Origin of the sequence: Pseudomonas sp. COR18, from assembly GCF_048568395.1 — a bacterium.
GTDB classification, from domain to species: domain Bacteria; phylum Pseudomonadota; class Gammaproteobacteria; order Pseudomonadales; family Pseudomonadaceae; genus Aquipseudomonas; species Aquipseudomonas fuscovaginae_B.
The window spans coordinates 3,944,447-3,999,982 of sequence record NZ_CP183808.1; the positions used below are offsets into that span (position 1 = coordinate 3,944,447).

52 protein-coding genes and 2 tRNA genes (1 of these 54 running past the window's edge) are annotated in these 55,536 nt (G+C 63.4%); 29 read left to right on the top strand and 25 right to left on the bottom strand.

The genetic code is table 11. The features are described 5' to 3' along the window. The 3 genes in view from ACM62G_RS18180 to ACM62G_RS18190 are tightly spaced (at most 28 nt apart) and all read right to left on the bottom strand, a layout consistent with a single transcriptional unit that may run on beyond the window. A protein-coding gene (locus ACM62G_RS18180; RefSeq protein ID WP_054056624.1) for an ABC transporter substrate-binding protein crosses the window boundary here: on the bottom strand, window positions 1–277 show its start. The gene continues 839 nt to the left of window position 1, outside the view; the window shows 277 of its 1,116 coding nt (coding positions 1–277); it begins with the start codon at window positions 275–277; its stop codon lies off the left edge, out of view. Between the two features lie 28 nt (window positions 278–305). Further along, entirely contained in the window at window positions 306–479 is a 174-nt protein-coding gene (locus tag ACM62G_RS18185) for a hypothetical protein (RefSeq protein ID WP_273820213.1), read from the bottom strand. Next, entirely contained in the window at window positions 469–2,853 is a 2,385-nt protein-coding gene (locus tag ACM62G_RS18190) for a TonB-dependent receptor (RefSeq protein ID WP_273820214.1), read from the bottom strand. Before ACM62G_RS18190 ends, ACM62G_RS18185 begins: the two co-directional genes overlap by 11 nt. A 194-nt stretch (window positions 2,854–3,047) precedes the next feature. Between ACM62G_RS18190 and ACM62G_RS18195 the strand changes: the two genes are divergently transcribed. Continuing rightward, a complete protein-coding gene (locus ACM62G_RS18195; protein ID WP_054056626.1) occupies window positions 3,048–3,758 on the top strand; it encodes a response regulator in 711 nt (236 codons plus the stop codon). Beyond that, window positions 3,755–5,143 (top strand): ATP-binding protein, encoded by a 1,389-nt coding sequence (locus ACM62G_RS18200; protein ID WP_273820215.1) that lies wholly within the window; start codon window positions 3,755–3,757, stop codon window positions 5,141–5,143. Before ACM62G_RS18195 ends, ACM62G_RS18200 begins: the two co-directional genes overlap by 4 nt. A gap of 186 nt (window positions 5,144–5,329) precedes the next feature. Here the strand turns inward: ACM62G_RS18200 and ACM62G_RS18205 are convergent, their stop codons facing one another. Next, a complete protein-coding gene (locus tag ACM62G_RS18205; protein WP_037006349.1) occupies window positions 5,330–5,530 on the bottom strand; it encodes an SEC-C metal-binding domain-containing protein in 201 nt (66 codons plus the stop codon). Between the two features lie 7 nt (window positions 5,531–5,537). Then, entirely contained in the window at window positions 5,538–6,017 is a 480-nt protein-coding gene (locus tag ACM62G_RS18210) for an LEA type 2 family protein (protein WP_273820217.1), read from the bottom strand. 119 nt (window positions 6,018–6,136) lie between these two features. Here ACM62G_RS18210 and ACM62G_RS18215 point away from each other — a divergent pair, with 119 nt between their 5' ends. Beyond that, window positions 6,137–6,640, top strand: coding sequence for a hypothetical protein (locus tag ACM62G_RS18215; protein WP_419735291.1), 504 nt, complete (start codon window positions 6,137–6,139; stop codon window positions 6,638–6,640). Window positions 6,641–6,646: 6 nt separating this feature from the next. Here the strand turns inward: ACM62G_RS18215 and ACM62G_RS18220 are convergent, their stop codons facing one another. Together ACM62G_RS18220 and ACM62G_RS18225 are read right to left on the bottom strand one after the other, a co-directional pair. Next, window positions 6,647–7,123, bottom strand: coding sequence for a YchJ family protein (locus ACM62G_RS18220; RefSeq protein ID WP_273820219.1), 477 nt, complete (start codon window positions 7,121–7,123; stop codon window positions 6,647–6,649). A gap of 5 nt (window positions 7,124–7,128) precedes the next feature. Then, complete coding sequence (locus tag ACM62G_RS18225; protein ID WP_419735292.1) at window positions 7,129–7,626, bottom strand: DUF6231 family protein; 498 nt, start codon at window positions 7,624–7,626, stop codon at window positions 7,129–7,131. 174 nt (window positions 7,627–7,800) lie between these two features. Here ACM62G_RS18225 and ACM62G_RS18230 point away from each other — a divergent pair, with 174 nt between their 5' ends. Further along, the gene (locus ACM62G_RS18230) at window positions 7,801–8,079 is read left to right on the top strand and encodes a DUF1145 domain-containing protein (RefSeq protein WP_273820221.1); all 279 of its coding nucleotides are present in this window, start codon (window positions 7,801–7,803) and stop codon (window positions 8,077–8,079) included. Then, window positions 8,072–8,830, top strand: a complete 759-nt coding sequence (locus ACM62G_RS18235) for a collagen-like protein (protein ID WP_419735293.1) — start codon at window positions 8,072–8,074, stop codon at window positions 8,828–8,830. Before ACM62G_RS18230 ends, ACM62G_RS18235 begins: the two co-directional genes overlap by 8 nt. Window positions 8,831–8,871: 41 nt before the next feature. Here the strand turns inward: ACM62G_RS18235 and ACM62G_RS18240 are convergent, their stop codons facing one another. Next, window positions 8,872–9,336 (bottom strand): CopD family protein, encoded by a 465-nt coding sequence (locus tag ACM62G_RS18240; protein ID WP_054056635.1) that lies wholly within the window; start codon window positions 9,334–9,336, stop codon window positions 8,872–8,874. Between the two features lie 98 nt (window positions 9,337–9,434). Here ACM62G_RS18240 and dinG point away from each other — a divergent pair, with 98 nt between their 5' ends. From dinG to pdxH, 5 genes are all read left to right on the top strand, one after another. Beyond that, entirely contained in the window at window positions 9,435–11,579 is a 2,145-nt protein-coding gene (gene dinG, locus ACM62G_RS18245; RefSeq protein WP_054056636.1) for an ATP-dependent DNA helicase DinG, read from the top strand. 138 nt (window positions 11,580–11,717) lie between these two features. Next, entirely contained in the window at window positions 11,718–14,081 is a 2,364-nt protein-coding gene (locus tag ACM62G_RS18250) for a beta-galactosidase (protein ID WP_419735294.1), read from the top strand. A 146-nt stretch (window positions 14,082–14,227) separates the two neighbouring features. Further along, window positions 14,228–15,373 carry a serine hydrolase domain-containing protein gene (locus tag ACM62G_RS18255; RefSeq protein ID WP_054061641.1) on the top strand — a complete coding sequence of 382 codons (1,146 nt, stop codon included), beginning with the start codon at window positions 14,228–14,230 and terminating at the stop codon, window positions 15,371–15,373. Between the two features lie 111 nt (window positions 15,374–15,484). After that, a complete protein-coding gene (locus ACM62G_RS18260) occupies window positions 15,485–16,552 on the top strand; it encodes an OmpA family protein (protein ID WP_273820225.1) in 1,068 nt (355 codons plus the stop codon). 39 nt (window positions 16,553–16,591) lie between these two features. Continuing rightward, on the top strand, window positions 16,592–17,239 hold the full coding sequence (pdxH, locus tag ACM62G_RS18265; protein WP_054056640.1) for a pyridoxamine 5'-phosphate oxidase: 648 nt from the start codon (window positions 16,592–16,594) through the stop codon (window positions 17,237–17,239). Here the strand turns inward: pdxH and ACM62G_RS18270 are convergent. Next, complete coding sequence (locus ACM62G_RS18270; RefSeq protein WP_419735295.1) at window positions 17,236–17,469, bottom strand: hypothetical protein; 234 nt, start codon at window positions 17,467–17,469, stop codon at window positions 17,236–17,238. The two genes, pdxH and ACM62G_RS18270, sit on opposite strands and share 4 nt — an antisense overlap. A gap of 176 nt (window positions 17,470–17,645) precedes the next feature. Here ACM62G_RS18270 and ACM62G_RS18275 point away from each other — a divergent pair, with 176 nt between their 5' ends. After that, entirely contained in the window at window positions 17,646–18,110 is a 465-nt protein-coding gene (locus tag ACM62G_RS18275; RefSeq protein ID WP_010450521.1) for a glycine zipper 2TM domain-containing protein, read from the top strand. 181 nt (window positions 18,111–18,291) lie between these two features. Here ACM62G_RS18275 and nhaA read toward each other — a convergent pair whose 3' ends face one another. After that, window positions 18,292–19,473 (bottom strand): Na+/H+ antiporter NhaA, encoded by a 1,182-nt coding sequence (gene nhaA, locus ACM62G_RS18280; RefSeq protein ID WP_273820229.1) that lies wholly within the window; start codon window positions 19,471–19,473, stop codon window positions 18,292–18,294. A 295-nt stretch (window positions 19,474–19,768) separates the two neighbouring features. Here nhaA and ACM62G_RS18285 point away from each other — a divergent pair, with 295 nt between their 5' ends. Beyond that, a complete protein-coding gene (locus ACM62G_RS18285; protein WP_419737536.1) occupies window positions 19,769–20,866 on the top strand; it encodes a PLP-dependent cysteine synthase family protein in 1,098 nt (365 codons plus the stop codon). 34 nt (window positions 20,867–20,900) lie between these two features. On the opposite strand, the gene ACM62G_RS18290 is transcribed toward ACM62G_RS18285, so the two are convergent. From ACM62G_RS18290 to rimO, 5 genes are all read right to left on the bottom strand, one after another. After that, window positions 20,901–21,671: an SDR family oxidoreductase gene (locus tag ACM62G_RS18290; RefSeq protein ID WP_419735296.1), complete on the bottom strand. Its 771-nt coding sequence runs from the start codon at window positions 21,669–21,671 to the stop codon at window positions 20,901–20,903. Window positions 21,672–21,794: 123 nt separating this feature from the next. After that, window positions 21,795–22,256, bottom strand: a complete 462-nt coding sequence (locus ACM62G_RS18295) for a DUF1456 family protein (RefSeq protein WP_419735297.1) — start codon at window positions 22,254–22,256, stop codon at window positions 21,795–21,797. 48 nt (window positions 22,257–22,304) lie between these two features. Next, window positions 22,305–23,015, bottom strand: a complete 711-nt coding sequence (locus ACM62G_RS18300) for an rRNA pseudouridine synthase (RefSeq protein WP_273820233.1) — start codon at window positions 23,013–23,015, stop codon at window positions 22,305–22,307. A 73-nt stretch (window positions 23,016–23,088) separates the two neighbouring features. Then, window positions 23,089–23,538 carry a GNAT family N-acetyltransferase gene (locus tag ACM62G_RS18305; protein ID WP_273820234.1) on the bottom strand — a complete coding sequence of 150 codons (450 nt, stop codon included), beginning with the start codon at window positions 23,536–23,538 and terminating at the stop codon, window positions 23,089–23,091. 107 nt (window positions 23,539–23,645) lie between these two features. Next, window positions 23,646–24,983 (bottom strand): 30S ribosomal protein S12 methylthiotransferase RimO, encoded by a 1,338-nt coding sequence (gene rimO, locus ACM62G_RS18310; protein ID WP_054056648.1) that lies wholly within the window; start codon window positions 24,981–24,983, stop codon window positions 23,646–23,648. Window positions 24,984–25,307: 324 nt separating this feature from the next. On the opposite strand from rimO, the gene ACM62G_RS18315 reads away from it, so the two are divergent. Together ACM62G_RS18315 and ACM62G_RS18320 are read left to right on the top strand one after the other, a co-directional pair. After that, on the top strand, window positions 25,308–27,206 hold the full coding sequence (locus ACM62G_RS18315; protein WP_054056649.1) for a potassium transporter Kup: 1,899 nt from the start codon (window positions 25,308–25,310) through the stop codon (window positions 27,204–27,206). Between the two features lie 113 nt (window positions 27,207–27,319). After that, a protein-coding gene (locus ACM62G_RS18320) for an IS3 family transposase (RefSeq protein ID WP_419735298.1) occupies window positions 27,320–28,539 on the top strand; the annotation gives its coding sequence in 2 pieces (ribosomal slippage) (window positions 27,320–27,668 and window positions 27,668–28,539; 1,221 coding nt in all). Between the two features lie 61 nt (window positions 28,540–28,600). Here ACM62G_RS18320 and ACM62G_RS18325 read toward each other — a convergent pair. From ACM62G_RS18325 to ACM62G_RS18340, 4 genes are all read right to left on the bottom strand, one after another. Further along, complete coding sequence (locus ACM62G_RS18325) at window positions 28,601–29,887, bottom strand: virulence factor family protein (RefSeq protein WP_419735299.1); 1,287 nt, start codon at window positions 29,885–29,887, stop codon at window positions 28,601–28,603. Then, window positions 29,887–32,529 carry a bifunctional lysylphosphatidylglycerol flippase/synthetase MprF gene (mprF, locus tag ACM62G_RS18330; RefSeq protein WP_419735300.1) on the bottom strand — a complete coding sequence of 881 codons (2,643 nt, stop codon included), beginning with the start codon at window positions 32,527–32,529 and terminating at the stop codon, window positions 29,887–29,889. Before mprF ends, ACM62G_RS18325 begins: the two co-directional genes overlap by 1 nt. A 270-nt stretch (window positions 32,530–32,799) precedes the next feature. After that, window positions 32,800–32,876 (bottom strand) — tRNA-Met (locus ACM62G_RS18335). A 211-nt stretch (window positions 32,877–33,087) separates the two neighbouring features. Continuing rightward, window positions 33,088–33,164: transfer RNA gene (locus ACM62G_RS18340), tRNA-Met, on the bottom strand. A 286-nt stretch (window positions 33,165–33,450) separates the two neighbouring features. On the opposite strand from ACM62G_RS18340, the gene dinB reads away from it, so the two are divergent. Beyond that, window positions 33,451–34,512: a DNA polymerase IV gene (gene dinB / locus ACM62G_RS18345; RefSeq protein ID WP_419735301.1), complete on the top strand. Its 1,062-nt coding sequence runs from the start codon at window positions 33,451–33,453 to the stop codon at window positions 34,510–34,512. 36 nt (window positions 34,513–34,548) lie between these two features. Here the strand turns inward: dinB and ACM62G_RS18350 are convergent, their stop codons facing one another. From ACM62G_RS18350 to ACM62G_RS18365, 4 genes are all read right to left on the bottom strand, one after another. Then, on the bottom strand, window positions 34,549–35,502 hold the full coding sequence (locus ACM62G_RS18350) for a hypothetical protein (RefSeq protein WP_419735302.1): 954 nt from the start codon (window positions 35,500–35,502) through the stop codon (window positions 34,549–34,551). A gap of 17 nt (window positions 35,503–35,519) precedes the next feature. Then, window positions 35,520–37,235: a proline--tRNA ligase gene (locus ACM62G_RS18355; protein ID WP_054060934.1), complete on the bottom strand. Its 1,716-nt coding sequence runs from the start codon at window positions 37,233–37,235 to the stop codon at window positions 35,520–35,522. A gap of 105 nt (window positions 37,236–37,340) precedes the next feature. After that, window positions 37,341–38,891 carry an AmpG family muropeptide MFS transporter gene (locus ACM62G_RS18360; protein WP_054060933.1) on the bottom strand — a complete coding sequence of 517 codons (1,551 nt, stop codon included), beginning with the start codon at window positions 38,889–38,891 and terminating at the stop codon, window positions 37,341–37,343. 44 nt (window positions 38,892–38,935) lie between these two features. Beyond that, window positions 38,936–39,250, bottom strand: coding sequence for an MGMT family protein (locus ACM62G_RS18365; protein ID WP_054061767.1), 315 nt, complete (start codon window positions 39,248–39,250; stop codon window positions 38,936–38,938). A 198-nt stretch (window positions 39,251–39,448) separates the two neighbouring features. Here ACM62G_RS18365 and ACM62G_RS18370 point away from each other — a divergent pair, with 198 nt between their 5' ends. The 10 genes from ACM62G_RS18370 to ACM62G_RS18415 all read left to right on the top strand — a co-directional run bounded on the left by ACM62G_RS18370 (window position 39,449) and on the right by ACM62G_RS18415 (window position 48,186). Beyond that, window positions 39,449–40,453 carry a DUF481 domain-containing protein gene (locus ACM62G_RS18370; RefSeq protein WP_273820246.1) on the top strand — a complete coding sequence of 335 codons (1,005 nt, stop codon included), beginning with the start codon at window positions 39,449–39,451 and terminating at the stop codon, window positions 40,451–40,453. A gap of 197 nt (window positions 40,454–40,650) precedes the next feature. After that, window positions 40,651–41,382, top strand: a complete 732-nt coding sequence (locus ACM62G_RS18375; RefSeq protein ID WP_419735303.1) for a HugZ family protein — start codon at window positions 40,651–40,653, stop codon at window positions 41,380–41,382. Between the two features lie 65 nt (window positions 41,383–41,447). Further along, window positions 41,448–41,921 carry an FxsA family protein gene (locus ACM62G_RS18380; RefSeq protein WP_273820251.1) on the top strand — a complete coding sequence of 158 codons (474 nt, stop codon included), beginning with the start codon at window positions 41,448–41,450 and terminating at the stop codon, window positions 41,919–41,921. A 259-nt stretch (window positions 41,922–42,180) separates the two neighbouring features. After that, window positions 42,181–42,474, top strand: a complete 294-nt coding sequence (locus ACM62G_RS18385; RefSeq protein ID WP_010448650.1) for a co-chaperone GroES — start codon at window positions 42,181–42,183, stop codon at window positions 42,472–42,474. Window positions 42,475–42,524: 50 nt separating this feature from the next. Beyond that, complete coding sequence (groL, locus tag ACM62G_RS18390) at window positions 42,525–44,171, top strand: chaperonin GroEL (protein WP_273820256.1); 1,647 nt, start codon at window positions 42,525–42,527, stop codon at window positions 44,169–44,171. A 238-nt stretch (window positions 44,172–44,409) separates the two neighbouring features. Further along, on the top strand, window positions 44,410–45,093 hold the full coding sequence (gene colR / locus ACM62G_RS18395; protein WP_054057578.1) for a two-component system response regulator ColR: 684 nt from the start codon (window positions 44,410–44,412) through the stop codon (window positions 45,091–45,093). Beyond that, on the top strand, window positions 45,083–46,363 hold the full coding sequence (locus ACM62G_RS18400) for a sensor histidine kinase (RefSeq protein WP_419735304.1): 1,281 nt from the start codon (window positions 45,083–45,085) through the stop codon (window positions 46,361–46,363). The genes colR and ACM62G_RS18400 overlap by 11 nt, the downstream gene beginning before the upstream one ends. A gap of 194 nt (window positions 46,364–46,557) precedes the next feature. Then, window positions 46,558–47,238 (top strand): class I SAM-dependent methyltransferase, encoded by a 681-nt coding sequence (locus tag ACM62G_RS18405; protein ID WP_419735305.1) that lies wholly within the window; start codon window positions 46,558–46,560, stop codon window positions 47,236–47,238. A 4-nt stretch (window positions 47,239–47,242) separates the two neighbouring features. Then, a complete protein-coding gene (locus tag ACM62G_RS18410) occupies window positions 47,243–47,959 on the top strand; it encodes a lipopolysaccharide kinase InaA family protein (RefSeq protein ID WP_273820261.1) in 717 nt (238 codons plus the stop codon). Continuing rightward, on the top strand, window positions 47,959–48,186 hold the full coding sequence (locus ACM62G_RS18415; RefSeq protein WP_054057574.1) for a hypothetical protein: 228 nt from the start codon (window positions 47,959–47,961) through the stop codon (window positions 48,184–48,186). Before ACM62G_RS18410 ends, ACM62G_RS18415 begins: the two co-directional genes overlap by 1 nt. A 71-nt stretch (window positions 48,187–48,257) precedes the next feature. Here the strand turns inward: ACM62G_RS18415 and gap are convergent, their stop codons facing one another. Next, window positions 48,258–49,259, bottom strand: a complete 1,002-nt coding sequence (gap, locus tag ACM62G_RS18420) for a type I glyceraldehyde-3-phosphate dehydrogenase (RefSeq protein ID WP_054057573.1) — start codon at window positions 49,257–49,259, stop codon at window positions 48,258–48,260. 212 nt (window positions 49,260–49,471) lie between these two features. Here gap and edd point away from each other — a divergent pair, with 212 nt between their 5' ends. The 4 genes from edd (at window position 49,472) to ACM62G_RS18440 (ending at window position 54,625) form a co-directional block, all read left to right on the top strand. Beyond that, on the top strand, window positions 49,472–51,298 hold the full coding sequence (gene edd, locus ACM62G_RS18425) for a phosphogluconate dehydratase (RefSeq protein WP_054057572.1): 1,827 nt from the start codon (window positions 49,472–49,474) through the stop codon (window positions 51,296–51,298). Further along, window positions 51,295–52,254 carry a glucokinase gene (locus tag ACM62G_RS18430; protein WP_419735306.1) on the top strand — a complete coding sequence of 320 codons (960 nt, stop codon included), beginning with the start codon at window positions 51,295–51,297 and terminating at the stop codon, window positions 52,252–52,254. The genes edd and ACM62G_RS18430 overlap by 4 nt, the downstream gene beginning before the upstream one ends. A 189-nt stretch (window positions 52,255–52,443) precedes the next feature. Continuing rightward, window positions 52,444–53,175, top strand: a complete 732-nt coding sequence (locus ACM62G_RS18435; protein ID WP_054057570.1) for a response regulator — start codon at window positions 52,444–52,446, stop codon at window positions 53,173–53,175. Further along, window positions 53,165–54,625 (top strand): sensor histidine kinase, encoded by a 1,461-nt coding sequence (locus tag ACM62G_RS18440; protein ID WP_419735307.1) that lies wholly within the window; start codon window positions 53,165–53,167, stop codon window positions 54,623–54,625. Before ACM62G_RS18435 ends, ACM62G_RS18440 begins: the two co-directional genes overlap by 11 nt. Here ACM62G_RS18440 and ACM62G_RS18445 read toward each other — a convergent pair. Further along, entirely contained in the window at window positions 54,594–55,235 is a 642-nt protein-coding gene (locus ACM62G_RS18445) for an AP2 domain-containing protein (RefSeq protein ID WP_273820271.1), read from the bottom strand. The genes ACM62G_RS18440 and ACM62G_RS18445 overlap by 32 nt on opposite strands. Window positions 55,236–55,536 lie beyond the last annotated feature (301 nt).

Here is a 55,536-nt window from a genome sequence, read left to right on the forward strand (position 1 = left end):
GGAACCTGGCGGCATAGGCCGCATAGGTGTGCGGGTCGAGCAGGCGCAGGTCGTTCTGCCAGCCGACGATGCGCTGGAACGGCGCCTCGCGGTCGAGCAGGGCGAAGGCGGAAATCAGCCGGCCCTCACCGAGCACCACGCGCTGGACGTGGTCCGGTACATCCACCTTGCGGCCCAGCACGTCGGTGACTTCATGGGCCGAGGCCGCCGTCGCGGGGCCAAGCAGCAGAACGGTGAACAGGGCACTCAGGCGCAACAGCGCACGGGGTTTGATCATCACGATTTCTCCAGGGGCAGGCGGCGCATCAGACGTCACTCCAGCGCCGCAACGGGGTGTGGTAAGCGCCGCTCGGTTGTCGCAGCGGCAGTTCATCGGCGTGTTGCGCACCCAGGCGCCGGATCGCCACATCCATGCCCGGCGGCAGGCTGTCTTCAGCGGTCGAACAGCGGCGGGTAGAGACCTCAGAATCAGAATTCATAGTCGACGCTCGCCGTCAACGTGCGGCCGGCACCGGGGATGCCGTACAGCTGGAAGCCGTCCAGCGAGGCACCGATCTGGCTGTAGTAGAACGTGTTGAACACGTTGTTGAGGTTCAGGTTGACCCGGGTTTGCGAGTTGATCCGGTATTGCGCCGCCAGGTTGTGCAGCCAGTAGCTCGGTGCCTTTTCGTCGTCCTTCACGTAGACCGCGTAGACCCCGGCCGGCCCGGTGGCATAGCTGCTGTTGTTGTTCAGGCCACCGACATACTTGTTGTCGCTGTAGCGCCGACGGCCGACGTAGTTGGCGCCGTAGCTCAGGCTCAGGTCCTCGGTGACCTGGTAGGTGGTCCACAGGTTGGCGGTCAGGTCCGGAACGTTCTTGGCCTCGGCGCCTTTGTTGGCACCCTTGGTCTGTACGCTCTTGAGGGCGGAGAAGCCGCTGTACACGGTCCATTGCGGGGTGATGTTGCCCTGCAGGCCGAGTTCGACGCCGTCGACGCGCTTGGCCGGCAGGGCCCGCACCGGTGCGGTTTCGCCGCTCTGGTATTCCCAGGAGTTTTCCAGCTCGGTGCGGAACAGCGCGGCCGTCAGGTTCACCTGGTCGTGGAGCAGGTCCCACTTGGTACCGATTTCGTAGGTCCTGGACTTGGCCGGCGAGTACTGGGTGGTGCTCGAGGCGCCGTAGATCTGGTTGTTGGTCGAGGCGCCGATTGCCGATGGTTCCGCCGCCTCGCTGTAGGAGGCATAGAGGCTGCCGTTGGGCAGTGGCTTGTAGACCACGCCGGCGCGTCCGCTCACGGCGCCGTCGCTGCTGTCGATATCGGCCTGGCCACGCTGTGTGGTCTGGGCGCGCCAGTGGTCGTAGCGCAGCGAGCCGAGCACCTGCCACTGATCGTTCAGGGTCACCGTGTCGCCGATGTAGAGGCCGGCGTTGTCGATGATCGAGCGTGGTTCGCCTTCGCCCTTGGTCACCCAGGTGCTGGCGAAGTCGTGCTGCGGATCGGCCATGTCGAAGAACATGTCGCCGGCGGGTACTTCGGCGTTGCGCTTCAGGCCACCGTAGGTCTCGTGGTACAGCTCAAGGCCGCTGACCACCGCGTGGGACACGCTGCCGGTGTTGAAGCCGAAGCTGAAGTCGGTCTGGTTGTCGAGAATAGTGTAGCGCTTGGACTGGCCGAAGTCGGAGCCGCGCAGGATGCCGTAGGCGGTATCGCCATTGGCGACATGGCCGGGGTAGGCATTGACCGTCGAGCCGGGTACCTGGCCGACCGTCCCGACGCCGGTGTAGCCCAGGGTCGCGCAGCGGGTACCGGTGCAGGTTTTCTGGCCGTTGGCGCTGGCGGCGAAGAAACGCGCCGGCGACAGTACCGCGAAGTTGTCGGTGCGTTCCCAGCGGATCTGGTTCTTCAGTTTGGCGTCGTTGTCGAAATCATGCTCCAGGCGCGCGGTCAGCGACAGGGTTTCGGTCTGCTGGGTATAGAGGCTGGAGTCGCCGTACCAGTTGGAGCGTTTCACTCCCGGCATGGTGTCGCCATGGGTGCCGCGCTGGATCGGCAGGCCGCCGTCCGGGGTGTTGTCGTCTTTCTGGTAGAACAGATCGACGAGCACCCGGGTCGGCGTGCCCAGGCCCATCCCCAGGGACGTGGCCAGGCCCCAGCGGTCGTAGTCGACATCGTCGCGCTCGGCCACCTGGTTGTAGTGGCGCATCAGGTTGATACGCACGGCGGTGGTGTCGTTCAACTCATGGTTGAGGTCTGCAGTGAGGCGGCGGTAGTTGTCGCTGCCGACGCCGACCGAGAGCTTGTTCCTGTCGCCCAGGTGGGCTTCCTTGCTGACCAGGTTGACGCTGCCGCCGACCGCCGCGATGCCCGACTCGATGGCGCCGGTGCCCTTGAACACTTCGGCCTGCTGCAGGTTGAAGGTGTCGGTACGGGTCGACATGCCGGCATCGCGTACACCGTCGACGGTCAAGCTCTGTTCCGAAGAGAAGCCGCGGATCGAGAACAGGTCGCCCCAGCCGAGGTTGCCTTCGCCGGACATGAAGGTGATGCCGGGTACGTTGCGCAGCACTTCCTGCAGGGTCTGGGCGTTCTGCTCCTTGAGCACCTGCTGCGGCACCACGGTGACGCTTTGCGGGGTGTCGAGCAGCGGCTGGCTGAGCTTGGCCGAGCTGGCGCGGTCAACCTTGAACGGCGAATTGTACTCGCCCTCGACCTTCAGGTCCGGCAGGGTCAGGACGCCAGGGGTTTCCGTCTCCCGGGCCATGGCGGGGTGCAGCGCGCCCATGGCCATCAGACCGAACACCGGTGCCAGGGTGCCGGGCAGGGACAGGGGTTGCAGACGGGAGGCGGAGGGTTGGGGCGACGATGGCATGCGGGACAACCTGTGCTAAATTAAAATCAATCTTATTTAGATTCGGTAGTCTAAAGAGCCCGCCTCGGCGGACGGGGCGCTCTTTGTATTGGAACCGCATACAAACGCTTCTCAACATATTCCATTACATTTCATTTCTACAGGCCGAGAACTTTCGGCTATCTCGTAGCTTTTTTCGGATACGACCTTTCCTCATGAGCAAGCCAGATCACCTGTTGATCGTCGATGACGATCCGGAAATCCGTCAGTTGCTGTCCGAGTACCTGACCAACGCCGGCTATCAGACCTCTACCGCCTGCGATGGCAAGGAGATGCGCCGGCGCCTGGAGTTGAATGTCATCGACCTGATCGTCCTCGACCTGATGCTGCCGGGGGAGGATGGGCTGAGCCTGTGCCGCGAACTGCGGGTGACCTCCAACATCCCGGTGATCATGCTGACCGCCCGTGGCACTCTGGTGGACCGGATCCTCGGCCTTGAACTGGGTGCCGACGATTACCTGCCCAAGCCGTTCGACCCCCGGGAGCTGCTGGTGCGGATAAAGGTGGTGTTGCGCAGGGCCCAGAGCTTTCCCGAGCGGGCGCGGATCGACGATGTGCCGACCATTCGCTTCGCCGGCTGGCAACTGGATACCCGGGCCCGCCAACTGCTGTCTCCGCAGGGACTGGTGATCAGCCTGGGCAATACCGATTTCCGTGTGCTGCGCCTGCTGTTGCAGCATCCCAACCGGCCGTTGAGCCGGGATTTTCTGCTCAACCACGTGTTTGAAAAAGACAGCACGCCGTTCGACCGCTCGATCGACGTGTGTATCAGCCGCCTGCGTCAGCAACTGGAGCCGAGCCTGATCAAGACGGTGCGCAACGAGGGCTACATGCTGACCGCCACCGATGTGGAACCCCAGTCGTGAGATGGTGGCCGGGTTCGCTGTTCGGTCGGCTGGTGCTGATCCTGGTGACCGGCATGCTGGCGGCGCAGATCCTCACCAGCAGCATCTGGTACGACGTGCGCCACAGTCAGGTGCTGGAGATTCCCACCCGCCTGATCGCCACCCGGCTGGCCAATATCGTCCGTCTATCGCATCTTGATCCGCAGCGTGCGGACAGCCTGATCGAGCTGATCGACTCGCCGAACTTCCACCTGACCTTGAGCGAGCAGGCCAGTGGTATCCCCAGCCGCCTGAGCGAAAAGGACCTGGATACCGAGCGGCTGCTGAACAAGGTGCTGTCGGAGAAGACCGGTTACTCGCAGACCCTGCGTCTGCTGCAACTGTCGGTGGTGGATCAGCAGGGGCAGATCGCCGGCCTGTCCACGCTGTTCGGTGCCCGTCCGGCGATCGGCCGCTTCCTGATCGACCTGCGCCTGCCGGATGGCCGCTGGCTGCTGGTGGAAGCCAGGGAGGAACAGGGCTGGACCAGCACTTCGCCGCTGGACCTGCTGTTCGACTACGTGATGCGCATCTATCTGCTGCGGATCGTCGTGGTGGTGATCATTGCGCTGCTGGCGGTGCGCCTGGCGATCCGTCCGCTGAACGCCCTGGCCAAGGCCGCCGAGGCGCTGGGCCGGGACATCCGCCGACCGCCGCTGCCATTGGACGGGCCGACCGAGGTGCGACGCGCGGCCCAGGCCTTCAACGTCATGCAACAGCAACTGATCGCCAGCATCGCCGAGCGCACCCGCTTCCTCGCGGCGATTTCCCATGACCTGCGCTCGCCGATCACCCGGCTGCGCCTGCGCACCGAACTGCTGGAGGACAACCAGGTCAAGGAGCGCTTTCGCACGGACCTGGAGGACATGGAACACATGGTTTCCAGCACCCTGGATTTCGTCAGCAGCGGGGAAGTGAACGAGGAACGCCAGAACATCGATATCAATGCCCTGCTGCGCAGCCTGCAGGCCGACCTGGAGGATATCGGCGAGCCGATCCGTGTCGAGGGCTGGGCGCAACGGCCCTTGCCCGGCTATGCCCGCAGCCTCAAGCGCTGCGTGCAGAACCTGCTGGAGAATGCGGTGCGGTATGGTTGCGAGGTGGTGGTGCGGATCGAGGACGAGTCGCAACAACTGCGGATCATCATCAGTGATCGCGGCCCGGGTGTTCCCGAGGCGCTGCTGGAGCAGGTGGTGGAGCCTTTCTATCGGGTCGAGGGCTCGCGCAATGCGAAAACTGGCGGCTATGGCCTGGGGCTGAGTATTGCCCATACCATCGCGGCGGCCCATGGTGGCCGGATGATCTTGCGCAATCGCGAGGGCGGCGGGCTGGAGGTGACGCTGGCGTTCGAGCGGCGCGATGACTAGGTGCAAACCGCTTGGCCGTGGCACTGATCCGTGCCTGAGGGGCGAGCTGCATCACCTGTGGGGCCGGCCTGCTGGCTATCCGCCAAAGGCGGCCATTGCGCGCCTTGATGCAGCGTTCGCGAGGATGCTATCGCCAGCCAGCGGTATGCCGCCCGGCCGCCACCCACAACAGCGATGCCCGGGGTCTCAGGCGCCGTGGCACTTCTTGAATTTCTTGCCGTTACCGCATGGGCACGGGTCATTGCGGCCCACGTCCTTCAGGGCGTTGCGGACCGGCTCCTGGTGCGCGTGGTTGCAGTGCGGGCCGTGAACGTGGCCGTGATCGTGGTGCGCGTGATCATGATCGTGGTTGCAATCAGGGCCATGGACGTGAGGTTGCTGGGTCATGCTGGAACTACTCCGAAATAAGATCGCCGGGAATTATCTCGCCTTTGTGCTCCAGGTGCACGTCATAGCCGATGAATAATCCGGTTTCCAGGGTGCCTTCCAATCGATAGGGGATTGGCTTGCCGAGTTTTTCCAGGCGCTTGGCCAGCGGTTTCATGTACTGCCAGAGGTTGGTTCGCACCGGCACCACGAAAAACGCCCGGCTGTTGGGCTCCACGGTCATCCAGCGGTCGTAGTCGCCTTCGGCCAGCAGCCACTGGTCCAGATAGATCCGATAATGCAGGGCACGCACGGTCAGGGTGTTGTCATTGGGGTTGTCGAGGCGAAAGTGCAGCTTGAACTTCTGTTGCAGCAGCGTGGCCTTGACCAGTTCCACCCGGACCACGCTCAGCTCGGGGTCCCGCGGCCCGGCATCGAGCCAGGAGGTGCAGCCGGACAGCGCCAGGGCGGCCAGCAGGGCGAACGCAGCGAGTGTCCTTGGGTGCATGGCTTCCTCCTCTCGAAGCCCAGTCTAGCCGGCTACCCGCCGGTTGTGGCGGTAAAACTTCCTGGTCCATACTCAAGACCGGCCGGCAACGGATCGAGCCGGTGGACAGGAGCACGGTCATGAGCCTTTACGAGATTGTCTTCAGTGGCGAGCTGCTTCCCGGTGCCCCCGCCGAGCAGGTGCGCAGCAACCTGGCGCGCTTGTTCCAGGCCGATGCCCAGCGCATCGAACGGCTGTTCTCCGGGCGCCGGCTGGTATTGAAGAACAACCTCGATGCGGCGGCTGCCGAAAAGTACCGTTCGACCATCGAGCGGGCCGGGGCGCGGGTCGAGGTACAGGCGATGCAGGTGGACGCGGTCGAGCCGGGCGCTGTGCCCGAGCCGGCCGGCCGTGCCCGGGTGGTGCCACGTGATGCCTACATGGCTGCGTTCAGCGAGGTCGATGCACCGGACTATGCGCTGGCCGAGGTCGGCAGCGACATGCAGGACCCGAGGCCCGTGCCGGCTGCGCCGGCACTCGACCTGTCGGCGTTCAGCGTGGCGCCGGTGGGCAGCGACATGGGCCAGATCCCGGCACCCGCCGCACCTGCGGTGCCGGACACCTCCCACCTGAAACTGTGTTGAGCGGCCTCAGCCGGCCAGGTAGCTCGAACAGCACTTCTTGTATTTCTGCCCGCTGCCGCAGGGGCAGGCGTCGTTGCGCCCGGCCTTGAGCGCCACGGTCGGGTCGATGAAGTACCAGCGTCCGGCATTCTGTACGAAGGCGGAGCGCTCGCGATGGCTATGTTCGCCGCCGTTGTCATGCCAGCGGGCGGTAAAGGTCACGAAGGCGTGCTCGGGCTGGCCGCCGAACACCTCCGCGCCCTCCACCTCCAGGCCCAGCCAGGTGCTTTGTGCGCTCCACTCGGCGATGGACTGGCGGTCCAGGCCGCCCTGCTGGATCGGCAGGGTGGTCGCCACCAGATAATCGACCAGGCCCAGCACGTAGGCGCTGTAGCGCGAGCGCATCAGCGCTTCGGCGCAGGGCGCCGGATGACCGGCGTGATAATGGCCGCAGCAGGTGTCCAGCAAATTGCCGCTGCCGCAGGGGCAAATGGATACGCTCACGGGAGTCACCACCAGTATTTGCCGAAGTTTTCCGGGTTGGCCCAGAACTTGGCGTTGAGCCAGTCCGGGACCTGTTTGTATTCACGCAGGTCGTAGGTGAACAGGGTCAGTACCTGCTGGTCGCGCTGGAAGCGCTCGCTGCTCTGCAGGGCCAGGGCGAAGAAGTCGCTGTCCTGCCAGTCGGCGGCCGGCATGTCCACCAGCACCGCCATGCGGCTGGCATTGAGGTTGCGGATACCGCCGAGCAGTTCCCGGCCGGCACGTTTGGGCAGGTGTTCGAGGCAGTCGAGCACCAGGGCCAGGTCGAAGCGTCGTGCCGCCAGTTCCGCCGGCAGGGCACCCGGCCCGGCGAAGGCGACCTGGGTCTGCGGGTGCGCCGCCTGGAAGGCCTCGAGCGCCGGAAAGCTGCTCGCGCCCACCAGCAGCAGGGTCTGCGGGGCATAGCGGTCCAGGAGTGCGGCCAGGGCTTGCTGGGGCGTGCGGGAAGAAATGCTCTCGATCATCGAAAATCCTCAATCAGGACTGTAAAGACTAGTGGATAGGCCGCTCTGAATCGATGAATTTCGTCGAACCGGCGGGCAAAGCTACCGTTGGAGAATAATTTCTCCAGCCCACTGGCAAATTGCCTGTGCAAGCCGTTACTGTGCGCCCAAAGAATAAATTCACGAGAGGGGCGTATGAAGGTGCTTTGGGGGTTGGGGAAAGTCCTGACGCTGCTGTTCTGGCTGGTGGTGCTGGTCAACGTGGTGAACCCGCTGATCAGTCCGTTCCGCCTGTTGGTGAATCTGGCCGGGAGCCTGCTGTTGTTGACTCATTTGCTGGAAGTGGCGCTGTTCAACGGCAGCCTGCGCGAGCGTGCCCATCCCTGGCGTGATCGGGCGCAGATCCTGATATTCGGCATGTTCCACGTGCAGGTTCTGCCACTGCCATCCCGTGAGGAGGCCAGCCATGCGTAGTCTTTGCCTGCTGGCAGCGCTGTGCAGTCCCCTGGCGTTCGCCCAGGTCGTCAGTGTCGAGTCCCATTCCGTGTTGCGTCTGCCGGGCAATACCAGTTCCCTGCAGTTGGAACGCCTGGAGGTGGCCGACAACGGCACCCTGCTGGTTCCTGCGGGCATCACCCGTCTGGAAGTGGGTCAGTTGCACCTCGGACGCGAGGCGCGTATCGCCATCGTGCCCAGTGAGCAGGCTTTCGAGCTCAAGGCCGTACGCGCCGAACTCGACAGTGGCAGCCAGATCACCGCTCGCGGTGCTCCGGGTACCTATCAGAAGGCGCCCTTGCCTGGGCGGAACCTGAATGTACGGATCGACGTGCTGAAAGGGCCGCTGTTGTCGGTGGATGCCCGTGGCGGGACCGGCGTTCCGGGTTATGTCGGGCTCGATGGGGCCAACGGCGCGGAGCCGGGCTGCACCTGGGGCAGTGCCGGACGCGGCTCGGACGGTGACAATGGCGGAGATGGCCGCCAGGGTGCGCCGGGGGCGCAGGTCCACCTGCAGTTGCCGCGAGACTACCCGGCCGAACAGATCAAGGTTCAGGTCGATGGCGGAGCCGGTGGCCCGGCGGGAGCGGCGGGACGCCCGGGGGCGGGTGGCAAGTCCAAGGGCTGCTTCATTTATGACACGGCGGCTGGCAAGCCTGGCCGACCTGGCCTGGCCGGGCAGCCAGGGCCCCAGGGCGAGGCGGGCAGTGTCACCATCCAGCGGCTTTAGGACGCCTGAGGGGCGCCGGTCGGGCGCCCCTGCAAGCCCGTCTAGAACATCGGCCGCGCCGCGACGATCGCCACCAGCGCCAGGCCGATCAGCAGATTGACGCCCACCAGCCGCCGAATCCTTCCCAGTACCGCCGCTCCCTCGGCCCATTGCCCGGCTTCGACCGCCTTGCGCAGTTCCGGCAACTGCAACGACTGGATACGAAGAAACAGTGCCAACATCACGATGTATAGCCCCATCATGATCTGCACGTAACGTGGCGCCGTCTCGAACCCGCTGAAGCGCAGTTGCAGCAGGCCCACCCCGCTGATCGGCAGAACCGCCACCGCGATCCAGACCCAGACGAAGAACCGCTGAAACACCTGGACCCACAATTTCAGGCGGGCCGGCCCCTCCAGTGCGGCCATGGCCGCCGGGCGCAGGACCATCCAGGCGAAGAACATGCCGCCGACCCAGATCAGGGCCGCCAGCAGATGCAAGGTGTAGGCGAGAGCAAAAACGGTCATTCGGGCACTCCGTTCGGCGCGGGATGAATTAGCGGGGTATGATAGCGGCCATTCGAACCACTGAAAATTTATCCAGCGTTTTTCGCGCCCGAAGAATCATGATCAGCACCGAACTCAAAACCACGATCCAGGGCGCCTACTCGCGTTTCCTCGAAGCCAAGAGCCTCAAGCCGCGTTATGGTCAGCGGCTGATGATCGCCGAAGTGGCGAAGGTCCTCGGCGATATCGACACCGACGCCGAAGGCCGTCGCGACGGCGAGCCGGCGGTGGTGGCGGTCGAGGCCGGCACCGGTACCGGCAAGACCGTCGCCTACAGCCTGGCCGCGATCCCCACCGCCAAGGCCGCCGGCAAGCGCCTGGTGATCGCCACCGCGACCGTCGCGCTGCAGGAACAGATCGTCTACAAGGACCTGCCGGACCTGATGCGCAGCAGCGGGCTGAATTTCAGCTTCGCCCTGGCCAAGGGCCGTGGGCGCTACATGTGCCTGTCCAAGCTCGACATGCTGCTGCAGGAGGGCCATGCGCAAACCGCCACGGCCCAGTTGTTCGAGGAGGAAGGCTTCAAGATCGAGGTCGATGAGGCCAGCCAGAAGCTGTTCACCAGCATGATCGAGAAACTGGCCGGCAACAAATGGGACGGCGACCGCGACAGCTGGCCCACCGCCCTGGAAGACGCCGACTGGGCGCGGCTGACCACCGACCACAGCCAGTGCACCACTCGCCACTGCCCGAATTTCGGCCAGTGCGCCTTCTACAAGGCCCGCGAAGGCATGGGCAAGGTCGACGTGATCGTCACCAACCACGACATGGTGCTGGCCGACCTCGCCCTCGGCGGCGGCGCGGTGCTGCCGGACCCGCGTGACACCCTGTACGTGTTCGACGAAGGCCATCACCTGCCGGACAAGGCCATCGGCCATTTCGCCCACTACACCCGCCTGCGTTCGACCGCCGACTGGCTGGAGCAGACTGCCAAGAACCTGACCAAGCTGCTGGCCCAGCACCCGCTGCCGGGTGACCTGGGCAAGTGGATCGAACAGGTCCCGGAGCTGGCGCGGGAGATCAAGACCCAGCAGCAGTTCATGTTCAGCGCCTGCGAGCAGTTGGCCGACTTCCGCAGCGGCGAGGACATGGAAGGCCGCGAACGGCCGCGCCATCGCTTTGTCGGTGGGGTGATCCCCGAGCACCTTCGGGAGATCGGTATCGAGCTGAAGAAGGGCTTCGCCCGTCTCAACGACCTGTTCACCCGCCTGACCGACCTGCTCAAGGAAGGCATGGACGGCGAGGTCAGCATCGGCATCACCAGCAGCCAGGCCGAGGAATGGTATCCGCTGTTCGGCAGCCTGCTGTCCCGCGCCCAGGGCAACTGGGAACTGTGGACCGCGTTCACCACCGAGGACCCCGAGGACAACCCGCCGATGGCGCGTTGGCTGACCCTGGCCGAAAGTGGTGCGCTGTTCGACATCGAGGTCAATGCCAGCCCGATCCTGGCTGCGGACATGCTGCGCCGTAACCTGTGGAACGTGGCCTACGGCGCCCTGGTGACCTCGGCGACCCTGACCGCCCTGGGCACCTTCGATCGTTTCCGCATGCGTGCAGGCCTGCCGAAGACCGCGGTGACGGCAGTGGTACCGAGCCCGTTCCACCATGCCGATGCCGGCGTGCTGCGGGTGCCGGATCTCAAGGCCGACCCCCGTGATGCCGCCGCCCATACCGCGGCGATCATCCGCGATCTGCCGGAACTGGTCGAAGGCTCCCGCGGTTCGCTGGTGCTGTTTTCCTCGCGCAAGCAGATGCAGGACGTGTTCGACGGCCTGGATCGCGACTGGCGCCGCCAGGTGTTCATCCAGGGCAACCTGTCCAAGCAGGAAACCCTCAACAAGCACAAGGCGCGGGTCGACGCTGGCGATTCCAGCGTGCTGTTCGGCCTGGCGAGCTTCGCCGAGGGGGTCGACCTGCCCGGTGCCTATTGCGAACACGTGGTGATCGCCAAGATTCCTTTCGCCGTACCGGACGATCCGGTCGAGGCGGCGCTGGCCGAGTGGATCGAGGCCCGTGGCGGCAATCCGTTCATGGAGATCGCCGTGCCGGACGCCTCGCTCAAGCTGGTGCAGGCCTGTGGCCGGCTGCTGCGCACCGAGGCGGACCGGGGGATCATCACCTTGCTCGACCGGCGCCTGGTCACTCAGCGCTACGGGAAGGCTATCCTCAATGCCTTGCCACCGTTCCGGCGTGAAATATCTTGATGTGACGTAGGTTAAATCGCCTATTTCGTTGTCTATGGAGGGCGCTTTCGAGGGCCGCACGAAACTGCCCAGCCGCTTTCGTGCAGAGCCCGGCGCCACGCAGGCCGTTGACTGGCCGATAGGGAGAACTGGATTCAAATGATTCGCCGTACGCTGCCCACCGTTTTTGCTCTGCTGTTCGCCGCGCCATTGCTGGCCGCGCCTGCGGGCCAGCAGACCCTGTTCAACTTCGTTCGCCCCGCCGATGTGGTGCAGGTGGTGACCAATGGTACGGATCTGCCGCAATCCAACGCCGAACAGACAGCCGAGGGCGAGGTGCTGCGTCGCGTCACCTTCACCCCGACGGCGCAACCGAGTCTGCGTCTGACGCCCCAGAGCGGTGCGTGGGACTGGTCGCAGTCCGGGGTGATGAGCCTGCGCATCCAGAGTGCGATGGACTGGGCGCTGACGCTCAACGTGACGATCCAGAGCAACGACGGCAAGACCCTCACCAGTCGCGTCGACCTGCCGGCCGGCCCGGCACAGACCCTGCTGGTGCCGTTGCAGGCCTTTTCGCCGCTGAGCCAGGGCATGCGCGCCGGCCCACCGATGCCCCTGAGCGTGGATGGCCAGCGGGTGCTGCTGGCCAGCAGCGTCGGTGAGCTGGACCGCAAGCAGGTGGTGTCGGTGACCTTGTCGATGGACAAGCCGAAAGTGGCGCAGAACATCCTGCTGGAGCGCTTTGGCGTGCAGAACGGCGATGATGTGATCAAGGCCGCCTACAGCTCGCTGGTCGATGGCTACGGCCAGTCGAACCGCGCCAGGTGGCCGGAGAAGGTCACGTCCGATGAGCAACTCAGGAGTGCGGCCAACCGCGAGGGTCAACAGCTCAAGGGCTGGCTGGCCGAGCGTGAACGCAACGGCCTGGACAAGTTCGGTGGCTGGACCAAGGGCCCGGGCTTCGACGCCACGGGTTTTTTCCGTACCGAGAAGCATGACGGGCGCTGGTATCTGGTGACGCCGGAAGGCCATCCGTTCTATTCCCTCGGGGTCAATACGGTCAGCGCCAGCGACCAGCAGACCTATGTCGAGGGGCGTGAATGGATGTTCGGTGACCTGCCCAGGGACGGCGAGCCCCTGGCCGCCTACTACGGCCAGGGCGATAACAGCGTCGCCCTGGCCTCCAACGCCGGACGTGGATTCAACCGTGGACGCTGGTTCGACTTCTATGGTGCCAACCTGCAACGCACCTACGGCAAGCCTTGCGTCCAGCCCAAGGAGGGTGAGCCGAAGCCGCCGTGCGCCGAAGGCTTCGATGCCAAACGCTGGCAGACGCACACGCTGGACCGACTGCAGGCCTGGGGTTTCAACACCATCGGCAACTGGAGCGATCCGGCCCTGGGCCTGAACGACCGCGTGCCTTACACCCTGCCGCTGTCGATCGTCGGTGACTACGCCAGCATCAGCACCGGTAACGACTGGTGGGGCGGTATGCCCGACCCGTTCGACCCGCGCTTTGCCATGGCGACCGAGCGTGCAGTCGCCATCGCTGCCCGCGATCATCGCGACGACCCGTGGCTGGTGGGCTATTTCGCCGACAACGAGCTGGCCTGGGCCGGCCCTGGCGACGATCCGAAATCCCGCTATGCGCTGGCCTATGGCACCTTGCGCCTGACCACCGACGTGGCCGCCAAACGTGCGTTCCTCAAGCAGTTGCGCGACAAGTATCGCAACCAGCAGGGGCTGTCGAAGGCCTGGGGTGTGGATATCCCGACCTGGGAGCAGATGGAGGACCCGGGCTTCGAGGCGCCGCTGCCGAACCCGGAGCACCCGGAAATCGAGGCTGACCTCAAGTATTTCCAGAAGGTCTTTGCCGATACCTACTTCAAGACCATCTCCGATTCGCTGAAGTGGCACGCCCCCAACCACCTGCTGCTGGGCGGACGCTTTGCCGTCAGTACGCCGGAGGCGGTGGCCTCCTGTGCCCAGTACTGTGACGTGCTGAGCTTCAACTTCTATACCCTGCAACCCCGCGACGGCTACGACTTCGACCAGTTGAAGGCGCTGGACAAGCCGGTGCTGATCACCGAATTCAACTTCGGCTCGCGTGATCGTGGCCCGTTCTGGGGCGGGGTGACCGAGGTGGCGAAGGAAGAGGATCGTGGTCCGGCCTACGCCAACTTCATCAGGCAGGCGGTGAACGAGCCGTCGATCGTCGGTGTGCACTGGTTCCAGTATCTCGATCAGCCGGTGACCGGTCGCCTGCTCGATGGTGAAAACGGTCACTTCGGGTTGGTGGGTATCACCGACGTGCCGTTCCAGGGCTTCGTCGAGAGCGTGCGCAAGAGCAACCTGCAGGCCATCGAGCTGCTGGGCAAGGCCGCGGAGAAAGCCAAGGTCGACGCCCAGCAGAAGGCGGCCAAGGGCATCGACCACGACGACAGTGGCGGCAAGGGCCGCTCCGGCAGCGCCGGCTCGGGTGCCGCCGGGCATGCCGGCGGACACTCGGGCAACGGCCACTGATCGAAAAGACGCCCTGGGCCGACTCAGTGGCGTCTTTTCCTACAGGACGGGTGTGAGAACCGTTCGACCCGTGTCTGTTCCCAAACCCGACAATCGCTGGAACAATGCACGCACTTTGTCAGGCGTTTGCCCGGGGGAATTCAAGGGTGCAGATTCAGGGTCATTTCGAGCTTCAATTCGAGGCGGTTCGCGAGGCGTTCGCGGCCCTCTTCGACGATCCCCAGGAGCGCGGCGCCGCGCTCTGCATCCAGATCGGCGGGGAAACCGTGGTCGATCTCTGGGCCGGCACCGCCGACAAGGACGGTGCCGAGGCTTGGCACAGTGACACCATTGCCAACCTGTTCTCCTGCACCAAGACCTTTACCGCCGTCGCTGCGTTGCAACTGGTGGCCGAGGGCAAGTTGCAGCTGGACGTGCCGGTTGCCCGTTACTGGCCCGAGTTCGCCGCCGCCGGGAAAGAGCACATCACCTTGCGCCAGCTGCTTTGCCATCAGGCCGGCCTGCCGGCCCTGCGCGAGCTGCTGGCACCGGAAGCCCTCTACGACTGGCAGGTGATGGTCGATGCGCTGGCCGCCGAGGCGCCCTGGTGGACGCCCGGTGACGGCCACGGCTATGCGGCGATCACCTATGGCTGGCTGATCGGCGAGCTGTTGCGCCGGGCTGACGGCCGCGGCCCGGGCGAGTCCATCGCCGCGCGGATCGCGCGTCCGTTGGGGCTGGATTTCCATGTCGGCCTGCCGGATGAGGAATTCCACCGGGTGGCGCACATCGCCCGGGGCAAGGGCAATGTCGGTGATGCGGCGGCCCAGCGGCTGCTGCAGGTGACCATGCGCGAGCCGACGGCGATGACCACTCGTGCATTCACCAATCCGCCGTCTATCATGACCAGCACCAACAAACCGGAATGGCGGCGCATGCAGCAGCCGGCGGCCAATGGACACGGCAATGCGCGCAGCCTGGCCGGCTTCTACAGCGGCCTGCTCGATGGCAGCCTGCTGGAAGGAGAAATGCTCGACGAATTGACGCGCGAACACAGCCTGGGCATGGACCGGACCCTGCTGACCCAGACCCGTTTCGGCCTGGGCTGCATGCTGGACCAGCCGGATGTCGCCAACGCCACGTTCGGCCTCGGTGCCAGGGCTTTCGGGCATCCGGGGGCAGGGGGCTCGGTCGGCTTTGCCGATCCGGAGCATGATGTCGCCTTCGGTTTCGTCACCAACACCCTGGGCCCGTACGTTCTGATGGACCCGCGGGCCCAGAAGCTGGTACGGATTCTGGCCGGCTGTCTGTAGAATGCGTGCGCAAAGCCCCAGGTCGGAACCCTGTGGCTTTTCTGCTTTCGAAACGTCTGTTTATACGGCCCTAGGGCCCTTGTAACTACTACTTCATTTTGTGGATCTCCAATGTCATCTAACAAGTCCCTCGCCCTGGCCCTTTGCCTGACCATCACCGGTTGCGCACAAACTCCACAAGATGCAGATGGCGGCCACTGGTGGTCGTTCGGTTCTTCGGACAAGGTGGCCGAGAAGGACGCTGCCCAGGCTTCGACCGGCGCGCCCGCTCCCGCGACGGCCAAGGACGCCAAGGCAGCAGCACCTGCCGCTGCCAAGGCTGACGAGAAGCCGGTGCCACTGGCGACTGCCGTCGCTGCCGCGACCAACCCGACGCCTCCTGCGGAAACCCACTGGTGGTGGCCGTTTGGCGGCTCGAGCAAGGCCAAGGATGCCGACCAGCCGCCGGTCAAGGCCGTGCCGATGCCTGATCCGAAAATCACCCAGGCCTGGCTCGACGACCATGAGCCGCGCCTGCGCGCCGCTATCCAGGACACTTCGCTGAAGCTGGAACGCCGCGAGAACGTGCTGGTGGTGGTGGCCCCGATCGACGGTTTCTACAATCCCAAGCGTCCGGAAATGCTGCTGCCCATCACCCTTGGCCCGTTCTCCAAGGTTGCCAAGGCAGTCGAGTCCGACCCGCAAACCGCAGTACTGGTGCTGGGCCATGGTGACAACGTCCTGGGTACCGAAGCTGCCCAGTCCCTGAGCCAGCAACGTGCCCAGTCCATCGCGGCGATCTTCCGCCTCAGCGGCCTGCAGCGTGATCGCCTGATCCTGCGCGGCATGGGTTCGGTGATGCCACGTGCGGCCAACGACAGCAATGAAGGGCGTGCGCTGAACCGTCGCATGGAAATCATCCTGACTCCGCAGAACACTATGGTGGCCTTGCTGAGCAAGTACAGCATCCCGGCTCCGGCTCCAGTGCCGGCGACCATGGTCGCCGCCCAGGACGTCAAGCCTGCGGCAGCGGCTCCGGCAGCCAAGAAACCGGCTTCAGCCGCCAAGGGCAAGGCCGCCGCGGCCAAGAAAGCTCCGGCCAAGGCTCCGGCGAAAAAGGCTCCGGCCAAGAAAGCTGCGCCAGCCAAGGCGACTGTGGCGAAGAAAGACGCGGCAGCCGACAGCTCGGCCAAGAACTGATTCGCGACCGACCGATCCTGGATTGAAAAGGAAAGCGCCATGACCCAAGCCCTGGCCGATATGCGCCGCGACTACACCCGCGATGGCCTCACCGAGGCCCAGGCCCCGGCCGAGCCGTTCGCGCTGTTCCACCAGTGGTTCGCCGAGGCGGTGAAGACCGAACAGGCACCGGTGGAGGCCAACGCCATGACCCTGGCGACCGTCGACGAGGACGGTCGGCCACATTGCCGCATCCTGTTGCTCAAGGGTCTGGACGAACAAGGTTTTACCTTCTTCACCAACTACGAGAGCGACAAGGGCCGGCACCTGGCGGCGCGGCCGTTCGCGGCCATGACGTTCTTCTGGCCGACCCTGGAGCGCCAGGTGCGGATCGAGGGGCGAGTGGTCAAGGTCTCGCCAGAGGAATCGGATGCCTACTTCCAGGTGCGCCCGCTGGGTAGCCGCCTGGGGGCCTGGGCGTCACCGCAAAGCCGGGTGATCGCCGACCGTGCGGAACTGGAAGGCCTGCTTCAGGCTACCCAGGCCCGGTTCAGCGATACCCAGCCGCATTGTCCGGAGCACTGGGGCGGCTATCGCCTGCTGCCGGAACGCATCGAGTTCTGGCAGGGCCGTGCCAGCCGCCTGCATGACCGCCTCGACTATCGCCTGGCGGGCAATGGCTGGACGCGTTCGCGCCTGGCTCCCTAACCCGGAAACTCTGCAGCGGCGGCTTCCAGCCAACGCTGCAGATCCGGCCGCTTGACCTTCTGCTTCCTGGCATCCTCGAGACGCTGCAGCATGAACTTTTTTCGTGCCTCGTTGTCTGCCGCAAGAGATAATGCGAGGTCACGATCCATCCAACGTCTGGTTTTCACATACAGCCACCCGTGGAAATACAAACCGGCGGCAGTGGTGATGGCGATGATGAAGTAATCCATGACGGTCCTTGTGGCAGGCGGGGCGGGTGTTTTGAAAGCGCGCTACCCTGTGCCCGTTTCTGATGTGCGCCGAGTCTGTACTGGCGCTGAATGAAAGCCATTTTATCCGCAGGCTGTCGTGACAGAGGTCAAGCCGCGGAGTTTAATTGAACAATGTCCTTTTGGAGCTGCCTCCCATGCGTAAGTCTGTTCTGCTGATTGCTTCCTTCTCCACAATGGCCATGCTGCTCGGTGGTTGCACCAACAGCCTGACCGGCGATACCTATTCCCGTGATGAGGCCCGTCGCGTACAGACCATCCGCCTGGGTACCATCGAATCCCTGCGTCCGGTCCAGATCGAAGGCACCAACTCGCCAATCGGTGCCGGTGCCGGTGCGATCGTCGGTGGTGTTGGCGGCAGCGCCATCGGTGGCGGCCGCGGCAGTATCGTCACCGCGGTGATCGGTGCGGTGGCCGGTGGCGTTCTGGGCAACATGGCTGAAAAGGGCCTGACCAAGACCCAGGGCGTGGAAATCACCGTACGTGAAGATGACGGCAGCCTGCGTGCCTACGTGCAGGAAGTGGCGCCGAACGAGATCTTCCGTGTAGGCGAGCGTGTGCGTATCTCCACCGTCGGTGGTACCAGCCGCGTTTCCCACTGATCCCTGCGATCAGGCTGTAACAGAAAACCCCGGCCAGTTTCCTGGCCGGGGTTTTCTTTTGTCCGGAGCGTACCGGTCCGCTCCCTCACGGCGCCTGCCGCTGTAGGAGCAAATCTGCTCCGGCGATGGCAAGTCAGGTTCCCACAGGGTGAGTCTGCTCTTGCAATGGCAAGCCATGTTCCTATGGAAGGGCGCTGCGCCGGCTGGCCATGGCCGTGACCACGTAGCCGATCACTGCCGCGAGAATCGAACCGGTGAGGATACCCATGCGATCCATGCCGGCGTAGTCGCTGCTGCCCGGGATGAAAGCCAGGGAACCGACGAACAGGCTCATGGTGAAGCCGATCCCGCAGAGGACCGCCACACCGAGCAGTTGGCCCCAGTTGGCGCCCTGGGGCAGTGCCGCCATGCCGGCCTTGATCGCCAGCCAGGTCAGGCCGAATACCCCGATGGTCTTGCCGACCAGCAGGCCGGCGGCAATCCCCATCGGTACGTGATGGGTGAAGCTCTCCAGGCTGATGCCCACCAGCGATACACCGGCGTTGGCGAAGGCGAACAGTGGCAGGATGCCGAAGGCCACCCAGGGATGCAGGGCATGTTCCAGGTTCAGCAGGGGTGACGGCTCGGCGTTCTTCGTACGCAGCGGGATGCAGAACGCCAGGGTCACGCCTGCCAGGGTCGCATGGACGCCGCTCTTGAGCACGCAGACCCAGAGAATCAGGCCGATGATCAGGTAGGGGCCGAGATTGATCACCCTCAGGCGATTCATCGCGATCAGGGCCAGCAGGCAGGTACCCGCCAGCAGCAGCGAAAGCTCCGACAACTGGCCGGAGTAGAACATCGCGATGACAATGATCGCCCCGAGGTCATCGATGATCGCCAGGGTCATCAGGAACAGCTTCAGCGACACCGGCACACGCTTGCCCAGCAGGGCCAGTACACCGAGGGCGAAGGCAATATCGGTGGCCATGGGAATCGCCCAGCCATCGAGTGCCGCCGGGTTCTCCCGGTTCATCAGCCAGTAGATCAGCGCTGGCACCACCATGCCGCCAATCGCCGCCGCGCCCGGCAGGACCACCTGCGAAGGCTTGGACAGATGGCCTTCCAGCACCTCACGCTTGACCTCCAGGCCGATCAGCAGAAAGAACAGCGCCATCAGGCCATCGTTGATCCACAGCAGCAGCGGCTTGGCGATCTTCAGGGCGCCAACCTGGGCGACCACCGGAACCTCCAGGAAGCCGTTGTACAGGTGCGACAGCGGTGAGTTGTTGATAATCAGGGCCAGGACTGCAGCGGCAATCAATAACAGACCGCTGGCGGCTTCCAACTGAAAGAACCGTGTGAAAGTGCTACGCAGGGGCAAGGTTCGCCCTCCATCGATGAAGTCAAAAGGTGGGACACCCAAACCCGTAGCCTGAGTTGTTAAAGCAGAACCTGTATTTCTATTTGCGATAACCAGAAAGCTGGGGAATCAACTCATGGCAGCCTAGCAGTTACCTGTGCAAATGCGTCCTCACTGTATCTGTGCCGGTTGTAGGAAAATTCCTATAGTAGCTGCCGGGTGAATCTCTCACCTTGTTCTTTTCGTGGTTTGGCCTTCAGCTATGCGACGCCAGCCCGTCAGCGCCTTCGGGCGTGTCCGTGACAACGAGTAATCCATCATGAGCGATAACCGACAGTGGTCCCGGGAAGCGATCCGGATCATCGAGGCCGATTTCCAGCGCAGTGCCGATACCCACCTGATTCCCCTGCCATTGCCCGGGCTGCCGGGTATCGAATTGTATTTCAAGGATGAGTCCAGCCATCCCACCGGCAGCCTGAAGCATCGCCTGGCGCGCTCGCTGTTCCTCTATGCGCTGTGTAACGGCTGGCTGAAACCGGGAGCGCCGGTGATCGAGGCGTCCAGCGGTTCGACGGCGATCTCCGAGGCCTACTTCGCCCGGCTGCTGGGGCTGCCGTTCATTGCGGTGATGCCGGCAACCACGTCCCAGGAAAAAATCGCGCAGATCGCCTTCTATGGGGGCAAGAGCCATCTGGTACAGGACCCGACGCAGATCTACACCGAGTCCGAACGCCTGGCCCGCGAGAGTGGCGGTCATTTCATGGACCAGTTCACCTATGCCGAGCGGGCCACCGATTGGCGGGCGAACAACAACATTGCCGAATCGATCTTCCAGCAGTTGCGCTTCGAGCGGCATCCTGAGCCGAGTTGGCTGATCTCCAGCCCTGGCACCGGCGGCACCACCGCGACCCTGGGCCGTTACGTGCGCTACCGCCAGCACTGCACCCGGGTACTGTGTGCCGATGCCGAGCGTTCGGTGTTCTTCGAGTATTACCAGAGCGGCGATGCCAGCCTGCGTCTGGACTGCGGTTCGCGGATCGAGGGTATTGGCCGGCCACGGGTCGAGGCGTCGTTCCTGCCCAAGGTCATCGATGCGATGGTCAAGGTGCCGGATGCCCTGTCGCTGGCGGCCATGCACTACCTGGCACGGCGCCTGGGGCGGCGGGTCGGCGGTTCCAGCGGGACCAACCTGATCGGTGCGCTGATGGCGGCACGGCAGATGGTCGAGGCCGGGGAGAGCGGTTCGATCGTGGCGATTCTCTGCGATGGTGGCGAGCGTTATGCCACGACCTATTACGACGAGGCCTGGCTCAAGGCCCAGGGGTATGCCCTGGGTGAGCTGATCGAGCAGGTGGCGGCCACGGTCGAGCGGGGCGAGGCATTGCCCGGGAGCGTTCTGCGCGCGGGGATCTGAGGGTGGCTGGCGGTTGCCAGCCGCGAACCATCAGCTACAGGCTGAACCCGCCATCCAACGGGATGATATTGCCGGTCATATAGGCTCCGGCGGTGCTCGCCAGGCTGATGGCCAGCGCCGCCATCTCTTCCTCGCGGCCCCAGCGTTTCATCGGGATCAGCGCGCAATCCTGCGCCAGGGCCTGTTGGTCCTCGACGATATGCCGGGTCATCCTGCTCGGAAAGCGCCCGGGGGCGATCACGTTGACGTTGATATGCTGGCTCACCAGTTCCCGCGCCAGTATCCGCGACATCTGGTGCAGCGCCGCCTTGCTCGGGCCATAGGCGTAGGCCTGTTCCCCAAAGGAGGCGATACCCGCCACCGAGCCGATGTTGATGATGCGTGCCGGATTCTCTGCCGACCCGGCCCGGCGCAGCAGAGGCAGCAACTGCTGGATGCAGCCGAACACCGCCGTGACGTTCAGTTGCATGACCTTCTCCCAGCCCTTGGCCGGGTAGCTGTCCAGCGGCGCTCCCCAGGTGGTGCCGGCGTTGTTCACCAGAATGTCCAGGTGATCGACGAGCCCCGCCAACTGCGTGGCCAGTTCCATGACGCCCGCTTCGCTGGCCAGGTTGGCAGCCAGGGCATGGCAGCGGCCGAGGGTGCCAAGCTCCGCGGCGGTCTGCCGGCAGGCCTCGGCATCGCGAGCGCAGACATAGACCGTGGCACCGGCCTCGACATAGGCCTTGGCGATCATCCTGCCGATACCACGGGTGCCGCCGGTCACCAGAGCGGTGCGGCCTTGCAGGGAAAAGTAGGGATGCATGGCGAGTCCTGAGCGGGAAAGGGTCGTCATACCCTAGCCGCCGGACTCGGCCAGTGGAGCCATTATTGCCCCGGGGAATGTCGCGTCATGCCCGTGGAACCGGCCGGCCCGCGCCGGCCTGGGTCACTGGCGTACACGCAGGGTCAGGCCCTTGAGGAAGTTGCGCAGCAACTGGTCGCCACAAGGGCGATAGTTGTTGTGGCCGACCTTGCGGAACAGCGCGCTCAGTTCCGGCTTGGAAATCGGGAAATCGACCGACTTGAGGATCGTGTGCAGGTCGTCTTCCTTGAGTTCGAACGCCACCCGCAGTTTCTTCAGGATGATGTTGTTGGTCACCGGCAGTTCGATCGGCAGCGGCGGGCGGCTATCGTCCTTGCCGCGCTTGAAGATCACCAGACCGTCGAGGAAGTGGGCCATGACCTCGTCGGGGCAGTGCACGAAGCCTTCTTCGTCATCCTTTTTCAGGTAGCTGACGATATCGGCCCTGGAGGTTTCGAAACCGGTCAGCCTGATGATATCGGCGAGCTTGGCGTCGCTGATATCGAGCATGTAGCGCACGCTGCGCAGCACATCGTTGTGAATCATGGGGACAGTCCTGGGGGTAGACGCCGCGTATCCGCAGCGGCGTGGAATTTAAAACTTTTCCTTGGGCGACAGGTAGCGCCACTGGCCGACCGGCACCTTGCCGATGGAGACACCGCCGAGACGAATCCGGCGGATGGCCACGACCTGGAGGCCGACGGCTTCGCAAAGCTGGGCGATCAGGCCCGGCTGCGGGTTCTTCAGGGCGAAGCGCAGGCGGTTTTCGTTCTGCCAACTGGCCTTGGCCGCCGGCAGTTCGCGACCCTTGACGGTGATACCGCGGCCAATTCGTTCCAGCCCGTTCTCGCTCATCTGGCCGCTGACTTCGACCACGTACTCCTGCTCGACCTTGGCGATATCCTCGGTCAGCTTGCGCAGGACCTTCCAGTCCTGGGTGAACACCAGCAGGCCGCTGGCATTGGCCTGCAGTTCTGCTGCACTGCTCAGGCGCAGGAAGTGCCCGCGCAACGGGCGCTTGCCGTAGCGGTGCTCCTCGGACAGGCTGGCGGCGCCCAGCAATTGGCGGGCGCTGTCGGTATCGAGGCCGGCGGGCTGGTTCAGCAGCAGGGTCACCGGCTCTGGCGCGGTGGCCTTGGCATTCGGGTCCAGCTCGACCTTCTGGCTGTCGACCTTGAACTGTGGCTCGTCGATGACTTCGCCGTCGACCGTGACCCAGCCACCCTCGATGAACAGCTCGGCCTCCCGGCGGGAGCAGCCGACCAGCTCGATGAGGCGTTTGGAAAGGCGAATGGGTTCAGACATGACAGCGGCCGTAACGAAAAAGGGCTGTCATTGTACCTGCCCGGCCCTCACAGCAGGCGAGTTTGTTTCCCGCTCAGCGTTTCAGTTGCAGGTGCAGCAGTGGATACGGCTGCCCCATACCATCGTGCTCCGAACGCCCGACCACCTCGAAACCCTGTTTGAAGTAGAAGCCGATGGCCTGTGGGTTCTGTTCGTTGACGTCCAGCCGGTCGGCGTTCAGATGGTCGATCGCATACCACAGCAGCAGCTTGCCCAGGCCCTGCCCGCGGTGTGGCGGGGCGATGAAGAGCATCTCCACCTTGCCTGCCGCGACGCCGGCGAAGCCGCTGATCCGCTGGCGTGAATCGCGGGTGCAGATCAGCATCACCGCGTCCAGGTAGCGGGTCAGCACCAGGTTCTTCAGCAGCTCGATGTAGCTGTCCGGGAGAAAATCGTGGGTGGCACGTACGGAGGCTTCCCAGACCTCGGTCAATTCCAGGTAGTCGTTCGGCCTGGGGGGGTAGATGGCTGAGTGCTGGCGCATGTCGCCGTTTCCTTGTCTGACGCGAGGCGGGTCGTTCAGCCAAACGATAGTCGTAAAAAAGCCCCGCATCTCGTGGAAAGAGCGGGGCTTTTCGACTTTTTTACGGCTTACAGGCGCTCGGCCCAGAGATCGTACTCGTCGGCGTCGGTCACCCGGCACCAGATCTTGTCGCCCGGCTTGAGGTCGCCGGCACCGTCGATGAACACGTTGCCGTCGATTTCCGGTGCGTCGAAGAAGCAGCGGCCAACAGCGCCGTTTTCGTCGACTTCGTCGATCAGCACTTCGATTTCCTTGCCGATGCGCTGTTGCAGGCGAGCCGAGCTGATGGCCTGCTGGTGCGCCATGAAACGCTCCCAACGGTCCTGCTTGACCTCGTCCGGGACCACGTCCAGACCCAGGTCATTGGCCGGGGCGCCTTCGACCGGCGAGTACTGGAAGCAGCCGACGCGATCGAGCTGGGCCTCGGTCAGCCAGTCGAGCAGGTACTGGAAGTCTTCCTCGGTTTCGCCGGGAAAGCCCACGATAAAGGTCGAACGGATGATCAGTTCCGGGCAGATCTCGCGCCAGTTCTTGATCCGCGCCAGGGTCTTGTCCTCGAACGCCGGGCGTTTCATGGCCTTGAGCACTTTGGGGCTGGCGTGCTGGAACGGGATGTCCAGGTACGGCAGGATCTTGCCGGCGGCCATCAGCGGGATCAGTTCGTCGACGTGCGGGTACGGGTAGACGTAGTGCAGGCGCACCCAGACGCCCAGGCTGCTCAGGGCTTCGCACAGCTCGGTCATGCGGGTCTTGACCGGGGCGCCGTTCCAGAAGCCGGTGCGGTACTTTACGTCGACGCCGTAGGCACTGGTGTCCTGGGAGATCACCAGCAGTTCCTTGACGCCGGCCTTGACCAGGCGCTGGGCTTCGTCGAGGACGTCACCGACCGGGCGGCTGACCAGCTTGCCGCGCATCGACGGGATGATGCAGAAGCTGCAGCTGTGGTTGCAGCCTTCGGAAATCTTCAGGTAGGCGTAATGGCGTGGGGTCAGCTTGACGCCCTGTGGCGGTACCAGGTCGATCAGCGGGTTGTGGTCCTGGCGTGGCGGCACCACCTCGTGCACCGCGCCAACCACCTGCTCGTACTGCTGCGGGCCGGTCACCGCCAGCACGCTGGGGTGTACCTCGCGGATGTTGCCTTCTTCCACGCCCATGCAGCCGGTGACGATGACCTTGCCGTTTTCCTTGATCGCTTCACCGATCACTTCCAGGGACTCGGCCTTGGCACTGTCGATGAAACCGCAGGTGTTGACCACCACGACATCGGCGTCCTGGTAGGTGGAGACGACGTCATAGCCTTCCATGCGCAGTTGCGTGAGGATGCGCTCGGAGTCCACGAGGGCCTTCGGGCAACCAAGACTTACGAATCCGACCTTGGGATTGGCCGGCGCGGTGGGGGTGGACATGTCTAACCTCGGTTGGGGTGTCAGGTCGTTCGGCGACGCGCAGGGTCGGCGACGACGGGCGCTTGCTGCGCCTCTGATCAAAAAGTGCGCAATTCTAGCGGCGGACGCGGCACTTGAACAGCTTTATGGAGGGAAATGCGACGAGTGCTGCGCTATGCTTCGCCGCGTTGCGCTTCGCTGTTATTTTTTGTTTCAAATTACCGGCAAAAGATTGAGCATCGGCAACGGTAGTAAAAGCAGCGCATGCTGCACTGACATGCTGAACTGAAAAAAGAATAGTGCTTCTTTGAAGAAGCCCCGGTCCGGGTTGTGGGGGAGTAGTTGATGGGTCAGGCAGTGAGTCAGGCGCAAGCCGGGCACCCGGCGGCGAAGCCGCTGGGCATGCTGGTTGCCGCGGTGGGGGTGGTGTACGGCGATATCGGCACCAGCCCGTTGTATACCCTCAAGGAGGTGTTCGCCGGCGGCTACGGGGTTCAGGTCAATCACGATGGCGTCTTCGGGATTCTGGCACTGATTTTCTGGTCGTTGATCTGGGTGGTCTCGATCAAGTACGTGTTGTTCATCCTGCGGGCGGACAACCAGGGTGAGGGCGGGATCATGGCCCTGACCGCGCTGGCGCGAAGCGCGTCGGCGTCCTACCCGCGGTTGCGGGCGATACTGATCATTCTCGGTCTGATCGGCGCGGCGCTGTTTTACGGTGACAGCATGATCACGCCGGCGATCTCGGTGCTGTCGGCGGTGGAGGGCCTGGAGCTGGCTTTCGATGGCCTGGAGCACTGGGTGGTGCCCCTGGCGCTGATTGTGCTGGTGGGGTTGTTCCTGATCCAGAAACACGGCACGGCGAGCATCGGCAAGCTGTTCGGTCCGGTGATGGTCGCCTGGTTCCTGGTGCTGGCGTTCCTGGGGGTGCATGGTATCGCCCAGCATCCGGAGGTGCTCAGCGCGCTGAACCCGATGTGGGGTGTGCGCTTCTTCATCGTGCATCCCGGCATGGGCGTGGCGATCCTTGGCGCCGTGGTGCTGGCGCTGACCGGTGCCGAGGCGCTGTATGCCGACATGGGGCACTTCGGTCGCAAGCCCATCGCCCGTGCCTGGTTCGCCCTGGTGCTGCCGGCGCTGGTACTGAACTATTTCGGCCAGGGTGCCCTGCTGCTGGAGAACCCGGAGGCGGCGCGCAACCCGTTCTACCTGCTGGCACCGTCCTGGGCACTGATCCCGCTGGTGGGACTGTCGACCCTGGCCACGGTGATCGCCTCCCAGGCGGTGATTTCCGGAGCCTTCTCGCTGACCCGCCAGGCGATCCAGCTCGGCTATATCCCGCGCATGTACATCCAGCACACCTCGAGCGCCGAGCAGGGGCAGATCTACATCGGAGCGGTGAACTGGACCTTGATGGTTGGCGTGATCCTGCTGGTGCTCGGTTTCGAATCGTCCAACGCACTGGCTTCGGCCTACGGCGTGGCGGTGACCGGCACCATGCTGATCACCAGTATCCTGGTGTCGGCGGTGATGCTGCTGTTGTGGAAATGGCCACCGATTCTCACCGTGCCGATCCTGGTCGGGTTCCTGCTGGTGGATGGCTTGTTCTTCGCCGCCAACGTGCCGAAGATCGTCCAGGGCGGGGCTTTCCCGGTGCTGGCGGGGATCGTGCTGTTCCTGTTGATGACCACCTGGAAGCGCGGCAAGGAGCTGCTGGTCGATCGCCTCGACGAAGGCGGCCTGCCACTGCCGATCTTCATCGGCAGTATCCGCGTGCAGCCGCCGCACCGTGTGCAGGGTACGGCAGTGTTCCTCACCGCGCGCCCGGATGCGGTGCCCCATGCCTTGCTGCATAACCTGTTGCACAACCAGGTGCTGCACGAGCAGGTTGTGCTGCTGACGGTGGTCTACGAGGATATTCCGCGGGTGCCGGCCCAGCGTCGCTTCGAGGTCGACGCCTATGGCGAGGGCTTCTTCCGGGTCATTCTGCACTTCGGTTTCACCGACGAGCCCGACGTGCCGGAAGCGTTGAAGCTGTGCCATCTCGACGAGCTGGATTTCAGCCCGATGCGTACCACCTATTTCCTCAGCCGCGAGACCGTGATTGCCTCGAAACTGGTCGGCATGGCCCGCTGGCGCGAGTCGCTGTTCGCCTTCATGCTGAAGAATGCCAACGGCAACCTGCGGTTCTTCAAGCTGCCGGTCAACCGGGTGATCGAGCTGGGGACCCAGGTCGAGATGTAATCCTGGAGCATGAAAAAGCCCCCGTTACCTGGCGGTAGCGGGGGCTTTTTCATCGGCCTTGTCCCGTCCTGAATAAGGTTTACACCTTCCATCCCGAAATCCCGGAGAATCAGATGGAGCAAGGTGTAAAGCGCACACAGCGAGATTACTCGCTGTCTTTTAAATTGGCGGTTGTCGATCAGATCGAAAAAGGCGAGCTGACCTACAAGCAGGCCCAAGCGCGGTATGGCATCCAGGGGCGGTCGACGGTTCTGGTATGGTTGCGTAAGCATGGTCGGCAGGATTGGAGCCAGGGGGCCTCAATCCGAGCCGAGAGGAGCTGCGTGATGTCCGATCCCAAGACGCTTACTCCAGAGCAGCGGATCAAAGAGCTTGAGCAGCAGCTTGAGCTGATGAGCCAGAAGGCTCAGTTCTTTGAGAAAGTCGTTGATGTCCTGAAGAATGACTACGGTGTGTCGGTCGTAAAAAAGCGATCCGGCAAGTCCTCTCGCAAGGTCAGGTCGCAGGACTGAGCATTGCCAGGACTTGTCGGTTTCTGGGGATTAGCCGGCAGGCTTACTACAAGCGAAATCGAGCGGCTGACAGCAAAGCACACCAGGCAGATCGGATCGTTGAGTTTGTTCAAAAGGTCCGGATGCGTCAGCCACGACTGGGTACAAGGAAGCTGCACCATCTGCTGCATTGCCAGCCGGATAGGCGGGTCCGAATTGGCCGAGACCGACTATTTCAGGTCTTGGGAGAGCACCGCTTGCTGGTGTTGCCCAAGCGGGCGTACCACAAGACAACGCAAAGCTTTCACCGCTTCTACCGGCATCCCAATCTACTCAAGCCAGGCCCGAATCAGGTGGTCCCTGGAGGGCCGGAGCACGTCTGGGTGGCGGACATTACTTACCTGCCCGCCAGTAGCGGTCCACTGTACCTAAGTCTGGTGACGGATGCGTATTCCAGAAAGATTGTCGGGCACCATGTGCATGAAGGTTTGCATGCGGAGTCTGTTGCCCAGGCCTTTAGACAGGCCCTACGCAAGCGGCGTCGTCGTCAGCCCTTAGTTCATCACTCTGACCGAGGCATCCAGTACTGCTCGGCGCTGTACCAGTCACTTCATCAACGGCACGGAGTTCAGTGCTCGATGACTGACGGATATGACTGCTACCAAAACGCACTTGCTGAGCGCATCAACGGAATCCTCAAAACAGAGTTGCTGTTGAGCAACCCAGAAAATCTGGAGCAGGCGAGGAAGATGGTCGATGAGGCAGTGCAGATCTACAACACAGAACGGCCTCACATGGCCCTGAAAAACAAAACGCCCGATGCGGTGCATAGGGCGTTTTGAGGCCTGTGGGCCTACCTGAACAGGTGTAAACCTATTTCAGGACTAGACACCTGGCTTGAGCCTACTCAGGCTTGTCCTTGTTCTGGCGCTTGTCGATCGCCGCGATCAGGCGCTTGGCCAGTGCCGGATAGTTCTCGTCGAAGTGGTGCCCGCCTGGCAGTTCCATCGGCTCGCCCACGGCGGTCTTGGTGGTGCAGCCGCTTTCGTCGACCTCTTCCTTGCCGTAGATGCACAGCACCTTGGCTGCTGGCAGCCTGGCCATGTCGGGGCCGGTGTCCAGCTCCATGCCGGCCTTGCCCAGCCAGCCGTCGACGTGGATCTCGAAGCTGCCGCTGCGGGCGAAGGCCAGCAGGATAATCGCGTCCACCCGCTGTTGTTCGGCTTCCGGCAGGTGGTTGTAGATCGCCGGCAGTACGTCCGCGCCAAACGAGTAACCGGTCAGCACGAAGCGCTTGGTGCCCCATTTCTGCCGGTAGTGCTGCATCAGTTCGGTCAGGTCGACGGCGCTCTGTTCCGGGCTCTTGTGTTGCCAGTAGTAGCGCAGGGTGTCGATGCCGACCACCGGGTAGCCCATCTTCGCCATTTCGCCGGCGACGTCACGGTCCAGGTCGCGCCAGCCACCGTCGCCGGAAAGGAACAGGGTCACGGTGTCGGTGGTCTGGCCGGCCGGCACCTCGACCACCGGGATCGCCAGGCCGCCGTTCTCGTTGCCCACCAGCATCTTGCGCAGTTCGTTGTTCAGGACCTGCGGCAGATGGATGTCGTAGTCGCTGATGCTGGTCTCGGCGTTGGGTTGATCGCGCACGAAGGCCGCGCTCGGATCGTCCGGGCCGTCGTTCCAGGCCACCAGCCAGTGGCCATGGGCCGCGGTTTTCGGTACCGGCGTGCTGCAGCCCGGCTGCTCGAGGGTGAAACCGACCGAGATGGCCTGGGCCTTGTCGTTGCTCTGGCTGGCCAGCCAGTTCCAGGCCAGGGAGGCGCCGGGGCCGATGCCGGTGACCACGGTGGCGGGACCGTTCAACTGCTTCATCGCCGCGTCGAGTGCAGCCTGCTGCAGCTTGCAGTCGTCCTTGGGCAGGATCACCTGGACGATCTGCGCTGCGCCGCCGCGGCTCAGGGCCGCCAGTTGCTTGTCGCTCAGGGCGTCTTCGGCGAGGGTGGCGACGATGACCTGGGCCTTCGGCGAGGTTCCCGGGATCAGGCGGGTAAGGGGCGAGCCATCGGCCTGGCTCAGGTGTTCGAGGGTGGGTTCCGGAGCGGGGCGGTTCCAGAACCAGTAGCCGGCGCCCGCGAGCGCGACCAGGACCACCACCATTGCCAGCAACAACCGCCAGGAGCGTCGAATCATCAGCGTTTCACCAATCCAGTCAAGCCACCCGCGATCAGGGCAGCGGTATCGGCCAGGGCGACCAGCGGATCGAGTCCGGCTGGTACGGCCATGTAACGGGGTTCCCAGTCAGGCTGGAACTTGTCCTTGAAGCGGCGCAGCCCCTGGAAGTTGTAGAGCTGCTCGCCGCGCTGGAACACCATCGAGCCCAGGCGCTGGGTCAGTGGCGCACCCCGCCGCGGTTGCAGGCCGGAGAGCGGCACCATGCCAAGGCTGAAGCGGGCATAGCCCTGCTGCTTGTAGTGCTGGATCAGGCCGACCATCAGGAACTCCATGGTCAGCTTCGGTGCATCGGGGTGCGAGCGCATCAGGTCGAGGCTGGCCAGCTCGTGGCTGTGGGTCTCGAGCAGGTTGGCGAACGCCACCGGGCGACCTTCGAAGTGGATGATCGCCACCCGGAAGTGATTGATGTAGTCCGTGCTGAAGCGGCCCAGGGAGAAGCCTTTCTCGCGGACGTTCTTGCCGGTCAGCCAGGCGTCGGAGATCACCTTGAGCTCGTCCATCGGCGCCTGTCCCGGCTCGTAGATCTCCAGGGACAGGCCGTCGCGGCTGCCACGGTTCCAGGTGTAGCGCAGGTCCTTCATCTCCTTGCCCTTGGACTCGAGGTCGAAGCGCTTGAGATCGACCCGGGCCTCTTCGCCGAGCTTGATGGCGGTCAGGCCGATGTCCATGTAGTACGGCAGGTTTTCGGCGCGAACCTGATAGAACACCGGACGGGCGTGATGGGTGTCGCACAGGTCGCGGAACTGCCAGATCAGTTCGGCACGCTGGCGCGCCGGGCCGATCGGGTCGTACAGCGCCACCAGGCTGCGGCCGCGGCGGGCATACATGAGGAAGGCGGTATCGCTGGGGTGGAACAGGAACGCCTTGTCGCCGGTCAGCGCCAGGCCGCCGTCGGGCTGGTCGGAGGCCAGCAGGATCTTGTGGGCGCGCTCCAGTTCTTCGGCATTGGGCTGATGGATCACCGGGCGTTCGGTACGCAGCAACCACGTCAGCGAGACCACCACCAGCAGCACGGCGGCGCCCAGCAACGAGCGCAGGCCACGGGGGGCGTCACCATCCAGTGCGAACTGCCACCACAGTTCATGGCTGTAGGGCACGTCCTGGTAGGCGAACAGCAGCAGCCATACCGACGCGCCGAGTACACACAGGCTGGCCACCAGGTACAGCGGCGAGAACGGCAGTTCGGTCAGGCGGCTGGGGCGGTAGAAGGAGCGGCGGAACATGCCCAGCAGGCAGGCGGTGGCCGTCAGCATGCTGGCTTCTTCCCAGTCGAAGCCCTTGAGCAGCGAAAGCAGGGCGCCGACCAGCAGCAGGATCATGGTCAACATCCAGGCGGCCGACAGGCGCCGGCGCAGGCCCTGGGCCAGCAGCAGGCAGAGTACGCCGACCAGGCTGGCACCGAAGTGCGAGGCGTCGATCAGGCGGTCCGGCACCAGGAAGTCGATACCTTCCAGGCGGGTGTCGATTTCCGGGGTGGCGCCGGAGAACAGCAGGGCCACACCGGAGAGGAAGACCAGTACCGCGAGGATCGGCGCGGCCAGGCCGGAGGCCACGCGCATGCTCTGGCGCGTGGCGATCAGGCGCTGGGCTTCGGTGCTCAGCAGCGCCAGGCAGGCCAGCAGCAGCGGCAGCAGTACATAGATCAGACGATACAGCAGCAGCGCCGCAGCCAGTGGTGCCGCGCCCAGTTCATTGGTGAAGGCGGCCAGCAGGATCGCTTCGAACACCCCGACACCGCCGGGCACGTGGCTCAGTACCCCGGCCGCCAGCGCCAGCAGGTAGACCAGCAGGAAGGCACCGAACGGCGGCGCCTCCGGCAGCAGCAGATAGAGCACGGTGGCCGCCGCCGCCACGTCCAGGGCGGTGATGACCAGTTGCAGCAGGGTCAGGCGCGCACTGGGCAGGCGCAGGGTCCGGCGGCCGACCTTGACCAGCAGATTGTTCGGAATCGGTTGTTCCGGCAGGCGACGGCGATAGATGCCCAGCGCCAGCAGTGCGGACAGACCGAGGATGGCAACGGCGATGCCGCCCAGCAGATAGGGCGGCAGGTGCAGGGCCTGGGAGGCCGCCGGCAGGTTGCTCAGGGTCGCCAGGGCAGCCAGCGGTGGCAGGGCGCAGCCCAGCGACAGGCTGGCGAACAGGGTCATCCGTGCGACTTCGGCGGCGCCCAGGCCATTGCGGGCGTAGAGACGGTAGCGGACCGAACCGCCGGAGAGCAGCGACAGGCCGATGGCATTGCCGATGGCGAAGGCAGTGAAGCCGCCGAGCATCAGGGTCTTGCCTGGCAGTTGGACATCCGCGTAGCGGCTGGCGGACCACTCATAGCCGAGCAGGATGAGGAAGCCGATGGCGGTGGCCGCCACCGCTCCGCCCAGGGCCGGCTTGGGCACGCTCATGATCGAGTCGTGCAGTGCATCCAGGTCCAGCTCCATCAGCAGATGGCGACAGGCGACCAGGGCAATGGCGAACAGCAGCAGGGTGACGGCCAGGCCGACGGATTGGCGATATTTGCTCAACAGATCCAGCCAGCGCAAACGGGTGGCTGCAATCGGGTGTGTCGCTGTGACGGAGTCTTGTGGTTCAGACGAGTTGGCGCGCATCAATCACCTCTAGGATTGTGCGCGACAGGATGGAGGTATCCAGCCAAGTTACCAATCCCTATGGACAAAATAATTACAAATATTAACGCGTCTCGCCGCTTTGCGGCGACCCACGCCCCGGGGCTTTTGTAGAGGAAGTTTGTTGCGAATTCAGCATAGCCTGTGCAGCGATTGACTCCGATTTCCGTCGAGGGTTCGTGCGGTTGGCTGGAAGGACTTTTTCGACGGATACAAAAAAGGCCACTCTTTCGAGTAGCCTTTTCTGATATTTGGTTGCGGGAGCCGGATTTGAACCGACGACCTTCGGGTTATGAGCCCGACGAGCTACCAGGCTGCTCCATCCCGCGTCAGTGAGGCGGCATTCTACAGTCGAACGGCGCGCTGTCAACCATTAATGGTCCGAAAGGTCAAAAAAATGCAGAAATGCCGGGAATGACTCCATGGCTTCCATAAGCCTCAGGCAGCCAAGGCTTTTTTGAATCGAAGGGGAGTGGTGCTGGGTAGAAATAGCCAGAAACAAAAAAGGCCATATCTTTCGATATGGCCTTTCCTGATGTTTGGTTGCGGGAGCCGGATTTGAACCGACGACCTTCGGGTTATGAGCCCGACGAGCTACCAGGCTGCTCCATCCCGCGTCTGATGTGGCAGCATTCTACAGATCTGTGCGGGTCTGTCAAATCCTAATTTCAAAAAACCTCTTTATTGTTCAACTGCTTAGCCTCTCCCGACAGGCTTTGAGGTAGCTCGGGGCCATGCCAGGCAAGGGTTTCAGCTCTATTGTGGTCGAAGCGTCGATTGAAAAAATAAATTCATTGGGGCTGATCCGCACAATCTGCGAAGGAGGTGCAAACTACTGGTGCTATATACAGTTACTGGTGCGATACTGGCGCTCTATGGCATCCGCTTCCAGACCTGTCCTACATGACGCAACGCAAAATCATTCACGTCGACTGTGATTGCTTCTACGCCGCCATCGAGATGCGTGACGATCCGAGCCTGGCAGGCAGGCCAATGGCGGTGGGCGGTTCGGCGGAACGCCGGGGGGTGATCGCCACCTGCAATTACGAGGCGCGGGCATTCGGTGTGCGTTCGGCGATGTCCTCGCGGCATGCCCTGGGGCTGTGTCCGGACCTGCTGATCGTGAAGCCGCGGATGGAGGTGTACAGGGAGGTTTCGAAGGAAATCCAGGGGATCTTCCGCGACTATACCGACCTGATCGAGCCGTTGTCGCTCGACGAGGCCTATCTCGATGTTTCCGACAGCCCGCACTTTGCCGGCAGTGCGACGCGCATCGCCCAGGATATCCGGCGACGGGTCTCCCGGCAGTTGCACATCACGGTCTCGGCAGGTGTTGCACCGAACAAGTTCCTGGCGAAAATCGCCAGCGACTGGAGAAAACCCGATGGGCTGTTCGTGATCACGCCCGACCAGGTGGAGGACTTTGTCGCCGAGCTGCCGGTGAGCAAGCTGCATGGCGTCGGCAAGGTCACGGCACAGAAGCTGGAGCGGCTGGGGATCGTCGACTGCCTGCAGTTACGCGAGTGGGGCAAGTTGGCCCTGGTGCGCGAGTTCGGCAGTTTTGGCGAGCGTCTCTGGGGGCTGGCGCGGGGCATCGACGAGCGTCTGGTGCAAAACGACAGTCGGCGGCAGTCGATCAGCGTGGAAAACACCTATGACACCGATCTGCCCGATCTTGAGCATTGCCTGGAAAAACTGCCGGAATTGATGGAGACCCTGGCCGGACGCATGGCGCGGCTGGACAGCAGCTATCGACCGGGCAAGCCGTTCGTCAAGGTGAAGTTCCACGACTTCACCCAGACCACCCTGGAGCAGGCCGGGGCCGCGCGGGATCTGGAGAGCTACCGGCAGCTGCTCAGCCAGGCGTTCGCCCGGGGTGGCAAGCCTGTTCGCCTGTTGGGAATTGGCGTGCGCCTGCAGGATCTGCGCGGCGGGCATGAGCAACTGGAACTGTTCAGTCGTTGAAGGGCCCGCCTCGCAGAAGCGGGGCCCCCGATCGACTCAAATAGCCCCGGGATCGGCTACCAGGCGTCCGGCGTTCCTGGTCAGCGACTTGAGGAACTCACGCTGCAACTCGGGATCGTTGCGGGTCAGCTCGATCAGGCTCTGTTCCAGCTCGCTGGCTTCCTCTTCCAGACCCAACTCCGACAGGCGCTTGACCCGATGCACCCACTGGCTGACATCGTCGCCCTCGAGGTCGTCGTAGATCAGCGCGTGTGCCTCGACCAGCTTGCCGCGCAGCTTGCTGCTGATGGACAGGCTCGAGTCGGAATGGATCTGGTCCTGGGTGTCCTCGACCCGAATCGTCAGGCTGCCGATTCGGTTCAGGTCCTGCTCGGCAAACGGACTGTCGAGCAGGTTCAGGCGCAGGACGCCGTGGCGGTCGGTGGTCAGTTCGTAGGTCTGGCGACCGGCGATCACCTCGACCGGACGCTCGGCCCAGGGCAGGCTCGAGTATTCCATGCGCTTGTCGCGCTGGACTTCCTCGATGGCGGCCAGGTTCTGCTGCGCCCGGCCATGGGACTGCATGTTCATGAACGGGTTGAGGCCGTCGACACCGTAGCTCAGCCAGTCGCGGGTCACGCTGGTGGGCAGGGAGCCGAGGGCGAACACGTTGACCACGTTGGCGCCGATGCCACCGACCAGCGCCACGGCGCCCAGCGGTATCTCGTAGGCCTTGCGCCAGGGCTGGTAGGGTGTATAGCGGTCGTAGCGACGGGTGACATCGAACTCGGTGACCTCGAAGGTCTTCTGTTCGTGGATCCGTACGCGACGCTGTGGCAATTCGAGGATCTTCGGCTCGCCGACATCGATCTGCAGGCTGTGTGCGAGCAGTTTGCGCTCGACGCGTTCCTCGTGCTCGCTGCGCTGTGACATCGGGTTGGCACAGCCGGCCAGCAGCAGGGCGCCGCACAAGGCGGCGCCCCCTAGGGTCAAGGTACTTCGACTGGACATGAGGGCTCTATCCGGGTTCAGCGACGGATACGGGCCTGGAGGAACGACAGGACGTCGGCAACCGGCAGCACCTGCGCCTCGCTCTCGGTACGGCTCTTGTATTCCAGGTTGCCTTCGGCCAGGCCACGGTCGCTGACCACGATCCGGTGAGGGATGCCGATCAGCTCCATGTCGGCGAACTTGATGCCCGGGCTGGTCTTCTTGTCGCGGTCGTCCAGCAGCACCTCGAAACCGGCAGCAGTCAGCTCGGCGTAGAGCTTGTCGGTGGCTTCGCGAACCTGCTCGGTCTCGTAGCGCAGCGGTACCAGGGCGATCTGGAAGGGCGCGAGGCTGTCGCTCCAGATGATGCCGTTGTCATCGTTGTTCTGCTCGATGGCCGCTGCCACCACGCGGGATACGCCGATGCCGTAGCAGCCCATGGTCAGGGTGACCGGCTTGCCGTTCTCGCCCAGCACCTGGCACTTCATCGCTTCGCTGTACTTGGTGCCCAGCTGGAAGATGTGCCCGACTTCGATGCCGCGCTTGATTTCCAGGGTGCCCTTGCCGTCCGGGCTCGGATCGCCGGCGACGACGTTACGCAGGTCGGCGACGGTCGGTACGGGCAGGTCACGCTCCCAGTTCACGCCGAAGTAGTGCTTGTCGTCGATGTTCGCGCCGATCCCGAAGTCGCTCATCAGGGCGACCGAACGGTCGATGATGATCGGCAGTGGCAGGTTCAGCGGGCCGAGGGAGCCGGCGCCGGCGCCGATGGCGTCACGCAGTTCGGCGTCGGAGGCCATGACCAGCGGGCTGGCGACGCCAGGCTGGTTGGCGGCCTTGATTTCGTTCAGTTCGTGGTCGCCACGGACGATCAGGGCAATCAGCTTGCCTTCTTCCTCTGCGTGGACGATCAGGGTCTTGACGGTCTTTTCGATCGGCAGGTTGTAGCCTTCCACCAGTTGCGCGATGGTTTTCGCGTCCGGGGTGTCGACCAGGCGCAGCTCCTCGGTCGGTGCGGGGCGCGAGGTTTCGCGAGGTACTGCCTCGGCCTTCTCGATGTTCGCCGCGTAGTCGGAGCCGTTGCTGAAGACGATATCGTCTTCGCCGGACTCGGCCAGTACGTGGAACTCGTGGGAACCGGCACCGCCGATCGAGCCGTTGTCGGCTTCCACCGGACGGAAGCGCAGGCCCAGGCGGGTGAAGATGTTGCAGTACGCCTGGTGCATGCGGTCGTAGGTGACCTGCAACGACGCCTGGTCGGCGTGGAAGGAGTACGCGTCCTTCATGATGAATTCACGGCCGCGCATCAGGCCGAAGCGTGGACGGATTTCGTCCCGGAACTTGGTCTGGATCTGGTACAGGTTGATCGGCAACTGCTTGTAGCTGCTCAACTCGTTGCGGCACAGATCGGTGATCACTTCCTCATGGGTCGGGCCGGCGCAGAAATCGCGGTCATGGCGGTCCTTCAGGCGCAGCAGCTCGGGGCCGTACTGTTCCCAGCGGCCGGATTCCTGCCACAGTTCGGCTGGCTGGATACCCGGCATCAACACTTCCAGGGCGCCGGCCGCGTCCATTTCCTCGCGCACGATGGCCTCGACCTTGCGCATCACGCGCAGGCCCATGGGCAGCCAGGTGTACAGGCCGGAGGCGAGTTTACGGATCATCCCGGCGCGCAGCATCAGCTGGTGGCTGATCACGACCGCATCGGAAGGCGTTTCTTTCAGTGTGGCGAGCAAATATTGACTGGTGCGCATGAATTGGCCGTTGTCGGTGCTTATGACTGGAAATGACGGAGCATTGTACGGGCGGGATACGGCGGCGTACAGGCATGAGGCGGGGGAGCCTGGCTCCCCCTGTATTTATGGGGTTTCCTGGCTTTCTTCCTGGGGAGATGGCGCGGGGCCGCCATGGCGAATCTCCTGATACCAGTGCAAGGCGATCAGGATCAGGGTCGGAATGCCCATTATCGCGGTCACGATGAAGAACTTGTGGTAGCCGAGTTTTTCCACCATCACCCCCGAGTAGCCACCGATCAGGCGCGGCAACAGCAGCATGATCGAGCTGAGCAGGGCGTACTGGGTGGCGGAGAACTTCAGGTTGGTCAGGCTCGACAGGTAGGCGACGAAGGCCGAGGTGGCCATGCCCGAGCTGAAGTTGTCGAGAGAGATGGTGACGATCAGCATGTTCAGGTTCGGCCCCATGTCGGCCAGCAGCATGAACAGCAGGTTGGTCGCGGCCGAGGCGGCGCCGCCGATGAACAGGATCGGCAGTATGCCGAAGCGCACGATCAGCAGGCCGCCCATGCCGGCGCCCACCAGGGTCATGATCAGGCCGAAAATCTTGCTGACCCCGGCGATCTGGTCCTTGGTGAAGCCCTGGTCGATGTAGAAGACGTTGGCCATCACCCCCATCACCGTGTCCGACATCCGGTAGGTGGCGATCAGCCCGAGCAGCAGCAGGGCCTGCCAGCGGTAGCGCACGATGAAGTCGTTGACCGGCGTCAGTACCGGCGCCAGGCCGCGGCGCCCCAGGCGCGACAGGCAGAGGGCAGTCAGGGTGGTGTAAAGGATCGCGCGCAGGAAGGCGCGGTCCTCGAGCAGCAGGTCGAGCAGGGTGACACCGTGGAACAGCACGCTGGCGAAGTCGGTGTTGTAGAGCTGGGTGAACATCGCCGGTACCGAGACCAGCAGGATGATCAACACGAATACCGAGGCCAACTGATGGATGAAGCTGTAGCGTCCGGCCGACAGCTGCGTGCGCAATGGCACCGGCGGCTCGCGCATCAGCAGGGTGGTAAGCAGCGCCGGGATCATCAACACGCCGAACAGCACGTAGGTGCCGGTCCAGGCCGAATGCTTGTAGCTGAAGCCGGTGGAGCCGAAACCTTCGGCGAAGAACAGCGCACCGGCCGTCGCCAGCAGTGCAGCGACCCGATAACCGGACATGTAGCTGGCGGCGAGAGCGGCCTGCTGGCTGTCGTTGGCGATTTCCAGGCGATAGGCGTCCACCGCGATATCCTGGGTGGCGGAGGCGAAGGCGACGAGCACGGCGATCGCGATCAGCCAGGACAGGTGCTTCTGCGGGTCGCAGAAACCCATGCCGATCAGGCCCAGGACAATCAGTGTCTGGGCCAGCACCAGCCAGGAGCGGCGGCGTCCCAGTTTGCCCAGCAGCGGCAGGCGCCATTGGTCGAGCAGGGGCGACCAGACCCATTTGAACGCGTACGCCAGGCCGATCAGGCTGGCATAACCGATGGTTTCACGGGCGACGCCAGCCTCGCGCAGCCAGACCGAAAGCGTCGAAAACACCAACATGTAAGGCAGACCGGCAGCGAAACCGAGCAGCAGCAACACTAATGTCGAGGGGCTGGCATAGGCAGCAAGCGCGGCGCGCCAGGTTTTACGGGGCATGGGCTGGAATCTGCCTCAGGGTTGACGGAAACAAAGCGCGCACTCTAACCGCTGTGCTCTATCGGGCGCCAGCCATGGCGCCTGATATCGACACGATTGTTCAGGACGCTGATGCCCTCGGTGCGCAGCCGGGCGCGCTGCTCGTCGCCGGACGGGCTGCCGGCCGGCAGGCTGATCCGACCGCCGGCACCGAGGACCCGGTGCCAGGGCAGGCGGGTATCGGCCGGCAGTTGGCTCAGGGTGCGTCCGACCCAGCGGGCGGCGCGGCCGAGTCCCGCCAGCTCGGCGAGCTGGCCGTAGGTGACCACCTTGCCCTCGGGCACCTGGTCCAGGGTCAGGTAAAGGGCGGTACGGCGCATCTGCGCGGGGCTTTCGCTGGCGGCTTCTTCGCTCACGCGTTCATTCCTGTAGCAATTCTTACCTTTTATGTAGGTATTTTCTGAATTATTGAGAGTGATTACTGAACTCGCTAGTTGATGCCCGGTCAGTCCTTGTTCAGGCGGCATCCAACGCGATAATGCCGGTTTTTTCTTGCAAACCCGAGTCCAGTGTTACCCATGTTGTCCAGAACCCTGTTGTGCCTTGCTGTTTTCAGCGCCTCCACGCCCTTGCTGGCCGATACCGTCTGGTTGAAGAACGGTGATCGCCTGAGCGGCAAGATCAAGCTGTTCGACGGCGGCAAGCTGGTGGTCCAGACCACCTATGCCGGCACCGTGTCGCTGGACTGGTCCCAGGTCAAGACCCTGGAAAGCGACCAGGAACTGCTGGTCAAGCAGGATGCCTACAGCGGCGAGAAGGCCAAGTCACTGCAGGCGGCCGATGCCGGCAAGGTGACTCTGGCCAATGGCGAGGCGCCGAAAACCGTCGAGCTGGCGAGCATCCAGCAGATCGTCAAGCCCAAGCCGCTGATCGAGGACATGGTCTGGAAAGGCAATGTCGACGTGGCCATGGACTACAAGCGTGCGGAAAAGGACACCGACGACTACGACATCGACTTCAAGACCACCGCCCGCCATGGGGCCTGGCGCCACCATGCCGAAGGCGAGTACAACCGCGAGTTCCAGGATCGTGTGGTGACCACCGACAACTGGGGCGTCGAGTACGCACTCGACCGCTTCCTCACCGATAAGTGGTTCTGGCAGGGTCGGCTGACCTACAAGCGCGACCGGGTCGAGGACCTGTCGCGCCAGCGCACCATCGGTACCGGTCCCGGCTATCAGTTCTGGGATGACGAACTGGGGGCCTTTTCCCTCGGTTCGCTGCTCAACAACACCAACTATGAATACTCCGATGGCGAAAAGAACTTCTATTCGTTGGGTGTGAAGTGGGATTACAACCGCTACCTGGTTGGCAAGACCATCGAACTGTTCACCAATGGCGAGTTCGGCCGGCCGCTGAGTGGCCCCGCCAAGTATTCCCTCGATGCCCAGCTTGGCCTGCGCTACAAGGTTACCGAGTGGGCTTCGCTGAACCTCAAGGCCGAACGCGACATTATTGATGGTAACGAAGAAACCAGCCTGAACAAGACCCGCTACACCGTCGGTTTCGGCGTTGCCTGGTAGGGTCGTTCCTGCGGCGTCCGGTCAGTCGCCTGCCACTGGCAAGCGCCGCGGATAATGATTACCTTGTCATTGAGTTGCATTCGCATGCTCGGCCATCCATGCGCAGCGTATGCAGTAATCAGTCAGAGCCGGCCCCGGGTGGATCCATCCCGGGCCACTCGTCCGTCGGTGACGGATTCCAGATGAGGAGTCATGAGGTGAGCGTTGAAGTAGTCAGGAATGCGCGCGAATTGTTGCTCAAGGAGTACCGGGGCGTGCTGTCGACGCATTCCAAGGCCATGCCCGGCTTCCCGTTTGGCTCCGTGGTGCCCTATTGCCTGGATGACCAGGGGCGCCCACTGATTCTCATCAGCCGTATCGCCCAGCACACCCACAATTTGCAGAAGGACCCGAAGTGTTCGCTGCTGGTGGGCGAGCGTGAGGCCGAGGATGTCCAGGCGGTCGGCCGTCTGACCTGCCTGGCCCAGGCGCAGAAGCTGACCGAGGCGGACGCCATCGACGCCGCCGCCGAGCGCTACTACCGCTACTTCCCGGACTCGCGGAACTACCACAAGGCCCATGATTTCGATTTCTGGGTGCTCGAGCCGGTCCGTCATCGCTATATCGGCGGTTTCGGCGCGATCCACTGGCTGGATCAGGTGACCCTGGCCAACCCGTTCGCCGGCAAGGCCGAAGCGAGCATGGTCGAACACATGAACAGCGATCACGCCAAGGCCATCGCCCATTATGTGGCGTTGGCCGGGCTGCCCAGTCACGAGCCGGCGCAACTGGCGGGAATCGACACCGAGGGCATGCACCTGCGCATTGGCCAGGGGCTGTACTGGCTGGGCTTTGAAACACCTTGCAATACGCCCACCGAGGTCCGCGAAGCCCTGGTTTCCCTGGCCCGCGCCGAGCACTGGCCGAAAAAGCAGGCCGTCGAGGGTTGAATTCACGGGTTATCGACGGCATCTGAGAGTAACTGGAAGGACTTCTTCCGAAGAGGACTTATTCGATGCGCGCTTTTCTTTTGCTCTTTCTACTGTTTCCAGTGTTGGAGCTGTACGTATTTTTCCAGGTCAGCACGGCGATCGGGTTCTTCCCGGCGCTGGCGCTGATTATCCTCGGCTCGGCGATCGGCGTGCTGGTATTGCGGGTGGCTGGCCTGACCACCGCCTTGCGCGCCCGTGAGAGCCTGAACCGTGGCGAGTTGCCGGCGCAGACCATGCTCGAGGGGTTGATGCTGGCCCTGGGCGGCGGCCTGCTGCTTTTGCCAGGTTTCATCAGTGACGTGTTCGGCCTGCTGTTGCTGCTGCCTATGACCCGCCGCCTGGCGGCCGGGCGGATGCGTCGGCGGGCCGAGGAGCAGGCCCAGCGTCAGCGCGCCTTCGCCGATGACCTGTATGCCCGTGGCCAGCCGGGTGGTGCGTCGGCCAACGGTCGCCAGCCGCAGGTGATCGAGGGCGAGTTCGAGCACCGTGACTCCTGAATGCTGCGCTGTACCCGCACACGGCACCTTCGGGTGCCGTGTGCATTTTTGGTCGTTCAGCGACCGTGTAAAAAAAATCGTCAGTCACCCTTGTAATCGATTTTGGTGCCCCTATGTAACGGTCACCGCAAGGTTTTGGCGAAAATCGCCAGACAGTCTTCCACGGTTCGCTCGTCGAGCCGTAACCGGCAACGCCGGATTCGTTAACCGGCCGGTACAGATTCCGGTCGCTGAAAATCATAATTAGGAGAGATCGACAATGAAGCTTCGTCCTCTGCATGACCGCGTCGTCATTCGTCGCAGCGAAGAAGAAAAGAAAACCGCCGGCGGTATCGTGCTGCCAGGTTCGGCTGCCGAGAAAGCCAACCACGGTGAAGTTCTCGCTGTAGGTGCTGGCCGTGTGCTGGACAACGGTGAAGTGCGTGCGCTGTCTGTGAAGGTGGGTGACAAGGTCGTATTCGGCCCGTACTCCGGTAGCAACACTGTGAAAGTAGACGGCGAAGACCTGCTGGTAATGAGCGAGAACGAAATCCTCGCCGTTATCGAAGGCTGATTCCCCGCTCATTCTTCCCGTTACTACAAAGTATTTAAGGAAAAACGATCATGGCTGCTAAAGAAGTTAAATTCGGCGACTCCGCCCGCAAGAAAATGCTGACTGGCGTTAACGTTCTGGCTGACGCGGTAAAAGCGACCCTGGGCCCGAAAGGCCGTAACGTGATCATCGAGAAGAGCTTCGGCGCTCCGACCATCACCAAGGACGGCGTTTCCGTCGCCAAGGAAATCGAGCTGGAAGACCGCTTCGAGAACATGGGCGCGCAACTGGTCAAGGACGTTGCTTCCCGTGCCAACGATGACGCTGGCGACGGTACCACCACCGCCACCGTTCTGGCTCAGTCGATCGTCAACGAAGGCCTGAAGGCCGTTGCCGCCGGCATGAACCCGATGGACCTCAAGCGCGGTATCGACAAGGCCACCGTGGCCATCGTCAAGGAACTGAAGGCGATGTCCAAGCCATGCGCCGACACCAAGGCGATCGCCCAGGTCGGTACCATCTCCGCCAACTCCGACAGCTCCATCGGTGACATCATCGCCGAAGCCATGGAAAAAGTCGGCAAGGAAGGCGTGATCACCGTTGAAGAAGGCTCGGGCCTGGAAAACGAACTGTCGGTCGTAGAAGGCATGCAGTTCGACCGTGGCTACCTGTCCCCTTACTTCGTCAACAAGCCGGACACCATGACTGCCGAGCTGGACAGCCCGCTGATCCTGCTGGTCGACAAGAAAATCTCCAACATCCGCGAAATGCTGCCCGTGCTGGAAGCCGTTGCCAAAGCCGGCCGCCCACTGCTGATCGTGGCTGAGGACGTCGAAGGCGAAGCCCTGGCGACCCTGGTCGTGAACAACATGCGCGGTATCGTCAAGGTGGCGGCCGTCAAGGCACCTGGCTTCGGCGACCGTCGCAAGGCCATGCTGCAGGACATCGCCGTTCTGACTGGCGGTACCGTCATCTCCGAAGAGATCGGTCTGAGCCTGGAAAGCACCACCCTGGAGCACCTGGGCAGCGCCAAGCGCGTGACCCTGTCCAAGGAAAACACCATCATCGTCGACGGTTCCGGCGTACAGGGCGATATCGAAGCGCGCATCGCCCAGATCCGTGCCCAGGTTGCCGAAACTTCCTCCGACTACGATCGTGAAAAACTGCAGGAGCGTCTGGCCAAGCTGTCCGGCGGCGTTGCAGTGATCAAGGTTGGCGCCGGCTCCGAAGTCGAAATGAAAGAGAAGAAGGCTCGCGTTGAAGACGCCCTGCACGCTACCCGTGCAGCCGTCGAGGAAGGCGTGGTTCCTGGTGGTGGCGTGGCACTGATCCGTGCCCTGCAGGCCATCAGCGAGCTGAAGGGCGACAACGCCGATCAGGACGTGGGTATCGCTGTACTGCGTCGTGCCGTTGAAGCACCGCTGCGTCAGATCTCCGCCAACAGCGGTGACGAGCCAAGCGTCGTGGTCAACGAAGTCAAGAACGGCAAGGGTAACTTCGGTTACAACGCTGCCAGCGGCCAATACGGCGACATGATCGAAATGGGTATCCTGGACCCAACCAAGGTCACCCGTTCGGCTCTGCAGGCTGCATCCTCCATCGGCGGTCTGATCCTGACCACCGAAGCTGCGATCGCCGAAGCACCGAAGAAAGACGCTCCAGCCGCTGGCGGCATGCCAGACATGGGCGGCATGGGTGGTATGGGCGGCATGATGTAAGCCACCCGGCCCCTGTATGAAGAAGCCCCGCCTGGTGCGGGGCTTTTTCATGCCTGCGATTTGCCTGCCGAACCGGCGGCAAGGCATCGGCGGCGATCGATTTTGCCCGTGGTGTCGTGCCTGTCCCGTGAACCACGGGTGAAAAAACCATTAAATCTTCCTGCCCTAGCCGTGGGCGGAGCTACACCGTAAGCTGCGCGAGCCAAGACGCTCGTTACCGCGCACGGAGAGAGTACCCATGCGAATTCTACTGGTTGAAGACAACCGCGATATCCTCGCCAACCTGGCCGACTACCTGGGGCTTAAAGGCTACACCGTCGACTGCGCGCAGGACGGCTTGTCGGGCCTGCACCTGGCCGCCACCGAGCACTATGACCTGATCGTGCTCGACATCATGCTGCCGGGGATCGACGGCTTTACCCTCTGCAAGCGGTTGCGCGAGGATGCCCGGCGCGACACGCCGGTGATCATGCTGACCGCCCGTGACCAGCTCGATGACCGCCTGCAGGGTTTCAAATCCGGTGCCGACGACTACCTGCTCAAGCCTTTCGCGCTGTCCGAACTGGCCGCGCGGATCGAGGCCGTCCTGCGCCGTGCCCAGGGTGGTGGGCGGCGGGCCCTGCAGGTCAGCGACCTGAGCTATGACCTCGATACCCTCGAGGTGACGCGTCAGGGCCGACTGCTCAAGCTCAACCCGGTAGGGTTGAAGCTGCTGGCGGTATTGATGCAGAAGAGCCCGCATGTATTGCGCCGGGAGGTGCTGGAGGAGGCGCTGTGGGGCGATGACTGCCCGGACAGCGACAGCCTGCGCAGCCATGTCCACCAGTTGCGCCAGGTGATCGACAAGCCATTCGACAAGCCGCTGCTGCACACCGTGCACGGTGTCGGCTACCGCCTGGCCGAGGGCCGCGATGGAGTTTAAGCAGAGTCTGGCTCAGCGCATCATCATCGCCTTCGCCCTGATGAGTGCGCTGGTGGCAGGCACTTTCGCCATGGGGATCGTGGCCACGGTCCACCTGGTCGAGGAGAAACTGATCTCCGCCGGATTGGGCGGCGATCTGCAGCGCCTGCTGCTGATGGACAACGTCAGCGACTGGAGCCACCGGCCCGAACCCGACCAATTGTTCTATTACAGCGGTGGCAAGGGCGATTTCGAACTGCCCAAGGATCTGCGACACCTCGAACCGGGCTTCCATGAAGTGTTTCGCGAACAACTGTCCTATCACGCGATGGTCGAGGTGGTCGACGGTCGCCGCTACGTGCTCCTGCAGGACCAGAGTGATTTCGAGGAGCGCGAGCGGGTGCTATTCGCCGTGGTACTGGTGGGCTTTGTCCTGGCGCTGGTGCTGGCGGTCTTCCTCGGCTGGATCCTGGCGCGGCGGGTAATGGCGCCGGTGGTACGGCTGGCCCGCCAGGTACGCCATCGCGACCAGTTGCTCGGTTTTGCACCGCCTCTGGCGCCGGACTACGCGGCCGACGAAGTCGGCGAGCTGGCGGTGGCCTTCGATGCGACCCTGGGCCGCCTGCGCGATGCGCTGACTCGCGAGCGCCTGTTCACCAGTGATGTCAGCCATGAACTGCGTACGCCGCTGATGGTGCTGGCCACCTCTTGCGAGCTGCTCCTGGAAAACCCGGCGCTCGACCCGCGTGGGCGCAACCAGGTCGAGCGGATCGCCCGTGCCAGCGAGGAGATGCGCGAGCTGGTGCAGACCTTCCTGATGCTCGCCCGCGCGCAGCGGGAAGATGCCAGCATGTCTCCGCAGGTTTCGCTGAGTCTGGTGGCCGAGGACCTGATCGGCCTGTGGCGCACCCCGATCGAGGAGAAGGGGCTGAAGTTGATCTTCGAGCCGGGCTCTCCGTTGAGTACGCGCTATAACGCCACATTCCTGCATGCGGTGATGGGCAATCTGTTACGTAATGCCCTGCACTATACGGAGCAGGGTTTCATTCGCCTGACGCTGGAACCCGAGGGGTTCGTGGTCGAAGACACGGGCGTCGGGATTCCCGAGGAGAAGCGCGAAGCCATGTTCCAGCCGTTCGTGCGGGGCGATGAAAAGCGTGGCGAAGGATTGGGGCTGGGTCTGTCGCTGGTGCAGCGGATCTGCGAGAACCAGGGGTGGCATGTCAGCCTGACGACCATGGAGCCCAATGGTTGCCGCTTCCAGGTCGACCTGGCGCGCTCCAGCACCTGAAACCGTCCCTCCGTGCCCCGCGCCGCTGGGGCACAAACTGCCACGGGGTTTACGACTGTGGCCCCCTGCTATTATTGTTGACCTGTAAAAGTTTGTAATGGTTTGCCCTGGACGGTACGAATTTTTCACGAGGGAACGACCTGTAGCTGACGCGTGCCTGCCTAACCTCTGGCCGTCACTTACAGGAGACGGTTATGAGTTCCCCGGTAAAACTTGAATTTTCCGACAAGTACGACGAGCAGCACGCTCAGGAATATTTGCACAAGCATCAGAACGGCTTGTGGCGACGGTTGTCCCACCTGCGTGACGAGCAATTGGCTCGTCATGCCCTGGCGCTGGCGGGTGAGCCGGGCCTGGTGCTCGACCTGCCCTGCGGTGCCGGGCGTTTCTGGCCCTTGCTGGCACAGAAGCCGAACCGCGTGATCATCGGGGCGGACAATTCCGCGCCGATGCTGGAAACCGCGCTCAAGGCGCAACCGGCGAATGTGGTGAGCCGGATACGCCCGCTGCAGACCTCGGCATTCGATATCGACCTGCCGGAGAACTCGGTGGACAGCATTTTCTGCATGCGTCTGCTACACCATATCGGTGAGTCGGCCCATCGGCTGGCGTTGCTCAAAGAGTTTTATCGGGTAACCCGTGACAGCGTGATCGTTTCATTGTGGGTGGACGGCAATTTCAAGGCCTGGCGCCGCAAGCGCCTGGAGCGCAGGCGGCAGGCCGCGGCGCAGCCGTCCAGCTACCGGAATCGTTTTGTATTGCCGGCCGCGCAGGTCGAAGAAGAGTTCAGGCGCGTGGGTTTTCGCGTCCAGCAACACCTGGATTTTTTCCCTTTTTACGCCATGTGGCGGGTCTATATCTTACGCAAGAGGTAGCAGGATGACCGTTGAGTACGCTTCGTATACCGCACAGACCACCACGGATCGTTTCGAGCACTTCTGGACGCGCAAGGGCGAGTGGGTCGAAGAACCCAACCGGCGTCGCGGAGGCGAAAGTGGGGTCCAGCGCGTGACGGGCAGCAGCGGTCGGCTGTTGTACGTGAAGCGTCAGGTGGGGCATATCTATCGCAGCCTGCTGCACCCCTTCGGTCGTCCGACCGTCCTGCGTGAGCAGGCGGCGCTGAGCAACCTGCGCATGCTCGACGTCGGTGTCCCCGAACTGGTGTTCTGTGGGGCGCGCCGCGGTCCCGAAGGCCAATGGCAGGCCCTGCTGGTGACCGCCGCCCTGGATGGGTTCATCGAAATCGAGCAATGGTATGCCCAGGGTGGGCGTGAACGGCATGGCGAGGTGTTGCACGATCGCCTGCTCCAGGAACTGGCCGGTACGCTGGCGCGCATGCACCGTGGCCGCTGGCAGCATGGCTGCCTGTATATCAAGCACGTGTTTGTCCGGGTCGTGGGCGAGGGCGAGTCGGCCAGTGTCGAGGTGGCCCTGCTGGACTTCGAGAAAGCCCGCCAGCGCTTGAGCCGTCGCCGGGCGGCGCAGCACGACATGAAGCAACTGCGGCGCCATTCGTCGTGGAATGAAGCGGACTGGGAGCGGCTGAACTACTTTTACAGTATGGCGTTCGGCAGCACCATCAAAGGCTTACGGTGATGAAGTTAGAATTGGCTAGAGGTTTGTTTCTGATCGGGGCATTGGCTATCGCTTCCCTGGCGCTGGTGGTCTGGGAGCAGCCGCGGCCGCAGGTCCTCAGCATGACCCAGAGCGCTGAGCGCTGTCCCCTGCCGCGAGTGGCCAAGGCCAGTGTGAGTGTCAAGCCCGATCATGACCTGTTGCTGCTCATGTTCGGTCTTTCACAGGGCTTGAAACCGCAAAGTTGAAACCCCGCCCTCCCCGAAAGCCTCGCGATTGACGAGGCTTTTTCTTCTGGCCGACTAAACCGGCTGTGCTGTCATTCCGCGTTGCACAGCGCCAGGCAGTTATCCAGCATGCGGTTGGAGAAGCCCCACTCATTGTCATACCAGGCCAGGACCTTGAGCAGTTTGCCACTGGCCTTGGTGTGGTTGGCGTCGAAAATCGACGACAGCGGATTGTGGTTGAAGTCGCTGGAGACCAGCGGCAGGGCGTTGTAGCCGAGAATCTTCGAATGCCGGCTGGCTTCCTTGAACAGCGCGTTGATCTCGTCGGCGCTGGCTTCGCGCTTGAGTTGCACGGTCAGGTCGACCAGCGACACGTTGATCACCGGCACGCGTACGGCCATGCCGGTCAACTTGCCGGCCAGGGTCGGCAGCACCAGGCCGACGGCTTCGGCCGCGCCGGTCTTGCTCGGGATCATGTTCTGAGTCGCCGAGCGGGCGCGGTACGGGTCGGTATGGTAGACGTCGGTCAGGTTCTGGTCATTGGTGTAGGCATGGATGGTGGTCATCAGGCCACTTTCGATGCCCAGTTCGCGATGCAGCACCTGGGCCACCGGGGCCAGGCAGTTGGTGGTGCACGAGGCGTTGGAGATGATCTCGTGGGACTGGCGCAGGATATCGTGGTTGACGCCATACACCACGGTGGCGTCGGCACCCTTGGCCGGAGCGGAGATGATCACCTTGCGGGCGCCGGCGCTGATGTGCGCGGCAGCCTTGGCGCGGTCGGTGAACAGGCCGGTGCATTCGAACACCACGTCGATCCTTTCGGCGGCCCAGGGCAGTTCGGCCGGGTTGCGGATCGCGCTGACCGCGATGCGGTCGCCGTTGACTGTCAGGCTTTCGTTGTCATGTTCCACGCTGGCATCGAAAGTGCCGTGGACGGTGTCGTACTTGAGCAGGTGGGCATTGATCGAGCTGTCGCCCAGGTCATTGATGGCGACGACCTGCAGGTCCTGACGGTAACCTTGGGTATAGAGTGCGCGCAGGACGTTGCGGCCGATACGGCCAAATCCGTTGATTGCGATTCTTAGCGTCATGGGAAAAGCGCCTGTCGTAATTTTGTTGTTGGAATTACAAGATTATTCGCATAGAAATAGAAAACAAGCCTTTTTAGTGGCAATATTTTGTTTTATCTACAACGAGTGACCTGAATCAACGGGTCCGGATGAACGAAAAGCCCCGCCAGCCGAGGCCTTCGCTCACCTCAGGACGCACAGGTCGCCCTATCCGTTAGCCTGGAGTTCTACACATGCATCCCCGCGTTCTTGAGGTCACCGAACGGCTTATCGCCCGCAGCCGCGCCACCCGCGAGGCGTACCTGGCTCTGATTCGTGGTGCCGCCAGCGATGGTCCCGTGCGCGGCAAGCTGCAGTGCGCGAACTTCGCCCACGGCGTCGCCGGCTGCGGCAGCCAGGACAAGGAAACCCTGCGGATGATGAACGCTGCCAACGTGGCAATTGTTTCGTCATATAACGACATGCTTTCCGCGCACCAACCCTATGAGACCTACCCGCAACAGCTCAAGCAGGCCCTGCGCGAGATCGGCTCGGTCGGCCAGTTCGCCGGCGGCGTGCCCGCCATGTGCGATGGCGTGACCCAGGGCGAGCCGGGCATGGAACTGGGGATCGCCAGCCGCGAAGTGATCGCGATGTCCACGGCGGTCGCGCTGTCGCACAACATGTTCGATGCGGCGCTGATGCTCGGTATCTGCGACAAGATCGTGCCGGGCCTGATGATGGGCTCGCTACGCTTCGGCCATCTGCCGACCATCTTCGTGCCGGGGGGGCCGATGGTCTCGGGCATTTCCAACAAGCAGAAGGCCGATGTCCGCCAGCGCTACGCCGAAGGCAAGGCCAGCCGCGAGGAGTTGCTGGAGTCGGAGATGAAGTCCTACCACAGCCCCGGCACCTGCACCTTCTACGGCACCGCCAACACCAACCAGTTGCTGATGGAGGTCATGGGCCTGCACCTGCCGGGGGCGTCCTTCGTCAACCCGAACACGCCGCTGCGTGACGCGCTGACCCGCGAGGCGGCGTTCCAGGTCACGCGCATGACCAAACAGAGCGGCAACTTCATGCCGATCGGCGAGATCGTCGACGAGCGGGCGCTGGTCAACTCCATCGTCGCCCTGCACGCCACCGGCGGCTCGACCAATCACACCCTGCACATGCCCGCCATCGCCCGCGCTGCGGGAATCCACCTGACCTGGCAGGACATGGCCGACCTTTCCGAGGTGGTGCCGACCCTGGCCCACGTCTATCCGAACGGCAAGGCCGACATCAACCACTTCCAGGCTGCGGGCGGCATGTCGTTCCTGATCCGTGAACTGCTCGAGGCCGGCCTGCTGCATGAGGACGTCAATACCGTGGCCGGTCGTGGCCTGAGCCTCTACACCCGCGAGCCATTCCTGCAGGACGGCGAACTGGTCTGGCGCGAAGGGCCGATCGAGAGCCTCGATGAAAATATCCTGCGTCCGGTGGCCCGTGCGTTCTCGCCCGAAGGTGGCCTGCGGGTGATGGAAGGCAACCTCGGCCGTGGCGTGATGAAGGTTTCCGCGGTGGCGCCGGAGCACCAGGTCGTCGAAGCGCCGGCGCTGGTGTTCCAGGACCAGCAGGACCTGGCCGATGCGTTCAAGGCCGGCCAGCTGGAGAAGGACTTCGTGGCGGTGATGCGCTTCCAGGGCCCGCGTTCCAACGGTATGCCGGAACTGCACAAGATGACCCCGTTCCTCGGTGTACTGCAGGACCGTGGCTTCAAGGTCGCGCTGGTGACCGATGGCCGCATGTCCGGTGCCTCGGGCAAGATTCCGGCGGCGATCCATGTCTGCCCCGAGGCCCATGTCGGCGGCGCGCTGGCACGGGTACGCGACGGTGATGTGATCCGCGTCGACGGGGTGACGGGCACGCTCAAGGTGCTGGTCGATGACACCGAATTCGCCGCGCGCGAGCCGGCAGTCGGTCTGCTGGGTAATAATGTCGGCTGTGGCCGCGAACTGTTCGGCTTCATGCGTATGGCCTTCAGCTCGGCGGAGCAGGGGGCCAGTGCCTTCACTTCGGCCCTGGAGAGCCTTGAATGAAATTGGCCCTGGTTGGCGATATCGGCGGTACCAACGCCCGTTTCGCCCTGTGGAAAGATAACGGCCTGGACTCGGTCAAGGTGCTGGCGACTGCCGACCACGCCTGCCCCGAGGACGCCATCAGGGTCTACCTGAGTGGCCTGGGGCTGCAACCTGGCGCCATTGGCGCGGTATGCCTGTCGGTGGCGGGGCCGGTGAGCGGCGATGAATTCCGCTTCACCAACAATCACTGGCGCCTGAGCCGCGAGGCGTTCTGCGCGACCCTTCAGGTCGACCAGTTGTTGCTGGTCAACGACTTCTCGGCCATGGCCCTGGGCATGACCCGCCTCGAACCCGGTGACTTCCGTGTGGTCTGCGAAGGGACTGCGGAACCGCGACGGCCGGCGGTGGTGATCGGTCCGGGCACCGGTCTCGGGGTCGGCACCCTGCTGGATCTTGGCAACGGCGGTTTCATGGCCTTGCCGGGGGAAGGCGGGCATGTCGACCTGCCCCTGAGCAGCCCGCGGGAAACCCAGCTGTGGCGGCACATTCATGACGAAATCGGCCACGTCAGTGCCGAGACCGCCCTCAGTGGTGGTGGCCTGCCGCGCGTCTACCGGGCGATCTGCGCGGTGGATGGACATGAGCCGGTGCTGGAGACACCGGAGGCGATCACCGCTGCCGGCCTGGCCGGGGACCCGGTGGCCCAGGAAGTGCTGGAGCAATTCAGCTGCTGGCTGGGGCGGGTGGCGGGCAACAACGTGCTGACCACGGGTGGGCGCGGTGGTGTCTATATCGTTGGTGGGGTGATTCCGCGGTTTGCCGATTTCTTCATCAACAGCGGTTTCGCCAGGAGCTTTGCCGACAAGGGTTGCATGAGCGACTACTTCAAGGGTATTCCGGTGTGGCTGGTGACGGCGCCGTATTCCGGCCTGATTGGGGCGGGGGTGGCCCTGCAGCAGGCGCTTTGCGGCTGATTCGGCGTGGATCTCTTCGCGGGCAAGCCCGGCTCCTACAGGCACAGCGGTGATTTCAAACTCACCGCAATCCTGTAGGAGCCGGGCTTGCCCGCGAATGGGTCCTCAAGGACAACACATCTTCACGGCTCAATCGATTAAGGCATAATTCGCGTTTCGGTCCTCACCATAACAACAGGGACATCCACCGTGAGCGCAGTCAGTAAGTCCATTCTCCTGGTCGACGACGACCAGGAAATCCGTGAACTGCTGGACACCTACCTCAGTCGTGCCGGTTTCCAGGTGCGTACGGTCGGTGATGGCGCCGGTTTTCGCCAGGCGTTCAACGAAGCCCCCGGCGACCTGGTCATTCTCGACGTGATGCTGCCCGACGAGGACGGTTTCAGTCTCTGCCGCTGGATCCGGCAGCACCCGCGTCAGGCACATGTGCCGATCATCATGCTGACCGCCAGTTCCGACGAGGCCGACCGGGTGATCGGGCTGGAACTGGGCGCCGACGATTACCTGGGCAAGCCCTTCAGCCCCCGTGAACTGCAGGCGCGGATCAAGGCCCTGCTGCGCCGTGCCCAGTTCGGCCAGGAGCGCGCCGGCAGCGAGGTGCTGGCTTTCGACGAGTGGCGGCTGGACACGGTCAGCCACCGGCTGTTTCACATCGATGGCGAAGAGGTCATTCTCTCCGGCGCCGATTTCGCCCTGCTCAAGCTGTTTCTCGACCATCCCCAGGAAATCCTCGACCGTGACACCATCGGCAACGCCACCCGCGGGCGTGACCTGATGCCCCTCGACCGTATCGTCGACATGGCCGTAAGCCGCTTGCGCCAGCGCCTGCGCGACACCGGGAAACCACCGCGACTGATCCGCACCGTTCGCGGCAGCGGCTACCAACTGGCCGCCCACGTCACGGCCGCCAATGTTCTCTGAGCTGCGCCAGCGCCTGCCGGTGCCGCGTTCGCTGCTCGGAAGGATGCTGCTGCTGACATTGCTCGCGGTGTTGCTGGCCCAGGCGCTGTCCAGCGTCATCTGGCTTTCGCAACTGCGTGCCACCCAACTCGAAGGGCTGGTCACCAGTGCCCGCAGCCTGGCCCACTCGATGACTGCCAGCGTCAGCTACCTGCGCTCTTTGCCCCTGGCCTATCGGCCGCTGGTGCTCGACCAGTTGCGCAGCATGGGGGGGACGCGCTTCGTCGTGACCCTCAACGACAAGCCGCTGGACATGCAACTGCTCGGCCCCACCCCGCGCAAGACCGCGGTGCTCGAGGCGGTCCATGAGGTGCTGCGCCAGTCCCTGGGCAACGACGTGGATATCACGGTGAATTTCGTCAGCCCCGACAACCTGCGGATCTTCAACGGCGGCCTGAAGCTCGATGAACTGCCTCGTTCGTGGGCCCACTACGCCCTGACCCTGGAGCCGGTGAACCCGCCGGTGCTGGTGACGCAGATCCAGATGTCGCCCGGCGAATGGCTGTATATCGCCTCGCTGTTGCCCGAACCCTACACCAGCCTGGAGGAGGAGGGGCTGCCGGCCCAGCAGGTCTGGTTCATCCTGCTCACCAGCGGGTTCCTGCTGCTGTTCATCGGCCTGCTGGTGCACTGGCAGAGCCGGCCGCTCAAGCGCCTGGCCCGTGCCGCGCGGGACATGTCGCTGGGAGCCGAAGAGGTGCGGCCGGTGCTTGCCGGCGGTGGCAGCGAGGTGATGGAGGTCGGGCGTGCGCTCAATACCATGCGTGAGCGCATCAGCCGCTACCTGACCGAACGCAGCCAGCTGTTCAGCGCGATTTCCCACGACCTGCGCACGCCCATCACCCGTCTGCGGCTGCGGGTCGAGTTGCTCGAGGATGAGCAGATGCAGTTGAAGTTCGGGCGCGATCTCGATGAGCTGGAGATGCTGGTCAAGGGGGCGCTGCAATGCGTGAAGGACACCGACATCCACGAGAATATCGAGGCGGTGGACCTCAACCAGGCGCTCGATACCCTGGTCGAATGCTACCTCTCGCCTACCGGCAATGGTCTGGTCAGCCTCGAAGGCCGTGCGCTTGCCACCTACCCGGGCAAGCCGCTGGCCTTGCGCCGCTGCATGGGTAACCTGATCGACAATGCCCTCAAGTATGGCGAGCGGGTGCACCTGCACATCGAGGACGATGACAGTGCGTTCATCCTGCATGTCGACGACGAAGGTCCCGGGGTTCCCGAGCAGCGCCTGGAACAGGTGTTCGAGCCGCATTTCCGCCTGTCCGGCCAGCAGCCGGGTTATGGCCTGGGCCTGGGTATCGCCCGCAACATCGCCCACAGCCATGGCGGCGAAGTGAGCCTGCAGAACCTGCGCGAAGGCGGCCTGCGGGTTACTTTGTTCCTGCCGCGAAATGCCGACTGATCGACAGCGAGGCCTGCTCCGGGGTGATGACCAGTTGTGCCGGGTCGCCCGATAATTGGCTGTCGGCTGAGGTGCGGCGCCCCCGGGCCTGGCCGATGGCCGCCTGGATCCGGTGTTCGCGCACGCGGGCGTTGGTCTGGCTGAAATGCTGCTGCAGGATCTTCATGGCCTGTTCGTAGGGCTCTTCGCAAAGCGCCAGTTGCCGTTGCCGCTCGTTCAGCGCCAGGCGCTTGGCCTGTTCCTCGCCATAGCGTTCGACGCTGAAGCTGCGGTTCAGGTTGTAGCCATGGATCCGCGTGCTGGCCCGCCAGTAGCCGATGTTGTTGGTCTCGATCCGCATCACCCCCGGATGACCGCTGGTGTTGTTCGGCAGCAGGCGCTGGCGGCTCTCGTAGGTCAGCGCGGCCGGCATCTTCAGCACCAGTGCGTTGCGGCACGACTCGGCGGCCAGCCGCGCCGGCTCTTCGCCACCGTACTCCTCGAACGTGAATATTTCGCTCAGCAGCTTGCCGCCCCGCCGCACTTCCACCTTCCAGGCGTACTGCCGGTTGCCTTGGCGCAATGGAAAGATGCAGCACTGGCGTGCCAGGCGTGGATTGTCGTTGACCATGGGGAGTGCCTCCTTAACGGGTGTCGGCTTTTCATGGGGCATGTCAGGGATGACGGATGGCGAGATTCGCTCAGGCAAAGTCGAGCTTCAATGTGGGAAAAGGCTTTAGGGATAGCTCCTACAGAGAAAAGGGAAGCGGCCTAATCGGCATTTTTCCTACTTTGCGTCATGAAAGAACCTTACAGGCATCGCGTTGCAGAGTCCGGGAATTGTCACCGGTTGGTGACATTCTCGTCAGCCTTCGTTACCTGTCGTCGCCAGGCCGCTGGTTAGAATCCTCGGCACGACAGGCGCGCGACCT

What these genes read in the sequence shown, in the direction of transcription:
- ACM62G_RS18185 (WP_273820213.1), bottom strand. Translation starts at nt 479, where the DNA reads ATGAATTCTGATTCTGAGGTCTCTACCCGCCGCTGTTCGACCGCTGAA.
- ACM62G_RS18190 (WP_273820214.1), bottom strand. Translation starts at nt 2,853, where the DNA reads ATGCCATCGTCGCCCCAACCCTCCGCCTCCCGTCTGCAACCCCTGTCC.
- ACM62G_RS18195 (WP_054056626.1), top strand. Translation starts at nt 3,048, where the DNA reads ATGAGCAAGCCAGATCACCTGTTGATCGTCGATGACGATCCGGAAATC.
- ACM62G_RS18205 (WP_037006349.1), bottom strand. Translation starts at nt 5,530, where the DNA reads ATGACCCAGCAACCTCACGTCCATGGCCCTGATTGCAACCACGATCAT.
- ACM62G_RS18210 (WP_273820217.1), bottom strand. Translation starts at nt 6,017, where the DNA reads ATGCACCCAAGGACACTCGCTGCGTTCGCCCTGCTGGCCGCCCTGGCG.
- ACM62G_RS18215 (WP_419735291.1), top strand. Translation starts at nt 6,137, where the DNA reads ATGAGCCTTTACGAGATTGTCTTCAGTGGCGAGCTGCTTCCCGGTGCC.
- ACM62G_RS18225 (WP_419735292.1), bottom strand. Translation starts at nt 7,626, where the DNA reads ATGATCGAGAGCATTTCTTCCCGCACGCCCCAGCAAGCCCTGGCCGCA.
- ACM62G_RS18230 (WP_273820221.1), top strand. Translation starts at nt 7,801, where the DNA reads ATGAAGGTGCTTTGGGGGTTGGGGAAAGTCCTGACGCTGCTGTTCTGG.
- ACM62G_RS18235 (WP_419735293.1), top strand. Translation starts at nt 8,072, where the DNA reads ATGCGTAGTCTTTGCCTGCTGGCAGCGCTGTGCAGTCCCCTGGCGTTC.
- ACM62G_RS18240 (WP_054056635.1), bottom strand. Translation starts at nt 9,336, where the DNA reads ATGACCGTTTTTGCTCTCGCCTACACCTTGCATCTGCTGGCGGCCCTG.
- dinG (WP_054056636.1), top strand. Translation starts at nt 9,435, where the DNA reads ATGATCAGCACCGAACTCAAAACCACGATCCAGGGCGCCTACTCGCGT.
- ACM62G_RS18250 (WP_419735294.1), top strand. Translation starts at nt 11,718, where the DNA reads ATGATTCGCCGTACGCTGCCCACCGTTTTTGCTCTGCTGTTCGCCGCG.
- ACM62G_RS18260 (WP_273820225.1), top strand. Translation starts at nt 15,485, where the DNA reads ATGTCATCTAACAAGTCCCTCGCCCTGGCCCTTTGCCTGACCATCACC.
- pdxH (WP_054056640.1), top strand. Translation starts at nt 16,592, where the DNA reads ATGACCCAAGCCCTGGCCGATATGCGCCGCGACTACACCCGCGATGGC.
- ACM62G_RS18270 (WP_419735295.1), bottom strand. Translation starts at nt 17,469, where the DNA reads ATGGATTACTTCATCATCGCCATCACCACTGCCGCCGGTTTGTATTTC.
- ACM62G_RS18275 (WP_010450521.1), top strand. Translation starts at nt 17,646, where the DNA reads ATGCGTAAGTCTGTTCTGCTGATTGCTTCCTTCTCCACAATGGCCATG.
- ACM62G_RS18290 (WP_419735296.1), bottom strand. Translation starts at nt 21,671, where the DNA reads ATGCATCCCTACTTTTCCCTGCAAGGCCGCACCGCTCTGGTGACCGGC.
- ACM62G_RS18295 (WP_419735297.1), bottom strand. Translation starts at nt 22,256, where the DNA reads ATGATTCACAACGATGTGCTGCGCAGCGTGCGCTACATGCTCGATATC.
- ACM62G_RS18300 (WP_273820233.1), bottom strand. Translation starts at nt 23,015, where the DNA reads ATGTCTGAACCCATTCGCCTTTCCAAACGCCTCATCGAGCTGGTCGGC.
- ACM62G_RS18305 (WP_273820234.1), bottom strand. Translation starts at nt 23,538, where the DNA reads ATGCGCCAGCACTCAGCCATCTACCCCCCCAGGCCGAACGACTACCTG.
- rimO (WP_054056648.1), bottom strand. Translation starts at nt 24,983, where the DNA reads ATGTCCACCCCCACCGCGCCGGCCAATCCCAAGGTCGGATTCGTAAGT.
- ACM62G_RS18315 (WP_054056649.1), top strand. Translation starts at nt 25,308, where the DNA reads ATGGGTCAGGCAGTGAGTCAGGCGCAAGCCGGGCACCCGGCGGCGAAG.
- ACM62G_RS18325 (WP_419735299.1), bottom strand. Translation starts at nt 29,887, where the DNA reads ATGATTCGACGCTCCTGGCGGTTGTTGCTGGCAATGGTGGTGGTCCTG.
- mprF (WP_419735300.1), bottom strand. Translation starts at nt 32,529, where the DNA reads ATGCGCGCCAACTCGTCTGAACCACAAGACTCCGTCACAGCGACACAC.
- dinB (WP_419735301.1), top strand. Translation starts at nt 33,451, where the DNA reads ATGACGCAACGCAAAATCATTCACGTCGACTGTGATTGCTTCTACGCC.
- ACM62G_RS18350 (WP_419735302.1), bottom strand. Translation starts at nt 35,502, where the DNA reads ATGTCCAGTCGAAGTACCTTGACCCTAGGGGGCGCCGCCTTGTGCGGC.
- ACM62G_RS18355 (WP_054060934.1), bottom strand. Translation starts at nt 37,235, where the DNA reads ATGCGCACCAGTCAATATTTGCTCGCCACACTGAAAGAAACGCCTTCC.
- ACM62G_RS18360 (WP_054060933.1), bottom strand. Translation starts at nt 38,891, where the DNA reads ATGCCCCGTAAAACCTGGCGCGCCGCGCTTGCTGCCTATGCCAGCCCC.
- ACM62G_RS18365 (WP_054061767.1), bottom strand. Translation starts at nt 39,250, where the DNA reads ATGCGCCGTACCGCCCTTTACCTGACCCTGGACCAGGTGCCCGAGGGC.
- ACM62G_RS18370 (WP_273820246.1), top strand. Translation starts at nt 39,449, where the DNA reads ATGTTGTCCAGAACCCTGTTGTGCCTTGCTGTTTTCAGCGCCTCCACG.
- ACM62G_RS18380 (WP_273820251.1), top strand. Translation starts at nt 41,448, where the DNA reads ATGCGCGCTTTTCTTTTGCTCTTTCTACTGTTTCCAGTGTTGGAGCTG.
- ACM62G_RS18385 (WP_010448650.1), top strand. Translation starts at nt 42,181, where the DNA reads ATGAAGCTTCGTCCTCTGCATGACCGCGTCGTCATTCGTCGCAGCGAA.
- groL (WP_273820256.1), top strand. Translation starts at nt 42,525, where the DNA reads ATGGCTGCTAAAGAAGTTAAATTCGGCGACTCCGCCCGCAAGAAAATG.
- colR (WP_054057578.1), top strand. Translation starts at nt 44,410, where the DNA reads ATGCGAATTCTACTGGTTGAAGACAACCGCGATATCCTCGCCAACCTG.
- ACM62G_RS18400 (WP_419735304.1), top strand. Translation starts at nt 45,083, where the DNA reads ATGGAGTTTAAGCAGAGTCTGGCTCAGCGCATCATCATCGCCTTCGCC.
- ACM62G_RS18405 (WP_419735305.1), top strand. Translation starts at nt 46,558, where the DNA reads ATGAGTTCCCCGGTAAAACTTGAATTTTCCGACAAGTACGACGAGCAG.
- ACM62G_RS18410 (WP_273820261.1), top strand. Translation starts at nt 47,243, where the DNA reads ATGACCGTTGAGTACGCTTCGTATACCGCACAGACCACCACGGATCGT.
- ACM62G_RS18415 (WP_054057574.1), top strand. Translation starts at nt 47,959, where the DNA reads ATGAAGTTAGAATTGGCTAGAGGTTTGTTTCTGATCGGGGCATTGGCT.
- gap (WP_054057573.1), bottom strand. Translation starts at nt 49,259, where the DNA reads ATGACGCTAAGAATCGCAATCAACGGATTTGGCCGTATCGGCCGCAAC.
- edd (WP_054057572.1), top strand. Translation starts at nt 49,472, where the DNA reads ATGCATCCCCGCGTTCTTGAGGTCACCGAACGGCTTATCGCCCGCAGC.
- ACM62G_RS18430 (WP_419735306.1), top strand. Translation starts at nt 51,295, where the DNA reads ATGAAATTGGCCCTGGTTGGCGATATCGGCGGTACCAACGCCCGTTTC.
- ACM62G_RS18440 (WP_419735307.1), top strand. Translation starts at nt 53,165, where the DNA reads ATGTTCTCTGAGCTGCGCCAGCGCCTGCCGGTGCCGCGTTCGCTGCTC.
- ACM62G_RS18445 (WP_273820271.1), bottom strand. Translation starts at nt 55,235, where the DNA reads ATGGTCAACGACAATCCACGCCTGGCACGCCAGTGCTGCATCTTTCCA.